Origin of the sequence: Vibrio sp. 10N.261.54.A5 (assembly GCF_041471145.1) — a bacterium.
Lineage (GTDB): Bacteria > Pseudomonadota > Gammaproteobacteria > Enterobacterales > Vibrionaceae > Vibrio > Vibrio crassostreae_C.
The window spans coordinates 1-46,982 of record NZ_JBFRNU010000029.1 but is presented as its reverse complement, the minus strand read 5'-3'; the positions used below and the strand labels follow the sequence as shown (position 1 = coordinate 46,982).

General features: G+C 45.1%; 38 protein-coding genes and 1 pseudogene. 23 read left to right on the top strand and 16 right to left on the bottom strand.

Annotation, left to right across the window (positions count from 1 at the left end):
- Window positions 1-71 precede the first annotated feature (71 nt).
- The 4 genes from AB4329_RS09650 to AB4329_RS09635 all read right to left on the bottom strand — a co-directional run bounded on the left by AB4329_RS09650 (window position 72) and on the right by AB4329_RS09635 (window position 6,546).
- A complete protein-coding gene (locus AB4329_RS09650) occupies window positions 72-1,742 on the bottom strand; it encodes a DUF342 domain-containing protein (RefSeq protein ID WP_137001610.1) in 1,671 nt (556 codons plus the stop codon).
- 419 nt (window positions 1,743-2,161) lie between these two features.
- On the bottom strand, window positions 2,162-4,255 hold the full coding sequence (locus AB4329_RS09645; protein WP_372138157.1) for a GNAT family N-acetyltransferase: 2,094 nt from the start codon (window positions 4,253-4,255) through the stop codon (window positions 2,162-2,164).
- Window positions 4,256-4,348: 93 nt separating this feature from the next.
- The gene (locus AB4329_RS09640) at window positions 4,349-5,323 is read right to left on the bottom strand and encodes a ParB/RepB/Spo0J family partition protein (protein WP_017061212.1); all 975 of its coding nucleotides are present in this window, start codon (window positions 5,321-5,323) and stop codon (window positions 4,349-4,351) included.
- A gap of 5 nt (window positions 5,324-5,328) precedes the next feature.
- On the bottom strand, window positions 5,329-6,546 hold the full coding sequence (locus AB4329_RS09635) for a ParA family protein (protein ID WP_017061213.1): 1,218 nt from the start codon (window positions 6,544-6,546) through the stop codon (window positions 5,329-5,331).
- Between the two features lie 1,260 nt (window positions 6,547-7,806).
- On the opposite strand from AB4329_RS09635, the gene AB4329_RS09630 reads away from it, so the two are divergent.
- On the top strand, window positions 7,807-9,786 hold the full coding sequence (locus tag AB4329_RS09630; RefSeq protein WP_017071247.1) for a replication initiator protein RctB domain-containing protein: 1,980 nt from the start codon (window positions 7,807-7,809) through the stop codon (window positions 9,784-9,786).
- Window positions 9,787-10,166: 380 nt separating this feature from the next.
- On the opposite strand, the gene AB4329_RS09625 is transcribed toward AB4329_RS09630, so the two are convergent.
- Both AB4329_RS09625 and AB4329_RS09620 read right to left on the bottom strand, forming a co-directional pair.
- Complete coding sequence (locus AB4329_RS09625) at window positions 10,167-10,685, bottom strand: transcriptional regulator (RefSeq protein WP_102320933.1); 519 nt, start codon at window positions 10,683-10,685, stop codon at window positions 10,167-10,169.
- Window positions 10,682-11,536: pseudogene (locus AB4329_RS09620) on the bottom strand (ABC transporter ATP-binding protein); the annotation flags it as partial. The gene AB4329_RS09625 and the pseudogene AB4329_RS09620, both read right to left, overlap by 4 nt.
- Before the next feature lie 218 nt (window positions 11,537-11,754).
- Between AB4329_RS09620 and AB4329_RS09615 the strand changes: the two are divergent.
- A complete protein-coding gene (locus AB4329_RS09615; protein WP_017061218.1) occupies window positions 11,755-11,949 on the top strand; it encodes a hypothetical protein in 195 nt (64 codons plus the stop codon).
- A gap of 190 nt (window positions 11,950-12,139) precedes the next feature.
- Window positions 12,140-12,700, top strand: a complete 561-nt coding sequence (locus AB4329_RS09610; RefSeq protein ID WP_261886730.1) for an NADAR family protein — start codon at window positions 12,140-12,142, stop codon at window positions 12,698-12,700.
- 209 nt (window positions 12,701-12,909) lie between these two features.
- Here the strand turns inward: AB4329_RS09610 and AB4329_RS09605 are convergent, their stop codons facing one another.
- A complete protein-coding gene (locus tag AB4329_RS09605; protein ID WP_372138155.1) occupies window positions 12,910-13,668 on the bottom strand; it encodes a substrate-binding periplasmic protein in 759 nt (252 codons plus the stop codon).
- Between the two features lie 88 nt (window positions 13,669-13,756).
- Between AB4329_RS09605 and AB4329_RS09600 the strand changes: the two genes are divergently transcribed.
- Window positions 13,757-16,189, top strand: coding sequence for a response regulator (locus AB4329_RS09600; RefSeq protein ID WP_372138153.1), 2,433 nt, complete (start codon window positions 13,757-13,759; stop codon window positions 16,187-16,189).
- Window positions 16,190-16,340: 151 nt separating this feature from the next.
- On the opposite strand, the gene AB4329_RS09595 is transcribed toward AB4329_RS09600, so the two are convergent.
- A complete protein-coding gene (locus AB4329_RS09595) occupies window positions 16,341-17,093 on the bottom strand; it encodes an SDR family NAD(P)-dependent oxidoreductase (RefSeq protein ID WP_017061222.1) in 753 nt (250 codons plus the stop codon).
- A 12-nt stretch (window positions 17,094-17,105) separates the two neighbouring features.
- The gene (locus AB4329_RS09590) at window positions 17,106-17,801 is read right to left on the bottom strand and encodes a sulfite exporter TauE/SafE family protein (RefSeq protein WP_017066352.1); all 696 of its coding nucleotides are present in this window, start codon (window positions 17,799-17,801) and stop codon (window positions 17,106-17,108) included.
- A 362-nt stretch (window positions 17,802-18,163) separates the two neighbouring features.
- Between AB4329_RS09590 and AB4329_RS09585 the strand changes: the two genes are divergently transcribed.
- Window positions 18,164-19,480: an aspartate aminotransferase family protein gene (locus tag AB4329_RS09585; protein WP_372138160.1), complete on the top strand. Its 1,317-nt coding sequence runs from the start codon at window positions 18,164-18,166 to the stop codon at window positions 19,478-19,480.
- A gap of 166 nt (window positions 19,481-19,646) precedes the next feature.
- Here AB4329_RS09585 and AB4329_RS09580 read toward each other — a convergent pair whose 3' ends face one another.
- Window positions 19,647-21,161, bottom strand: a complete 1,515-nt coding sequence (locus tag AB4329_RS09580; RefSeq protein ID WP_017066354.1) for a PLP-dependent aminotransferase family protein — start codon at window positions 21,159-21,161, stop codon at window positions 19,647-19,649.
- A gap of 239 nt (window positions 21,162-21,400) precedes the next feature.
- Here AB4329_RS09580 and AB4329_RS09575 point away from each other — a divergent pair, with 239 nt between their 5' ends.
- The 4 genes from AB4329_RS09575 to AB4329_RS09560 all read left to right on the top strand — a co-directional run bounded on the left by AB4329_RS09575 (window position 21,401) and on the right by AB4329_RS09560 (window position 24,687).
- Window positions 21,401-22,267, top strand: coding sequence for a transporter substrate-binding domain-containing protein (locus tag AB4329_RS09575; protein ID WP_065584482.1), 867 nt, complete (start codon window positions 21,401-21,403; stop codon window positions 22,265-22,267).
- 131 nt (window positions 22,268-22,398) lie between these two features.
- Complete coding sequence (locus tag AB4329_RS09570; RefSeq protein ID WP_372138151.1) at window positions 22,399-23,037, top strand: amino acid ABC transporter permease; 639 nt, start codon at window positions 22,399-22,401, stop codon at window positions 23,035-23,037.
- 137 nt (window positions 23,038-23,174) lie between these two features.
- Window positions 23,175-23,840: an amino acid ABC transporter permease gene (locus AB4329_RS09565; RefSeq protein ID WP_372135649.1), complete on the top strand. Its 666-nt coding sequence runs from the start codon at window positions 23,175-23,177 to the stop codon at window positions 23,838-23,840.
- Window positions 23,833-24,687 (top strand): amino acid ABC transporter ATP-binding protein, encoded by an 855-nt coding sequence (locus tag AB4329_RS09560; protein ID WP_372057682.1) that lies wholly within the window; start codon window positions 23,833-23,835, stop codon window positions 24,685-24,687. The genes AB4329_RS09565 and AB4329_RS09560 overlap by 8 nt, the downstream gene beginning before the upstream one ends.
- 103 nt (window positions 24,688-24,790) lie before the next feature.
- On the opposite strand, the gene AB4329_RS09555 is transcribed toward AB4329_RS09560, so the two are convergent.
- Entirely contained in the window at window positions 24,791-25,519 is a 729-nt protein-coding gene (locus AB4329_RS09555) for a UTRA domain-containing protein (protein WP_372138149.1), read from the bottom strand.
- Between the two features lie 211 nt (window positions 25,520-25,730).
- Between AB4329_RS09555 and AB4329_RS09550 the strand changes: the two genes are divergently transcribed.
- The 6 genes from AB4329_RS09550 (at window position 25,731) to AB4329_RS09525 (ending at window position 31,171) form a co-directional block, all read left to right on the top strand.
- Complete coding sequence (locus tag AB4329_RS09550; RefSeq protein ID WP_372138147.1) at window positions 25,731-26,855, top strand: ABC transporter substrate-binding protein; 1,125 nt, start codon at window positions 25,731-25,733, stop codon at window positions 26,853-26,855.
- 61 nt (window positions 26,856-26,916) lie between these two features.
- On the top strand, window positions 26,917-27,816 hold the full coding sequence (locus AB4329_RS09545) for an alkaline phosphatase family protein (RefSeq protein WP_136982544.1): 900 nt from the start codon (window positions 26,917-26,919) through the stop codon (window positions 27,814-27,816).
- Window positions 27,813-28,706 carry an ABC transporter permease gene (locus tag AB4329_RS09540; protein ID WP_372138146.1) on the top strand — a complete coding sequence of 298 codons (894 nt, stop codon included), beginning with the start codon at window positions 27,813-27,815 and terminating at the stop codon, window positions 28,704-28,706. Before AB4329_RS09545 ends, AB4329_RS09540 begins: the two co-directional genes overlap by 4 nt.
- Entirely contained in the window at window positions 28,706-29,491 is a 786-nt protein-coding gene (locus AB4329_RS09535) for an ABC transporter permease (protein ID WP_108155998.1), read from the top strand. The genes AB4329_RS09540 and AB4329_RS09535 overlap by 1 nt, the downstream gene beginning before the upstream one ends.
- Window positions 29,491-30,510, top strand: coding sequence for an ABC transporter ATP-binding protein (locus tag AB4329_RS09530; protein WP_102544201.1), 1,020 nt, complete (start codon window positions 29,491-29,493; stop codon window positions 30,508-30,510). The genes AB4329_RS09535 and AB4329_RS09530 overlap by 1 nt, the downstream gene beginning before the upstream one ends.
- 1 nt (window position 30,511) lies before the next feature.
- The gene (locus AB4329_RS09525; RefSeq protein ID WP_017091954.1) at window positions 30,512-31,171 is read left to right on the top strand and encodes an HAD family phosphatase; all 660 of its coding nucleotides are present in this window, start codon (window positions 30,512-30,514) and stop codon (window positions 31,169-31,171) included.
- A gap of 75 nt (window positions 31,172-31,246) precedes the next feature.
- Here the strand turns inward: AB4329_RS09525 and AB4329_RS09520 are convergent, their stop codons facing one another.
- From AB4329_RS09520 to AB4329_RS09510, 3 genes are all read right to left on the bottom strand, one after another.
- Window positions 31,247-31,912 carry a response regulator gene (locus tag AB4329_RS09520; RefSeq protein WP_017094156.1) on the bottom strand — a complete coding sequence of 222 codons (666 nt, stop codon included), beginning with the start codon at window positions 31,910-31,912 and terminating at the stop codon, window positions 31,247-31,249.
- A complete protein-coding gene (locus AB4329_RS09515) occupies window positions 31,909-33,279 on the bottom strand; it encodes an ATP-binding protein (protein WP_372133762.1) in 1,371 nt (456 codons plus the stop codon). The genes AB4329_RS09520 and AB4329_RS09515 overlap by 4 nt, the downstream gene beginning before the upstream one ends.
- Before the next feature lie 286 nt (window positions 33,280-33,565).
- The gene (locus AB4329_RS09510; RefSeq protein WP_010432281.1) at window positions 33,566-33,811 is read right to left on the bottom strand and encodes a hypothetical protein; all 246 of its coding nucleotides are present in this window, start codon (window positions 33,809-33,811) and stop codon (window positions 33,566-33,568) included.
- Between the two features lie 301 nt (window positions 33,812-34,112).
- Between AB4329_RS09510 and AB4329_RS09505 the strand changes: the two genes are divergently transcribed.
- From AB4329_RS09505 to maiA, 5 genes are all read left to right on the top strand, one after another.
- On the top strand, window positions 34,113-36,152 hold the full coding sequence (locus tag AB4329_RS09505) for a DUF3466 family protein (protein WP_372138143.1): 2,040 nt from the start codon (window positions 34,113-34,115) through the stop codon (window positions 36,150-36,152).
- Window positions 36,153-36,490: 338 nt separating this feature from the next.
- Window positions 36,491-37,564, top strand: a complete 1,074-nt coding sequence (hppD, locus tag AB4329_RS09500) for a 4-hydroxyphenylpyruvate dioxygenase (protein WP_108155996.1) — start codon at window positions 36,491-36,493, stop codon at window positions 37,562-37,564.
- A complete protein-coding gene (locus tag AB4329_RS09495; protein ID WP_372138141.1) occupies window positions 37,557-38,732 on the top strand; it encodes a homogentisate 1,2-dioxygenase in 1,176 nt (391 codons plus the stop codon). Before hppD ends, AB4329_RS09495 begins: the two co-directional genes overlap by 8 nt.
- A 9-nt stretch (window positions 38,733-38,741) precedes the next feature.
- Window positions 38,742-39,779, top strand: coding sequence for a fumarylacetoacetate hydrolase family protein (locus AB4329_RS09490; RefSeq protein WP_372138140.1), 1,038 nt, complete (start codon window positions 38,742-38,744; stop codon window positions 39,777-39,779).
- 21 nt (window positions 39,780-39,800) lie between these two features.
- Window positions 39,801-40,505: a maleylacetoacetate isomerase gene (gene maiA / locus AB4329_RS09485; protein ID WP_372138139.1), complete on the top strand. Its 705-nt coding sequence runs from the start codon at window positions 39,801-39,803 to the stop codon at window positions 40,503-40,505.
- Between the two features lie 211 nt (window positions 40,506-40,716).
- Here maiA and AB4329_RS09480 read toward each other — a convergent pair whose 3' ends face one another.
- Together AB4329_RS09480 and AB4329_RS09475 are read right to left on the bottom strand one after the other, a co-directional pair.
- The gene (locus AB4329_RS09480; RefSeq protein WP_372138138.1) at window positions 40,717-41,646 is read right to left on the bottom strand and encodes a carbamate kinase; all 930 of its coding nucleotides are present in this window, start codon (window positions 41,644-41,646) and stop codon (window positions 40,717-40,719) included.
- 515 nt (window positions 41,647-42,161) lie between these two features.
- Complete coding sequence (locus AB4329_RS09475; protein WP_372138137.1) at window positions 42,162-44,216, bottom strand: acetoacetate--CoA ligase; 2,055 nt, start codon at window positions 44,214-44,216, stop codon at window positions 42,162-42,164.
- 199 nt (window positions 44,217-44,415) lie between these two features.
- On the opposite strand from AB4329_RS09475, the gene phhA reads away from it, so the two are divergent.
- The 3 genes from phhA (at window position 44,416) to AB4329_RS09460 (ending at window position 46,780) form a co-directional block, all read left to right on the top strand.
- Window positions 44,416-45,210, top strand: coding sequence for a phenylalanine 4-monooxygenase (phhA, locus tag AB4329_RS09470; RefSeq protein ID WP_372138136.1), 795 nt, complete (start codon window positions 44,416-44,418; stop codon window positions 45,208-45,210).
- Window positions 45,200-45,538 (top strand): 4a-hydroxytetrahydrobiopterin dehydratase, encoded by a 339-nt coding sequence (locus tag AB4329_RS09465; RefSeq protein ID WP_371725521.1) that lies wholly within the window; start codon window positions 45,200-45,202, stop codon window positions 45,536-45,538. The genes phhA and AB4329_RS09465 overlap by 11 nt, the downstream gene beginning before the upstream one ends.
- Before the next feature lie 141 nt (window positions 45,539-45,679).
- The gene (locus AB4329_RS09460) at window positions 45,680-46,780 is read left to right on the top strand and encodes a Fic family protein (RefSeq protein ID WP_372138134.1); all 1,101 of its coding nucleotides are present in this window, start codon (window positions 45,680-45,682) and stop codon (window positions 46,778-46,780) included.
- Window positions 46,781-46,982 lie beyond the last annotated feature (202 nt).

Genomic DNA, 46,982 nt, shown 5'->3' with positions numbered 1-46,982 from the left:
TCCGCGATGAACCTTTTTTATTTGTCAGTATCGGCACCTTAACCATACATCACTTATATTCAACACAAAGCCTACAAAGCAATATCCTCTTGCTCCATCTTAAACGAACATTGGATCTCGTATTGGTTGAATGAGAAAACACTTCCGCCGTGGGTCCGCTTGGTTGTGACTGTCTCATCACCAAATTGAATCGTCACTCGGGTATACACTTTTTCGTGTACCTCTACAGTGCATTCAGCAAGGTTGGTTGCAAACTCCGCTTCGAGTGTATCTAGCTGCGACTTTGTGTTTTCTATTGCGAGGTTATTCTTCTCACGTTGCTGCTCTATTTCTAGGGCTTGCTCTTCGCTTCTCTCTGCTTTCGGGCGCTTCTTAAATTCTAACTCTTGGCGAATCACACCCATGGTTTGCTCTTGAGTGTGTTTATAAGTTCCCTTCAGCTCGGCTATCTTTTGGCGGTAACCATCGTAGCGCGCAAAACCATGTACCTTAGTTGCGGTGTCTCCCTCAACACCTAAGAAGACACATTCTACTTTTCCGCCAACTTTGGCTTCACCACCGCTTAGCGTGCCGTGTTTTTTCAAACTGTCCATCACGATAAGGTTGTTACCACAGCGAATGTCATTACTCATACTGTGTACACCAAGTCGAAGGTCGTTGGCCGTTTGTAGCTCAGCATTCTGTGCGTAGCTTGCTGTGATAGAGCCTTTACTGAATACCTTACAACTTTTTGGCTCACCCTCTTTGGTCGTGTGGCCGATAATGCCTTTGGCGACTTTGATATCCCCCTGAGCTTGCACTTCGGCCGATTCGATAAAGCCACCAACCGTAACACTTCCGGTCGCCTTGACGATCATCCCCGGCTCGATGTTGCCAGAGACAAAGACATTACCTTTAAATTTAACGTGCCCAGTTGAGACATCGACGTTGCTGACACATAAGGCGTCATCCACTTCGATGGTTCGGTCTTTAATGATGGGCAATCCAGGGTGTGAGGCGAGTAGTAAATTGGGATCTTCAGGGGAGATGTAAGTGCCCTTTCCAGGCTTGATTAAACTGTCTTGTCCAGGAAGCGGTGGGATAATTCGGCCTTGAACGGTAAAGCCAGCGATGCCTTTGGTAGCGGGGGTTCGTTTCATTAAGTGATCATTTTGACCAACGGTAATGGTTTGTCCCAAGTCTCGCATATCAATCTTGCCTTCGTCTTTACTGCGAGGCTTCAATACTTGACGAGTAATATCTTCAACCAAAGCGGCAAACTTAGCGTCTTTACCTTTTACTGGTTGTGTCCCTTTAGCGGCTGGCTGAGTAAACTTTTCGCCGGGCTTAAGTTTGCTACTCATCATCAGAACTTTTCTGAGCGCTAACTTATTTATTCCTTTTGTTATTTGAGCTTGAGATAAACAATGAATGATGTCGCTGCCACGCAGTGGGTGTCCATTGTAGGGACCAGTGACCACGAGGCTCGCCAACATCTCATCATCAGACAGTTCGACCGCAACAGTGGCATTTCGAACTTCGGCAATCAAGATTCCTTCATAAGCTTCACCCTTACCTTCTTTAGCAAGAGTAACGAAACGCAACACCTCTTCTTCGAAAAGAAAATAGTTTGATGCATTCAAAGCTTCCAAGGTTGGTGGCAGCGTCTTGTTATCAAAGCTTGCGTCAACCACAGTCCCGGTTGGCAGACATGCCATTACTTGTTGCTTGTCTTCCGACAATGTAACGATGTTATCCCACATTCGAATTGAGTATCCCTAATGACTCAGTTGTTATTCAGTCTATATAATTAATTCTGCGCTGAGTATCACATTATTAGAATAATCAGCGTCACATCACTTACTTTCGATTCTGCAAACATGACTCATAAATAAGACTTACACATTTTATGATCTGCTTCGCCTTTACAAATACATAGGAAAATTTTTTCAGAATATTTCGTGCGATTGAATGTTGATTCGATGTAGGGCTAGATAGTAAAGGCGAATAGCTTTAGAAGATTAAAGGCTGTAGTGGAGAGATGAAACAGAAGTGATGTAACAGATAATCAGGGCAAAAACGGATTTGAATATGGAGCTTCAGTTTACAGTGTAAATCCAAGATTCTAATTTACACTGTAAATCTAATTTGTAGCGGTCAGTCTATTTAAATGATGGCTAGCCTATTTACACTGTAAATTTGCTAGCAAAACATCGACATCTTTACGAAACTGAATCTCTGCTTGTTTTCGACCAACAAGATTAAACTGTTCGACACAAGTCCCCCACTCTTTCTGCTGAACAACCTTTGCGATGAGTAAGTCAGAAATACCTATGTTTCGATCGTTGCTGAGTAGAATCAAGTTCAGTACGCTGAAGCTGATCGCATCATAACTGTTGCCACCGTTCACGTGATTTCTAACTAACTGAGTTTCAAACTCGCTAACAGTGTGAACACTCTTTGGCAGCAGCGCTCGTACCATATCGGTTTCAAGTGAAACCAAAGAACCTGAAACAAGAAAACAGTAGCTACGCTCGAAGTGATTTTGAACTTGGCTTATCCAGCCTTGAGAGTTTGAGTTAAGCGCCTTAACCATCAGAACCGAGTGACAGCCACTGGCCTGATCTCGCTGGTGGCCGATGTGCACAGCTTCAAATTCACTACCACGCCAAAAAGAAATCAATTCGCTGGTCGCGCCAAAACTTGTCGCGAGATAATCTGCTTGGCTGGTTTGCTGTGATAACTGAGCCAACATCCAACGGCCAATACCCAAACCTTGATGACGCGCTGAAACAGCAATGCGCATCACTCGAAGGCAACGACTGCTCGCCGCATGAGTACAGCCAAGTTGGTTTGCCAGTAATACTGGAGCAAGGTGACCTTGAGGCCTGCGTTTTCCAAGTTGAATTTGAGTAATCAACTCGCTGTCCAAACCACCCTCTTCCGTCACCAACATACAACCTAAACATTCACCTTGCTGCCAAGCGGCGTATAAACGGATTGCTGGATTGTTGAGAAACTGCATTAAGTCATTAGGCGAGGTCTGATAGTGCGCATCCACAAGAAGAGAAAAACATTGTTGTAGCTGCTCAGGATTAGCCAAACATTCTGCTTTTGATAACTCGACTAAGTTTAATTTTTTGATTGCGTCAGCAGAAAAGCCATCGAGTTCATCAACCGCCGATTCAGTGACTGATGCGTCATTACCAAGTAGAAAGCAATCAAACAACCAATCCTCTAGCGGATCTTTGTTATTCCAACGAATCGGTTGTTCGAGCTTAAAGCCTTTCCACCCCGGACGATGCTCAGAAAGCCAAGACTCAAACTTAATACCGAACCCTCGCCCACTGCCTTCGTAACCATGTACCGTGGTTGAAAAGACCATACGGTGATAGATGTCGACCATGGATTTAAGCATCGGAATTGGAATTGCAGCTGCTTCGTCAACCAATAACAGATCGCAATCAGGCTTAGATTTAAGTAATTCATCTGTTGCGACGAATCTTAAACTGCCACCTTGATGACGAATGTGAGTAGCGTTTACCACTTCGCAAGATTCCAACCCTTGGCTAGCATGGGAAAATACCGGCTCTACCGCTTTCACTGAAGGTGCGGTAACAACAATATTAAACCCGTGACGCTCAACTAACAGCTGCGCAGCGGCAATACCCAATGTCGAACTTTTACCACGCCCTCTATCCGCAGTGAGAATCAAAGGACGTTTACGGTGTCCAGACACCACTTTTTTGACTAATTCAACAGCCGTGTTTTGCTGTTCAAATTTATCCAATCCGTTTTGGGCGCTTTGCATCTGAGGAAGAACGTGAGTTGCTTGAACTACATCGCAGGCTTCATTGTGTTGTGAAACAGACATCAGTTTATCGAAATGACGTTTTAACCAACGTTGACCAAAGCTTTCACTATCTTCAGAGGCATTAACTTTTGGCGGCAACACCAACAACAGCCCACCACCAACTAACGAACCCAACGCGGCACTAAAACCATTCGCATCGAACTGCTCTCTAAAATCACAAACAAGAACCTGACACTCACGACCAAGCAGTTGTTGGCCTTTTTTTACTGGAGCATGAATCACACCTTCAAATGGCGTACCGCCAATCTGGAAGATGCTCGGACTGTGTGAGTCTTGAAGGAAAGAAAAAACAGCAGAGTTTTGCCAATCAAAATCGCCATCAAAGACCACGCCGTAACGGTGATCGTTATGCTGAGCAATATTAGAAAGTGTATGTAGAAAAGTGTTGGTTGGGTTTGTCATAGTTAGCGTCCAGATTCATCTAAACACAGTTTATCACAGCCAAATAAAAAGCCGCATAAAGCGGCTTTAGAGGAGTAATGAAAAGTCGTCGACTTAGTCGAGCTTCGATTGTACGAAGGCGAGGATTTCTTCCATTGTTGCGTCATCAACTTTCTTAAGGTTCAACGCCAAGTTTGAACCCTTGCGGCTGTATGATACGCGGCCCTTAATAAGCTCAACTTTTGGAGAAGCTTTCTTCGCTGGCGCTGGCGCCAATTCAAGAATCCAACCTTCCAATGTTTCGGTCACGTCTTTGGTTAGACGAGTTACGCCTTGTGCTTCGCTACGCTGCCATACAAAACCTTCAGAAGCATCACACTTAGTCAGCAGTGTTTGCTGCTGTTCACTCGTCAATCCACCAAACTGCTTGTGCAGTTTAACAATGGTTGGACGACCAAGGTCGCTCACATTTGGGTAAGCTTGTAGCAATTCAAGTGGTAAAGCGGCTGCTTTCAATGCACCACTCACCAAAGCTTCACTGCACTGGAACATTTTCGCCAGTGCTTTCTGGTCTTCAGCTTCGCCTTTATCTAGCTTCGCTTGCATCTCTTTGCCCTTCTCATAAAGAGAAAGCGGTTTATGAGCGTTAGCTACGTCTGATAGGAATTTAGCGTGTTCGCCGTTAATGTTTTCAGCAACATAGATTAGGAACTCTTTGTCAGCCAAAATACATGACATACGACGACGGCTACCATCAAGAACTTCAATTTTACCGTCTTTGTTCTTACGACCAACTGCTGGGTATTGCTGACCACGTTCTTTCAATGTTGTAAGAACATCAGAAAGCGCATGCTCGTTTAAGAAAGATTGCTCACGAGCATTCTCTTCAAAAACAACCGTTCGAGTTGCCACTTCAGCCGCAGGAATTCGAACCAATTCAAATGAAACCAAATCTTCGCCAGCAACAGAAAGCTCAATCACTTGAGCCTGTTCTTTTGCCGCTGTTTGCGCTTCTTGTGGTGTTGCTACGCGACGTTTGTTTGCTTTACCAAATAGCTTTGCATTTAAGTCAGATGTTTTAATTGCCATTGTTGTTATCCCTGATTAAGTGAAGGCCAGTTGCTATGTAATACGCGCTCTAATTCTAGAGCACTTTTTTGTACTGCGTCTTGAGCAACAGCTAGAGTTTTCTTACCGCCCTCAAAGTCGCTCACCGTTAGATCGAAAACCGTGCTGTAAGTGTCGGCACAGGTTTCAAAAGCACGGCTTCTTGGAATGGTTGCCATCATTACTTGGTCATTCAACAGGTAGTTCATTTCAGTCAGAACTGACACCTGTTTCTTGTTGTCGTCTTCAAACATGGTTGGCATTAGACGAACAAATTCGAGCCCTTTCCAGTCATCCGGGAACATTTCGTAAACCGTTGGTAAGTGCTGGAAGAAGTTAACCGTTGAAGCCCAATCCAAACGCTTAGCTGCACATGGAATCAGAAGTGCGTTCGACGCGTACATTGCATTCCATACTAGAGGGTCAACGTGCGGGCCGGTATCAATCATAATCACATCGAAGTCATCGGCGATTTTGTCGATAAGCTTCTCTTTTAACAGACGAACAATATCAAGTGACTGATCTTGTGAAAGGCTTTGCCACGCTTCAGCGTTAAACATCGCATCTTCTGGGAAAGCAGAAATTGTCTTCAGGTTTGGATACTGAGTTGGCAATAGTACGTTCTTACGAAGAAACTCTAGATCGACATCTTGGCCTTCAGGCACATTGTCCAACATGATATCGACGGCAGAATAGATGCTGTCGTGCTCTGCCCCACTAATTTGTGGATTTAGGAACAGACGCAAAGAGCCCTGTGGGTCCAAGTCAATCAGACAGATACGGTAGCGCTTATCCAAATTCAGAGACAAACAAGCGGCTAAGTGAACTGCTGTCATTGATTTACCCGTACCACCCTTCTGGTTTTGTACGTTGATAATCCATGGCTTATTGTCAGCGTGCTGCTTACGTTCATGGAACTTCGGCACTTCTGCCGCGTCCATCAACATGTGAGCTTCTGTCAATGAAATCGAGTAATGATTAGCGTTGTTCTTTGTGAACTGATGGCCATCAGCTTCAAGTTTAGTGATCGCTTCATCGAGCTTACGACGCGTTAAACCAGAACGAGTCTCCATCATAGCTTTAGACATTGGAGGGAAATGTTCATCACTTCGCTCTTCCAAAATAATCTCAATTCGGTCAGCCTGAACTTGTTGAGTTTGTTCGGCTAGCTGATAGAGCTTATCAATCGTTTGTTCTCTTTTCATTGCCAGTTTCCGTAATGATTAACTAAGTACAAATTGTACAGCGATTAACAACAAACACAACAAAAACATGAACATACATTTATGAGTAAAATCACATAAAATAGACCGCGTTTTTACAATTTGATGAAACATCGCCTTAGACAAACACAAAAATGACTGTTTCTATCATGTATAACCATGCTATTTCTAGTCTACATTTTAAATGTTACAGCATCACTTATTTACAATGTAAATGGAATTTCAACGAAAAACCTTCGGAACGATTGAAATACAACCGTAGATTACGGTTGGTGTGATTTGCATTCGAATTTATAGATTTTCAATCCAATAAAAATTAAAAAACACTCAATGACCAAAAAATTCAAAACAGAAGAGAAGATGGGGTGTCAAAAAACAACAGAGGATTGGAACCTAACCGGAAGAATGATCATGGAGCACATCCAGTGTAAGATAATTGATAACGCCAAATTATGAAGCATGATCAAGGCGTAAACTGAGCAATATTGATCCGAGCAACTGCACATTGAAAATGATCAACCTCCGGAAAAATGATCAAGTAAACATAGTTCCGGAAGCATGTAATTTATGAACTAAGTTACGGGCAAATGCTTTTGGAATGGGGATTCAACGCCTATAAGGGCTCAATGATTGAAAATTCAATCGACACAGACCAAGAATACACAAACATGACAATTTCATGATCATGCTTCCTAGTTAAGACCCACCCGCTCTAAATACATCAAAGCAATCCATTTCCAGCGGATACAGACTAAATTTTGCACTCAATAGGGTAGGAACGATAAAAAAGTATGCTCTCTTGATCATTGTTCCGATAGATTGGCCACCACAAGTGTCCACTTAGACAAGTCAAAAGCGACTTAGAAACCGATGTTGAATTCCGATCTGTGGATAAGCTGTATAAGTATAATGATCATGCTTTCGAACCAATAATGATCATGCTTACAATGACTTAATGATCATCGTTCTGATGTTCTGTGATCATGCTTTCTTAAGTTTAATGATCATAGTTTCGGAACCTTTATGATCATGCTTTCCAAGGTGATTTATTTTAATGCTTTAAATTCAGCCACTTATAAGCAAAGTTACGTCCAGATCATTAGATCACTTAATCATTTAAGATCATATTAATCAAAAAGATCAGTTATTTAAAAGCCAATAAATTCTCTTTATTTATGATCATTCTTTCTTTATCATTCAGGAACTATAGTGAAATTACGGTTAGTGTGATACGGATCAAAAATGAAACCAGAAGAGAAATTGTTAATTAAGGCACGAAGCCACAAAGATGGTCATTTATTTGAGGTATCTGAAACAGCCGTTGAATGGATAGAACAATATCAACACTTCAAAGGTGTCACCAAAAGCATAGTTGAGCTTCTTAACCTAATTTCACTTCGTGGGTTTAGCAGTAAAGACGGGTACGTTTCCACCACTGAGATTATTGAATCAACCGATGGTCAAGTCACTCGCGCAGCCTTACAGCAAAGGCTGAGAGCTGCAGTTAATATCGGATTGTTCAAACAAATCCCCGTTCGCTTTGAAGAAGGCCTTGCTGGTAAAACCATGTTGCATCGCTTTGTGAACCCAAACCAATTGATATCGGTGCTGGGTGCCACCAGCTTAGTGACAGAAAGCGTGAAGCAAAATGAAAAGCAAAAGCGCTCTAAAGCCCTAGCTCAAACCAAAGTAAACAAGCGCTTACTGAATGAACATGGGTTGAATACCCCACCAACGATGAAAGATGAAGCGGATCAATTCATTGTTTCGCCAACCAATTGGGCGGGGATTATTGATCAAGCGTTAGCGCCACCTAGAACTCGTAAGAGCTACCAGAAATCCATGGTTTCGATCTCTGGCACTCGCGCTGTGATCGAGACACGATCTTCTAAAAATATCATGACCGTTGACGATCTGATGACGCTATTCGCGTTATTCACTCTCACCGTTCAATATCATGATCATCACCAAGATGATTACCATCTAGACGCGAAACACACGCCAAACAAAACACCACTCTACATCACTGATATTTTGTCTTTACGTGGCAAGAAAGACAGCGGCCCTGCACGTGATTCTATCCGCGACAGTATTGATCGTATCGAATTCACGGATTTCCAACTGCACGAGCTTACAGGCCGTTGGCTTAGTGAGAACATGCCAGAAGGCTTTAAGAGTGATCGTTTCCGATTCTTAGCTAGAACCATTACCGCATCGGAAGAAGCGCCTACAGAAGGCTCTGACGGCGAAATTCGCATTAAACCGAACCTATACATCCTGGTTTGGGAGCCTTCGTTCTACGAAGAGCTGCTGACGCGTGACTATTTCTTCCTATTTCCGCCAGAAATCCTGAAGCAACATACCTTGGTCTTCCAAATGTATTCGTACTTTAGAAGCCGCATGGCACGTCGCCATTCAGATAGCATGTTGCTCAGTGAGCTCAACCAGAAATTGGCGCGTAACATCGATTGGCGTCGTTTCTCGATGGATCTGATCCGCGAGCTCAGAAAGCTGGGTGAAGTCGGGGATCAAGAAGATACCTTCCTGGTTAATCTTTGGGGTTATCACTTGACGATCACCGCGTTGATCGAAAAAGGGAAAACGACCGATTATCAGGTAGATATCAAATGTAATGTGGAAGAAGTATTACGTTACTCAAGAGCGCGTACCACTAACGCAGGTAAGCGTAATATGGCACCAACGCTGCCGAACCCACTTCGTAACGAAATGGTGTCTAAGCAGAAACTGGAAGAGCTGTCTGAGATTATCGATGGTGAGTTTGAACCCATTCAGCGTAAAGCACCGTCGCCAAGAGGCAAATTGGGACGTCGAGTTAAGCAGCGTAAACACTCTGTTGAGATCAACGCTGACGAGATCATGATTACTCTCTCTAAATATACCTCTGCAGAGGCTCTAGAACGCAGCATAACGGCTTTATCTGCTATGACAGGGCACTCACATGCCTCAATCAAAGAAGAGTGCTCAGAGCTCATTGAGAAGCTTGATTGGTTGAGAGTAGGGGAGGACGTTATCCCATACGAAACACTGAGTCGCTTGATTGAGCTATATAACGACCGAGATAGCACCAGCAATCGACATCTGTCCATTGAACGTTTGATCTCTGGTTTAGCGGTGCGTCGTAAAGTGTGTAAACAAGTTCATGAAGGTCATTTAGACGAAAACGTGTTCCTTGCGCTCGATGAAATGGCGATTGGCCACTAGTCATTATCCTATCGCGATAAGCCTGTTTTACCGTCGCTGAATGGATAGTTTTGAACACATTAGGTGCTGATTAAAATCGCACCTAACGCTGACAAAGTGATGACAAAGTAGCGCATCTAGTTGATTATTATTTATCCCGAATAGACAACCTTTGTCCTTTCTTGTGATTAATAGATTGGCTCATATTTTGTTACATCATACTGAATAGATTTTTGCGAGTTCCCAAGGGACTCGCTTTTTTTTGCCTAAAATTCAGTCAATCATTAAAATTCAATAGCTTACAGAGTTAAACGCCGAAGCATGATCAAGGCTCGATCATGCTTTCTACGGATCTAGCTCTGGTGAGATTCTGATTTGATGCTTGATCGAGAAGGGCTTGATCAGTGGAGATGGCGTTGAATAATTCCTTGATCATCGTTTCGGGGATGGGTTGCCATAAAGCGTACATGCGACTCGATCAATTTTTCAGACTCTGCTTTCCAACGTGGTTCTTGCTGTTGGTTCGTAAACTCCAAAGCCAATACACACAAGTGTTGTAGCCGCTGTGTACACCACTCTTGCAATCCTGCTTCTGATTTTGGGTCACATGACACCGCTTGCAGCTTACTGTAGGCAAACATTAGGTATTGGTAGGCTTTATCTTGATGGCTTGAGCTGTTGGCCTCCTGCGAAGCCAAGTCCGGATTCGATGAATCCGCGAGGTGGCGATAGAAAGTAAAGATTCTCAGGCAACCGTCTAGCCAACATGCGATGCCTTTGCTCTGCTCATCCGTGATCAATGGCCCCCAGAGCGCATCTGGAGGCGTTAAGATCAAAGGTTCTAACCGGTCCACTTGATCATGCTTTCGGTCTTTGTACCAATCTCCGATCCGCTCTAACCAAGTGTCTAGTTCATTCATGCAACGTTATCCCACTGTTTTACAAAGTGATTATCAGAAACTTGTTTGATTTCATGCTGTATTTCACTGCTCTGCTCTCGAATACGATCAGCGTCTATTGAATAGTTTGGCTCATTTTTGACGAGTTCGCCAAATGGCAGATCGGGATCTGGTACCGCAGAGATCAACAACTTAGTGTACGGGTGTTGTGGATTGGTCAAGATCGACTGGGTTGATCCCCACTCGACGATCTGCCCTTTGTACATCACCGCCGTCTCTTCAGCGATGTAATGTGCCGTGGCAAGGTCGTGGGTTATGTACAAAAAGCCTATGCCTAACTCTTTCTTCATTTTTTGCATCAAGTTCAACACGCCAAGTCGAATCGAAACGTCCAACATCGAGGTGGGTTCGTCAGCAAGAATAACCTCAGCGCCAACGGCCAGTGCTCTGGCTAGGTTAACCCTCTGTCTTTGGCCCCCACTGAGCTCGTGCGGGTATTTGGCTAGCGTTTCGATGGGTAACTCCACCAGCGTTAATAACTCTTTGAGGCGCTCTGTGAGAGCCTGTTTAGTGGCTACCTGTTTATGGATCTTAAGTGGGCGCGTTAAATGGTGATCAATAGTGTGAGTGGGATTGAGTGAACCAAAGGGGTCTTGAAAAACCATTTGCACACGACTGCGATAATCCAAGATATCTTTACGGCTTTTCAGAGTAGAGATGTCTCTGCCTTTGAACAGTATCTCTCCCTCTGTCGCAGGGTAAACCTTGGTCATCAATCGTGCGCAGGTGCTTTTCCCGCAGCCAGATTCTCCGGCTAAGCCGAAAATCTCGCCTTAGCCTATGTGAAAGCTAACGGATTTGATTGCATTGAAAGAGGGGAAAATGAGAGTTGGATCAAACCACATTTCTTATGGGGAATCTTTTAAATGTAATTGCAGAAAATGGCTTTGGCAAAGTTTAAATGAGGCATTTATTAATTAGCTTTGTGAAGCGTCGGAATCATCACACTTCAGTACAGAATTTCTTAACAAGCGAAAAAGCATTTGCTACAGATTACCTGTCCATTACATGGTGCTTTTCGGAGGAAAACATGTCCATTAATTCTATCAACCATGATGAAATGACAAATATTGCAAACAAGTGGGATGCTGAAGAAGAAGTATCTTTCAAACCAGAAAAGAAAATGAAGTCTGCTGAAGCTCGTCGTCGTATCGAGACTCTAAGAGAAATTAGAGAAAGCGGTTTGAGTCTGGAAGAAGCGAGGGAGCTAGGTCTTATTCACTGATAATCCCCATTGCATTTAGAAGGGTGGCACCATGCCACCCTTTGATTTATAAGCACTTCTTCATAATTCTTATCTATGCAAGATCAATAGTTTGATTCTCTTCTCTAGTTTACAGCTTCGCTATACCCTTTTTGAAATCATAGACTTAAGACTAAAAACACGCCCATGGCATACTCTTTAATCAAGTTGTTTGACAGCAATATGCAACGCCACTAATTTTAAAGTTAAAGCAAAAATATGTGATGTCGTTGGTAAGGAGAAGGCTATGTCTAATTCTGTGGCTCAAGCCAAAGAAGTGCTATTTTATGAACCTGAAGATCCAAACGGATACCTGTCAAATTTTGCAGCTTGCCCCATCAAGGTTGATGATCAAATTTGGGCAACCAGCGAACACTATTATCAAGCCATGAAGTTCTCCTGCGAAGTACTTCGCAATACTATTCTGCAAGCGAGCACACCTGCTGAAGCATTCTCTTTGAGCCGTGACTACGAAGACCAAGTTCGTGAGGATTGGTATGAGATTCGTGTTGAAGTGATGCAGTTCATCGTCACCGAGAAGTTCAGACAGAATCCGCAGTTTGCTCTCTTTCTTACCAATACCGGGGATTCTGTGATCAAAGAACATTCCCACAAAGACCATTTTTGGGGCGATGGCGGCGATGGAACCGGCGAGAACCATTTAGGCAAGATTCTGATGGCAGTACGTCAACAGCTTCGTACTCAGCAACTGCATTTGATTGCTGCACACTAATCCATTGACCTACGGTTGTTCTAAATTAAGTCGGTCAATTACGGGTAAACTGTTTTAGCCCTTAAAGACGAATCGAAAAGGCCGCCCTGTTTAGCTTGTGTGCTTAACAGGGCGGCCTTTTTAGTTTAAGAGCGAGTTAGGTATCGAAGAGAGTTAAAGTGCGTTACCGAAGCTACACGGTGATGCTTGGGTTATGAGTGATGTCGTTGTTACAAGTAACTCTGTACTATGTCGTTGAGCTGCCCATCGTCTTTCATCTGGTCTAGACGTTGGTTGATGAAGGTTTGCAGTTTAGGGTCCATCTCAGGGTCGAACGCCAAATGGATAGGGTAGTTATTAATGACTGAACCGAACTCTTGCATCTGGTAGTCATCAATACTCAGCTTCTGCTCGTTTAGGTTGTATTTGATTCGTGATTCCATTTCCACGAACACAGTATCACCAGGTGCTCGGTTCAGGACACGAAACGCAGCGGTGTAATCTTTAACTCGAATCTCGTTGAGCTTGCCTTGTTGGATGTATGGCTCTAGGTTTGGATATTCAAACCCCACCAGCAATACCACTGCTTTTCCGTCTAGATCGTCGATTGTATTGAACTCAAACGGCTTTTTACCGCTGCTGAGTAACACGTGTTTTACATTGTAAATCGGATCTTCAGACAGGTTAACAGATTGGATATTTCCCCAACTTGGACTGCCGTAGGTTACCCAGTTTGGGTTCTCTCTCGCATCGAGCTTGTCGATCATTCGGTTAAAAGGGTAGGTGTGGTAGTTGATCTCATATTGGCTGTCATCAAACACGGCTTCCACAATATCTGAAACGATTCCTCTGTGAGATGACCCGTCAGTTTCGATTTGAAAAGGTTGCGCTTGGCTCGCAATAATGTAGTAGTGAAGAGGTTCGCTTGCAGAAGCATAACTGTTTGAAAACATACTGACTATGGATGCAACGATAAGATGTTTTTTCATAACCTTCCCTAGTTATTTGATGAATGACTACTATTATACTAGTTGAGTAATTGTAGTTTGCTAGGATAACAATAATGGTAATTTGTGTATGGTGACAAAAGGAAAACGCTACGTTGGACTCTCCCGACAGTTGATCGGGATGATAATAGCGATCAGTACCTTATTCACAGTTATAGTGACAGGTCTCGGGTTGTATGTAGAGTACCAAAGTCGAGTTTCTTTTATCAGCTCTCAGATCGAGCAGGTCAAGGCTGGCTACCTTTCTGGTTTAACGGCAAGTTTGTGGGTTGAAGATCGAGAGCAATTGTTTGTGCAAGCCGAAGGCATCTCTCGCCTCCCTTCGGTCAGTTACCTTCTTATCGAAAGTCCCGATGAAAAAATTCTAGAGTTAGGTCAAAAGACCCAAGGCCAATCTTATTCTCAGTCTTGGGAAATGGTGCACCAGATGGGCGGCACAGACTTCCCGTTGGCGACGCTCACGGTGCAATCAGACTTGAGCATGATCCTAGATGACTTTGAAGAACGAGTGTTATTGTTGCTCGCCTTCGAAGCCGTTAAAATCTTCTTGTTGTCTCTCGTATGTTTAACCATCGTCTATCGTCTTGTCGTAAAACGTTTGATGACTATGTCTTCCCAAATCAACCAACAACAGGTCGAAGACAACAAACCGCGCTTTATAACGCCAACTCACTCTACTTACAAAGATGAGATATCGACTCTAGAGAGTAGCTATAACCGATCGGTAGAACGTATTCGTCAACAATATCAAGAGCTGGAAAAAGCCAAAGACGTTGCTGAGGTGGCCAACCGCAATAAAAGTGAATTTCTTGCCAATATGAGTCACGAAATCCGTACACCAATGAATGGGATTATCGGGTTGTCGTCTTTGCTCTCTGAAATGGATATGCCGAAAGAGCAAAAAGAGTACATCAACATGCTCAACACCTCTTCGCTTACGTTGCTCGACTTAATCAACGACATTCTCGATTACTCGAAGATCGAAGCGGGGCGACTAGAGCTTCAGCAAGAGCCGATGAAAATGATGGGCATTGCGGCCGACGTTGAATCAACCTTTCGAGTGAAAGCCGAACAGAAAGGGCTTCGATTCCAATTAGCGATCGACCCTAAGATCCCAACCATGGTGATTGGCGACGGTACTCAACTAAGACAAGTCCTAAATAACTTGGTCGGCAACGCGATTAAATTTACCGAGCATGGCCACGTCACGCTCTCGCTTCGTTTGGAAGAGGTGGTTGAGCCTGAGCAAAAACTCAGAGTGAGGTTCGAGGTTGTCGACAGCGGTATCGGTATTGCAGAAGACAAACAGAAATCGGTGTTCGATAAGTTTCAACAAGCCGACGGCAGTACCACACGTATTTATGGAGGCACAGGGCTTGGTCTAACAATATGCGAGAAGATAGTGACATTGATGGGCAGCAAGCTTGAACTCACCAGTGTTGAAGGTAAAGGCAGTACCTTCTATTTTACGGCTGACTTTGACCCGTGTTTAGAAGCCGATGAAAGCAATATCGATTTCAATAAGGTTTCGGTTCTGCTTGTGGATGATAGCCAGCTGAACATGCGTATAACGTCTACACAGCTTCAATCCTTTGGCGTTAAGTCTGAGTGCTGTGAAACGGCAAACCAAGCGTTAGAGTTGGTTTCAGAGTCTGTGGCTCAGTCATCACCTTATGATCTCGTTCTGATAGACAAAGTAATGCCGTCCGTTGATGGCTTTCAACTGGCGAGAAGCTTAGTTGAACGCTTTGGTAGCGAGTGTCCCAAGTTAGTGATGATCTCTGCTGACCCTAGAAAGCAAGATGAAGCTCGTGCTAAACAAGTCGGTTTTGTTGCCTACATTGCGCGTCCTTACCAAGATAATCAGCTTAAATGGACCATCAGTGAGGTACTCGCGAGAGCGGCTGATACTTCAGTCTTTACCTATCCGAACAGAGGAGAGGTTGCGTTTAAAGACAATGAACCTGTGCCGTTAAGTAAACCTGCAGCGGTTGTTAAAGATGCTCCCATTGTCTCTGTAAACGCCACACCAGCCGATAAACAAGCTCCAATTCAAGCAGAGTCAAAACCTGTCGCAGTTGCCGGAGAATTTAGTGGTACAGTTTTAGTTGTTGAAGACTCGCGAGTAAACCAACAAGTCGCCAAGATGATGCTCAAGAAGCTTGGCTTTGAGGTTGATATTGCCGACAACGGTGAAATTGGTGTCGAGAAATTCAAAGCCAACGAATACGAGATGATTTTTATGGATTGTCAGATGCCGGTTCTCGATGGCTTCGAAGCGACCAAGCAGATCCGAGCGCTCGAAGAAGGGGCTGCAAAGCATATTCCAATCATTGCGCTGACGGCCAACGTCGTGCAGCGAGACAAGCATTTGTGCTTCGATGTAGGCATGGATGAGTTTTTACCTAAACCGGTTAACCAAGGCAAACTGAGAGAGATCGTAGCGAGTTTCTTGTCGAAAGAGACGGAATCAAACAAAGAACATGAGCAGCAAATTGTTTAGTTGAGTATCTCTAATCTTACTTTCATTAAAAGAGTAATGAGGCGAATTAGACATAGTCTTTTATGCCGTTGGTTATATTTGAAGTATCGTGTGAAAGAAATGATAAAGGTGGCCTGAAAAGACCACCTTTTTTGTATGTGTCGGTTTGAACTTAATCTCTATCGATTGCGAACGCAGACCATGCTTGACGTGTCGGCATCACTTCGACTCGGTTAATGTTGATGTGATCTGGCAAGGTTGCGATATAAAACATCTGCTCGGCAATATCCTCTGCTGACAACGGTGTAGTGCCTTGGTAAAGGTTGTCTGAAGCCGTCTGGTTACCTTTAGTTCTTACAAGAGTAAATTCCGTTTCTGCAATACCAGGGGAGAGGTCAGTCACTCGTACCCCTGTGCCTTGTAAGTCACAACGTAGGTTGTAACTGAACTGCTTTACGAACGCTTTGCTGGCACCATACACATGGCTTCCTGGGTAAGGCCACTGTCCGGCGATTGACCCAACATTGATGATTGAGCTTCCTGCGCCTTTTTTAATTAACGTAGGCAACAGCGCATGAGTAACATTAACCAAGCCTGTGACATTGGTATCGATCATAGTGTGCCAGTCTTTCAAGTCCACATCAGGCGCGCCTTCTGGTGCCAAAGCTAACCCAGCATTATTGACCAATGCGGTAATCGATGAAAATTCAGCGGGTAATGAATCAATGGCTTGTTTTACGGCGTCTGCGTCTCGAACGTCGAGTTGAATTACATGCACAGGCACCGTTAATTCTTCCTTTAGGTCGAGTAGCCTTTCGATTCGACGACCAGACAGCACTAACGACCAGTTATCTTCTGCGAAACGTTTTGCTGCCGCTTTGCCGAAACCAGAGGTTGCCCCTGTAATGAACGCTATCTTATCCATAAATACATCCTTCTAATTTGAAATTAACATAAGTAGTGCCATGCCGATCAAAATCGGCGCGGTCGTTGTTTTTGCAGACAAGTTCGGTACTGATAGATACAGTTTTTGCCCCAGTACATTGCCAATCAAAGCTGCCGGTAATAGCCATAAACCTGTGATGAACGATTCTTGGTTAAATGCGCCAATCCATATGAAGCCGATCAGTGAAATCGCTGAACTCAGCAGAAAAAACACAATCGCGGTGGCTCTCTGTTCACTGGTTTTAATGGTCAGGTTCATCAAATACGTCACTAATGGCGGACCTCCTGAAGAAGCGGTGGTCATGCTAAACCCCGAAATGGCTCCCGCCCAAAACGCGTGTCGTTGGTGCAACCAAGTGAGGCGTAAGTCCAAAATAATCAGCGTGCTAGCGACCAAAGACATCATCGCGATAAAGGCCTTCAAGCCTGATTCCGATATCGTGCTAATGAAATACAGCGAGAAAGGCACCGCAACCAACATGCCAATACACAGCGGCGCAATAAGCCGGATATTGATGGTGGTTTTACTTCGCTTGAGCAGAGGAAAGGCACTTAAAAAGTCCAACAAGATAGCGATGGTTACCGCTTGCAATGGTGGAACAATAAAGCTGAGGGAAAGCGCTACGATAATCGCAAACCCAAATCCTGAATAGCCTCGAACTACTCCTGCAAACAGAATCAATGTCATCGCTAATCCTAATTCCACTCTTGCTCACCTCTTTGCTTTTGATATTGCTGCTGCGTTAATTAGCGTTCGATGAGACCTGTCTCGTCTGCCTTTCAATCTATTCACACCTAAGAGTTTTGAATAGAGCCAGATCGACGATTGGATTGGGTCAGGCAGTTTGTTGGATCGGGGATGAGACTTGGGCTGATGTACTGGCCCAATGTTTTGTTGAAACTGACACTATGACCTCCGCCCTGTTTGGGATGAAGATTATTCCATCCGATAGCGCAGCCTTTTCAATGTCGTGTTTTGTGTCTTTCATTCTCGAAGACGAGCCAAGCACGAGCGGCTGTGAATCTAGTGTTGTTAATGGAGACGATGAAATGGAAGTATCAACAGAACAGCTTGTGAACCAAGATATTATCGACCTCGACAAGAGCGTATTTCATTCTTGGTCGATTCAAGAAGCAGCGGAGCCTATCGCCATTGCGGGTGGGCAAGGATGCAAAATGTGGGACTACGAAGGTAAAGAATACCTTGATTTTAGTAGCCAACTGGTTAACACCAACATTGGTCATCAGCATCCACAAGTGATCAAAGCGATTAAAGATCAGGCTGATTCATTAGTGACCGTTGCCCCTGCGACCGCCAACCTCACTCGTGGTTTGGCGGCTAAGCGTATCTTGTCGAAAGCGCCAAGCTCGTTTAAGAAGGTGTTCTTTACCAATGCAGGGGCAGATGCCAACGAAAATGCGATTCGCATGGCGCGACAATTCACAGGGCGCGACAAGGTGCTATCTGCTTACCGTTCTTACCATGGCAATACAGGTACTGCTATTGCTGCGACGGGGGATTTTCGTCGAATTCCAAACGAGTATAGCCGTGGGCACGTTCACTTCTTCAATCCATTTCTCTATCGAAGCGAATTCAACGCGGCGACTGAGGCAGAAGAGAGTGAGCGTGCCCTGCAGCATTTAGAGCGAGTGATTGAATGCGAAGGACCAACGGCGATTGCGGCGATTATCCTAGAGACGATTCCGGGAACGGCTGGTTTTCTCATTCCGCCCAAAGATTACCTTATCGGCGTGCGTGAGCTGGCAACCAAACATGGCATTCAGTTGATATTCGATGAAGTCATGGTCGGCTTTGGCCGCACGGGTAAGTGGTTTGCGTTTGAGCACTTTAATGTAGTGCCGGATCTGATTACTTTCGCGAAAGGGGTGAACTCGGGTTATGTGCCGGCTGGTGGCGTGGTGGTCAGCGAACCGATCGTTGAGTACTTTAAGTCAAACTTCTTTATGGGCGGCTTAACGTACTCTGGTCACCCTTTGGCGATGGCTTCTATCGTTGCAACGCTCGATGTGATGGAGCAAGAGGGCATTGTCACACACGCTGATAACGTCGGTAACAGCGTTTTAGGGCCGCTCCTACTGAGCCTTCAAGAGTTGCACCCTATGATTGGTGATGTGCGTGGTAAAGGGATGTTTTGGGCGGTTGAGCTGGTGGAAGATCGTGAAAGCAAGTCTCCATTGAGCAATGATAAAATGGGTCAATTGAAAGCGGAACTAACCAAGAGAGGTTTGTTAACCTTCATTGTGAATAACCGTATTCACGTTGCGCCACCTTTGGTTATTCAGCCAAGCGATATAAAGAAAGGCGTTAAGATCATTGATGAAGTGTTGTTTGAACTCGCTTCTTAATTCTTCAAAAGATAGCTAACACAGCAACCAAGGCACTTTGGTAAAGAATTCCCCGTTCTTTTCAACGTGCCAAACCTAACCTTCAGAAACGACAAAAGAGCATCGATTGATGCTCTTTTTACGTTCTTTCACTAAATCAGTCTGGTCAAACTGCTCTTAAGTGATGCTAGATCTTCATCACCTCTGACAGCTCTTTGATACCGGGTGCGATCAGATCTTTGTCGATGGCGTGAAAGCCCAATCGAAAATAGGAATTGGGGTCATATTCTGACAATGCTTCACAGCCCGATTCCGTTTCGGTATTCGTCATAAAGTGTGAATAGCCTGTCTCAATCAATATGCCCTTTTGGGCGGCTCGTGAAGCTAAACGCTGGCTATTGATGTGGCTGGGCGTTTGTAGCCACAGAGAGTTGGCCTGCTCGCTTTGAGCCAGTCGCTTGCAGTCAGGTAAGTACTTCAAGACAGCATCGTTGATCAGCTTCCAGCGCTGGCGAGTGTTTTCTCTAAAGCGCCTCACAAAGCTGTCGTAGTAGCCTTGTTCAATAAAGTGCGCTACTTCCATCTGAACACGGCTTGGCGCATGTCGGTACATCAAGCGACGCAGTATTCTAAGGTCGTAGATTAACTCTTCAGGTGCCACGATGTAGCCTAACCTCAAGCCGGGTGCCAGTAGCTTAGAGAAGCTGCTGACGTAGATGACTCTCCCTTCCTTGTCATTGGCTTTTAGCGCGGGTTTAGGATTCCACTCCACGTTGCACTCGGCGTCATAGTCATCTTCGATAATTACCGCGTCATTGGCTTTGGCCATTTCAAGTAACTGAGTTCGACGCTCATCACTCATGGTGACGCCGGTTGGAGCTTGATGGCTAGGCGTGACATAGAAGTGATCACACAGTGAAGAGTGCTCATTGAATCTCAATCCTTGTTCATCCACTTGATGCGGGTGTAACTGCGCGCCAGAGAGATTGAAGATGTGATTCGCTTCTTTGTAGCCGGGGTTCTCGACTCCGACTCGACTCTGATGGTTCATGAGCAAAGTCGAAATCAAATACAGCGCATTCTGCGAACCTAAGGTTATGAGGATCTCATCACTTTGGGCATGAATACCGCGCTGTGGGAGCACCCTTGTGCGTATCTGTTCGACCAGCATGTCGACGTCTTTATCGACCTTGTCGCAAAGCCAGCGGTGATCATGTGGGTCTGAGGTGACCTTTCTTGTCGCTTCTCGCCATTGAGCTAATGGGAAGTCATTGATAGAGGGTTGGCCAAAAATAAATGGGTATTGGTAACAACTCCAATGCGAGGGTTTGACGATGCGTGGGTATTGGCCCAATTGCAGCTTAACGCGTTTGCTCCAATCCGGTGCATTGTCGCTGTCGGCTGATTCAAAATGATCCAAACTCGCGTCGATAGTATCACTCGGGTTTTCATACTTTTCTGAAAGGTAATAACCACTGCGAGGCTTACTGATGAGGTAGCCATCGTCGAGCAAACTGTCGTACACCAAGGAGACAGTATTGCGTGAAACACCCAATTGGCTAGACAGCTTACGACAAGACGGAAGCGCTTGTTCAGCCGGAAAAATACCATTCAATATCGCCGTCACCAAATAGCTACGTACTTGTTCTTGCAGGCTTCTTTTGGAATCAAACTCGATGAAACAATTGTGATTTATCGCCATGAGATACAGTCCTTATTCTCAGTGAACCTCAGTCCAATTTGTATAAAAGAGCAAGAAATGCGCCAGAGTTCATATTGATGTTTTAAGAGTGTGTTTTGCTCTCTCTCAACCCCGAAAATTACGTTGTCCCAAACTAGAAAATCGTTCTGTCCCAACCTGAAAATTAAATTGGCTCTACGTCTCCGATGCATTCCGTTCATAAAGTAAAGGCAGGCAAATAATCTCGATAAGGAAAGCGTATGAAACAGGGAATGACGATGAAGGCATGGGTTTCAACAGCGGCAGCGACAGTTGTACTGGGTTGTTTTGGAGTCGCACAAGCATCGGAGCTTGCAGCCATCGAAAAGCAAGGCTTCATGAAAGTGGCGACAGAAGACAACTACTCTCCATTCAACTATATCGACCGCGGTAAGCCTGCGGGGATTAACAAAGATTTGCTTGATGAGTTACGTGAATATTCGAAGTTCGATATCGAACAAGAGATCTTACCTTGGACAGGACTACTCGCTTCGGTATCTGCGGGTCAATATGATGTGGCGTTAACTGGCGCGATCATTACCGATGCTCGCTTGAAGGCCTTTGATTTCACTCCACCTATCGCTTCAGCGCAGCATTACTTCTTAACCAGAGCTGACGCGGAAGATATTAATACGGTAGCCGATTTAGATGGAAAAACAGTGGGCTTACAAGCGGGCAGTGCTTTGCTAGAAAGGCTTCCAGAGCTCGAAGTGATGCTCGAAGCACAAGGCAAATCTTTGGGTAAAGTGGTGCAGTATCAATCCTACCCAGAAGCGTATTCCGACTTGGCAATCGGCCGAATAGACTATGTGATCAACAGTGTGGTTTCAGTTAACGAGGTAGTGAAGTCGAAGTCAAAGGTATTCAAAAAAGGCGAAGCAGTCTCTGGCCCAGGTTTCGTTAGCTGGCCAGTTCCTAAAGATAATCCTGAGCTTTTGGCTTACCTAACGGAATTCTTCCTACACCTTGAGCAAACAGGAAAAATGGCAGAGTTGCAGAAGAAGTGGTTCGGTGAATCGTTCGACCAACTCCCTTCAGAAGCCATCACTTCGGTTGAGCAGTATCACAAGCTAACAGCCGTTCAATAGATGAATAAGCATGCGCCGACACAAACAGTTAGCGGCTGTTTGTGTCCATGCCAATGGGTTCAAAGCGGTTTAACCCATGAGTCTTTGGCGCACAATCTATCGAAAGAAGTCGCTGATCAAAGAGGTCGTTTATGGATTATTACGCTTGGGAACAGTTACTACAGGGCACGTGGGCAACGGCATGGATATCGGCAGTATCGATTGTATTAGGTGTCGTCATCGGCTTAATGATTGCCTTGGTTAGAATGATGAAAATCCCGTTTGTGGATCAAATGTTGGGCATTTATGTTAGTTGGGCACGAGCAACGCCTTTGGTTACGTTGGCTCTGTTTATTTTCCTTTCTTTTCCGTCATTTGGCATCAATTTAGATAAACACGTTTCTGCCATTTTAGCTCTCACACTCAATACATCGGCATTCAATGCAGAGATTTGGCGCAACGCCTTTCTTAACTTTTCAAAAGGGCAAATGGAAGCGGCTGAAGCCATTGGTATGAGACGCATCACTTACTTTCGCCGCATCATGTTCCCGCAAATGGTGATCATGAGCCTACCAGCGCTAGTCAATGAGATGTCGTTCTTAATCAAAGGCAGCCCAGCGATTGCGGTGATCGGCATCGTCGACCTAACTCGTGTCACCAATCGAATCTCTGCGGTTACCTATGAACCACTTGGGCCGATTCTATGTGCCGGTGCCATTTACATGTTGATTATTGGCGTGTTGGTGAAGTTGCAAGCGGTGGCTGAAAACCGAGCTACTTATCTGCAGTAGTAAGTGTGGCTATCAGTAATCTACCTCAGTCACAGCTATCAACAACAACCACAGTTTAGCCGTCATGGCTACTTGGTCAGAAACACCATTTACCTGCTTGTGATGCGTTATTGAGCGGGTAAGTTTAAGGAGTAAATATGGAAGAATGGAATATTATCTGGCAACAAAAAGAGCTGTTTGCTTCAGGGTTTGTGACCACATTTTATCTTTTTGTTTCGTCTTCAATCTTGAGTTTCGTCATCGGTATTGGTTTATTGTATTGCCTCGAAAACTCAAAACTTGGTGTGAAGTACACCATCAATAGTTTGATAGGCATGATGCGCACCTTGCCGTTTCTTATCTTAGCGTACCTGCTCTATTACGGGTTGCCGCAGGTTGGTATTCGACTCGATGCGATTACAGCGGGAATCATCGCGCTAAGTCTCTATCACGGTACCTATTTTTGTGAGATTTTCCGAGGTGTTCGTAAAGGATTAGAGCCAGGTTACATCGAAGCGGCGCACGCTTATGGCTTCTCTAAATTCAAAACATTTACCCGAGTTATTACCCCAAATGTGTTGTTTAAGTCGGTTCCACTGATCACGAACCAACTCATCATCTGCTTAAAAGACACTGCGTTTCTTAGCATCATCACCGTCGCAGAAATTACCGCGGCCGCCAACAGCATTCAATCAACGTACTTCATCCCATTGAATGCGTTCATCATTGCTATCGCGCTCTACTGGGCCGTGAGTATTGCACTTGAAACCATCACCAAACGAATCCAAACCAAAGTTGAACTTAGAGGGCTTAGCCATGCTTAAACAATCAGAGATTATTGAAACGGAAGCACCGATTAACCCTTCTTTGGGCGTGAATTTGGAAGTGATTGAGTGCGAACCACTATTGGAAGAACGAGAGACGATCATTAAGGTTGAAAACCTGTCGAAACAGTTTGATGGCATCGAAGTACTGCGAGACATCAATCTCAACATCAACAAAGGCGATGTGGTGAGTATTCTCGGTTCGTCTGGGTCGGGGAAATCGACGCTATTACGTTGCATGAATTGGCTAGAACAGCCAGAGCGCGGCACGATTTTTATGGGTGATGAGCGTATTGGTATCAACTCTGAAACGGGTAAACCACTCAAATATAAAGAGCTGGCGAAACTCAGAGAGCGCCTTGGTATGGTTTTCCAAAGCTTCAACTTGTGGCCGCATTTGACCGTGTTGCAAAACGTTATGGAAGCGCTCGTTCACGTTAAGAAGATAGCGAAATCAGACGCCGAAGAGATGGCACGTAAGCAACTCGATAAGGTTGGTATGTCGCACAAACTAGAGAACTACCCAAGCATGTTATCGGGTGGGCAAAAGCAACGTGTCGCTATTGCCAGAGCTCTCGCGATGGAGCCGGATGTGTTGCTGTTTGATGAACCAACGTCAGCACTCGATCCTGAATTGGTCGAAGAGGTGTTACTGGTAATGAAGAAGCTATCGCAAGAGGGTTACACCATGGTGGTGGTGACTCATGAGATGGAATTCGCGCGTCAGGTGTCGGATCAGGTGGTATTCCTTGAGAAGGGCATCTTGATTGAGAAATCCAACCCTGAGAAGTTCTTCACTAACCCAGATTCAACAAGGGTAAGGAAGTTCCTCAAGCTTGATTCATGAGCTAGATGATTCGCGCACCTTAATGTTTGATTGTTAAAAAACTCCGACTGAATCAGTCGGAGTTTTTGTATTTGTGTTGCTACCGCATTAAGAGGATGTGGTACTAGCCAATGCTATCAATGTGGATCACTACTGAGTCTGGTCGCCAGTATTCCAGTTCGCAGTCCATCAACTCGCCATCTTGCTTGTAGTTCACACGGCAGATCTTCAGCACCGGTTGACCCTCAGCCAAATTTAGCGCCTTAGCGACATAGGCTGGGGCTGAAGTGGGAATTACATCAAAACGCGAGCGTTGGGTCTCGTAGCCGTATTTTTCTCGGTAGATGCCTGTTAGTGACATGGTGAGGTTTTCCGACAAGACACCATCAAATAAGGGCGCTTTTAAGACGTTTTCAACAAACAGCACCGCTCTGCCATCAATAAAGCGTAATCGCTCAATCACGTGTATCGGGGTTATCTGTTCTATTTCTAATGCTTTGGCGTAATCGCCTGCGGCCATTTCTGTGCGGGTGCTCAGCAACTTGGTTTCTGCAATACGATGTTGTTCGCGAATCATTTGATGAAAGTGAGAGCGAGACAGCGGGTTGTAGCGAACACGTTCGGGTGATACATACCAGCCTCGGCGCTCTTCTCTGTATATCAAACCTTCGGTTTCCAGAGACACCAACGCATCTTTGAGCGTGATTCGTGTGGTGGAAAACAGTTCGCTAAGGTTTCTTTCTGATGGCAGTTTTTGCCCTTCAATGAAGATACCTGATTGAAGCTGCTCTCGAATACTCGCCTTAATTCTTCCTAACTGTGTCCCTGATTGTCCGGTGCCCAATGTTCTCATTACTGATCTAGTCCATAAGTTCGTGTGCTTAATAAGGTAAACCATGGAGTTAACAGGAATGTGACAGTAAACAATGGCTTATTGTCATATGAGTGAAATATAACTGCCACGTAAATGCACTCGAACTGTCAAATAACTTGCGGCAAACCGTCACATTCCGGCTATAGCATACAAAACGAACTTACTGACCTAGTCCAGAAGGATAGAGACAATGAAAACTTTGCTTAGCCGTTCAACTGTATCGCCAGCCAAACTTATGGGTTCATCTACAAAGCTAATAGGCACAACCGCTAAATTGATTGGTGTAACAGGACTTACGGCAACACTTTCAATGCCAGCGATGGCGAAGGATGCTGATCTTGAGTCACTGATTGAAGCCGCTCAAAAAGAGGGTGCAGTTTACAGTGTGGGTATGCCAGACAGTTGGGCAAACTGGAAAGGCACATGGACTGACCTGAAAGCAAACTACGGTTTGAAGCATCAGGATACCGATATGAGCTCGGCGCAAGAGATCTCGAAATTTGAAGCAGAGAAGAAAAACGCAACCGCTGATATTGGTGATGTGGGTTTCGCATTCGCACGTGTGGCTGTAAAGAAAAACGTCACTCAGCCATACAAACCAACTACTTGGAATGACATTCCAGACTGGGCAAAAGACAAAGATGGTCATTGGGCTCTGGCTTACACAGGTACTATCTCGTTCATTTCAAACAACAACCTTGTTGAAGATGCCCCAAAATCTTGGAGTGACCTACTAGAAGGCGACTACAAAGTCACAGTCGGTGATGTAGGTGTAGCAGCACAAGCAAACAACGCAATTCTAGCGGCAGCATTTGCTAATGGCGGTGACGAGTCAAACCTAAAACCGGCGATTAAATTCTTTGGTGAGCTAGCGAAGCAAGGCCGTCTGTCTTACACCGACCCAAGCATCGCGAATCTTGAAAAAGGCGAAGTGGAAGTGGCAATCATGTGGGACTTCAACGCACTGAACTACCGCGATAAGATCGACCGTGAGCGCTTTACCGTCAGCATTCCACAAGATGGCTCAGTGATTTCTGGTTACACCACCATCATTAACAAATACGCACAAAACCCGAACGCGGCGAAGTTGGCTCGTGAATACATCTTCAGCGACCAAGGCCAAATCAACCTAGCAGAAGGTTACGCGCGCCCAATCCGTAGCAGCGTTACGCTACCTCAATCAGTACAAGACAAGCTGATCTCAAACGATGAATACAGCAACGTTCACCCAGTGACTGACTTCTCAGCATGGGAAAAATCAGCACGTCGCCTGCCACGTCAATGGCAAGAAAGCGTATTGATTCACCAGCAATAACCCCGCTTAACACACCACCTTCAATAGGTGGCTTATAGAAACAAGCAATAGAGAATAGACCATGAGCAATAAGGTTATCCTTGTTGTTCTAGATGGACTGAACTATCAGGTAGCCCGTGATTGCATGGGCTACCTGAACGGTCTTCTAGAGCAAAGTGATATGTATGAGAAACAGGGCGATTTGCAGACAAAACAGGGCGATTCGTACAGTAAACAGGGCACTTCGCAAAGCACGCAAAAAAATAAGCTGCGCGCCACGCTTTACCCTGTGCAGTGTGAGCTGCCATCTATGTCCCGTCCACTGTATGAGTGCATTCTGACCGGTGTTCGCCCTGTCGAGAGTGGCATCGTCAACAACCAAATCGTGCGTTTATCGAATCACGAGTCGGTATTTAGCTTGGCGAAGTCGCAGAACAAAGTGACGGCAGCTGCGGCTTACCATTGGGTGAGCGAGTTATATAACCGAGCGCCATTTGATGCAGTACGCGACCGTTTCACCAACGATGAGACCATGAACATCCAACATGGTTGTTTCTACCACTGGGATCACTACCCAGATGAAGCCTTGTTCTTGGATGCAGAGCACTTGCGCGTCACTCATCAGCCTGATTTCTTGCTGATTCACCCAATGAACATTGACGACATGGGACACAAGCATGGGCTGGATTCTCGCCAGTACCGTAATAGTGCTCGTGGCGCGGATATCTACCTATCGAACTACCTTGAGAAATGGGTAAATGATGGTTATCAAGTGATCATCACCAGTGACCATGGCATGAACAATGACTTGTCTCATGGTGGCATTCTGCCTGAAGAGCGTGAAGTGCCTTTCTTTGTGATTGGCGATAAGTTTACACACCAAGAATGTTCAGTGAAACAGACCGACATCTGCGGCAGCGTGTGTCAGCTACTCAACCTTGAACACGATAAATCTTACACCCAGGAATTGTTGGCCCTATGAGCAGTTCTGTAATCACGCAGAGCGGTGGCTCTGCGCTTCAACCTAAAACCAAATCTTTGTTTCAACGCCTCAAGCCTGCTTTGTGGCTTGCGCCTTTCGCATTGTTTTTCTATCTGTTCCAACTGGCACCTATGGTTTGGGTGCTGATCAACAGCTTCTTCTATGACGACGAACTCTCTCTCGAAAACTACGCTGAAGTGTTCGATTCTGCCTTTATGATGCAGGCTTTTGGCAACAGTTTATGGTTGTCGATTTGGTCGAGCATTGTTGGCTTAGCGATTGCGACTTTGCTCGTTTCTTCACTGCGCCGCGTTGATTCTAAAATCCGCGATGCGGTGATTGCTTTCACCAACATGAGCAGCAACTTCTCTGGTGTGCCTCTGTCGTTCGCATTCATCATCATCTTGGGCACCAATGGTGCGATTACCTTATTGCTCAAGCAGTATGGATTGCTGGGTGATTTCGACCTTTACGGCAAGTGGGGCTTGCTGGCGATTTACATCTACTTCCAGATCCCATTGGCGGTGTTGTTGCTCTATTCAGCGTTTGATGCTCTGAGTGACGACTGGCAAGCAGCTTCGGCACTGCTTGGCGCGAAAACTTGGCAATACTGGACCAAAATCGCGCTGCCTGTGTTATCTCCGGCTTTGTTCGGCACCTTCATCATCTTGATTGCTAATGCGATTGGCGCCTATGCGAGTGTGTATGCCTTGACCTCGGGCAACTACAACGTGATTACGATTCGAATCGCGAGCTTAGTATCAGGCGACTTGTTCCTAGAACCAAACCTGGCTGCTGCAATTTCCGTGATTCTGATGGCGATGCTGGCCTTCATCACAGTGATTAACCAATGGCTGATCAGTAAAAGCTACGCAGGGAAGAGAAAGTAATGAACACCGTAAATACTCGCTTTCATAAAACCGTGGTCTATTCGATTGTCGGCATCATGATGATCCCGATCTTAGCGACCTTTATCTACTCGATCTCTTCTCGATGGGGCGCAACGATCCTGCCGGATGGCTTCACGTTAGATTGGTACATCAACTTGTTGACCGATCCTCGCTTCTTACAAGCCTTTGGTCGTTCACTGTTTATCTGTGTGGCGGCACTGTCATTGAGTGTGGTGTTGGTCTTGCCTGCGATTTTCGTGGTGTTTTACTATTTCCCGAAACTCGACAAGGTGATGAATATCCTGATTTTATTGCCGTTCGCAGTACCGCCAGTAGTTTCGTCAGTCGGCTTGCTTCAGTTGTATGCCGATAGCGAAATATCACTGATTGGCACACCGTGGATCTTGATTGGTACTTATTTCACCATCGCGCTGCCATTCATGTACCGCGCGATTGCCAACAGCTTTGAAGCGATCAACCTGCAAGACTTGATGGATGCAGCACATCTGCTCGGTGCAAGTACCACCAAGGCGTTCTTGTTGATTATTCTGCCAAACCTTAAGAAAGGCTTAATGGCGTCATTGTTCTTGTCGTTCTCGTTCCTATTGGGCGAGTTCGTGTTCGCCAACATCTTGGTGGGTACACGTTACGAGACACTGCAAATCTACCTATACAACATGCGTCAAACCAGCGGCCACTTCACGTCAGCCCTTGTGATGACGTACTTCCTGTTTATTTTCTTACTGACTTGGTTGGCAAGTCGTTTCAGCCAGGGAACAAAATAATGAGCTATGTAAATGCGAAAAACCTCACCAAGCGCTTTGGTGACAACACGGTGTTTGAAGATATTGAATTTTCCATCGAGAAGGGCGAATTCATTACTCTGCTTGGCCCAAGTGGCTGTGGTAAGTCGACTCTCCTGCGTAGCTTGGCAGGCCTGAATCCTGTTGATGGCGGCGAAATCTGGGTTAATGGTGAGGAGATTACTCATCAAGTACCGCAACAGCGTGGCATCGGCATGGTGTTTCAATCTTATGCTCTGTTCCCGAACATGACGGTTGAAGGCAACATTGCGTTTGGCCTTAAGATGAAAAAGCTTGTTGCTGACGAGATTAAACGTGAAGTCGCGAAAGTGATTGGGCTGGTGGACTTAACGGGCAAAGAAAAGTTCTACCCGCATCAGCTTTCGGGCGGACAGCGTCAGCGTGTCGCCTTGGCAAGAGCCTTGGTGGTCAAGCCGCGTATTCTGCTACTTGATGAACCGCTTTCAGCACTCGATGCGAAGATCCGAAAGCACCTGCGCCAACAGATCCGAGATATTCAAAAAGAGATGAACCTGACCACGATCTTCGTGACCCACGATCAAGAAGAGGCGATGATCATGTCTGACCGCATCTTCTTGATGAATAAAGGTGAGATCGTACAAGCAGGCACACCTGAAGAGATATACACTCAACCTGCCAATGAGTTTGTTGCTGGCTTCATGGGGCACTACAATTTGGTGCAGGCGAACAAAGCTAAGCAGCTGTTCAACATTGAAACTGAGTGGAAGGTGGCGATTCGTCCTGAATCTATCTACGTTAAAGAGCAAGGCCGACAATATGGCGAGCATATCTCCGCGCCGAAAACGGGCACCATTCGCAACCACCAATTGCTAGGCAACGTGATTCGCTACCAAGTGGATGTCGATGAATGTGAATTAACTGTCGATTTACTTAACCGTTCCTCTGAGCGACTGTTGGCAAACGGCAGCCAACTTGAACTCCTGTTTAACCTTAACGAAATTCAACCTGTGAGAGCCTAAGATGTTCAAACCTTTGTATGTATTTGATATGGATGAAACGCTGATCAATGCCGATGCAGCGATGCTCTGGAATGAGTTCTTGGTTGAAAAGGGCATTGCCACAGCGCCCAACTTTATTGAAGAAGATAAGCGCTTAATGGGCTTGTATTCGGAAGGCAAACTGAACATGGAAGATTACCTCACGTTTTCCATGCAGCCTTTGGCCGATATGCCAACAGAGCAAGTCACCGCCTTGGTGGAAGAGTGTGTTGAACAGCATATTTTGCCTAAGCAGTTCAAACAGTCGAAACCTTTGATTGAGCAGCTTGAGAATGATGATATCGACATGTTGATCATCTCAGCCAGCGTCACTTTCCTAGTAGAAGCGGTCGGCCGCAAGATTGGTATCGAGAACGCCCTCGGTATTGATTTGATTGAAAACCAAGGTCGTTTCACGTCTCAAATATCAGGCGTTCCAAGTTACCGAGAAGGTAAAGTGACGCGTTTGAAAGAGTGGTTAGACAATCAAGAAACTAACTACTCAGACATTCACTTTTATACGGATTCAATCAACGACTTACCTTTGTGTGAACACGCTGATTTTGCTTACCTAGTAAACCCATGCCCGCGTTTGAAAGCACTGGCTGATCAACCGAATTGGTCGATTCTCAACTGGGATTAACGCGAACCTTATATTCGATTTAGGTTCGTTCTAGAACTCATCAAGCCGCTGACTACAGCGGCTTTTTGATTCGTATTATTCTATTTCTAGTTTGTAACCTATCCCGTAAATGGATTTAATGTAGTCACATTTTTCATTTATCGAGACCATTTTTTTGCGTAAGTTTTTAATATGGCTATCGATAGTGCGATCACTGACCACTCTTCTATCGTCGTAGATTTTATCAATCAATTGATCGCGACTATAAATGCGGCCAACATTTTGATAGAGAAGGTGCAAAAGCCGAAACTCAGCTGGCGTTAAACTTAGCTTAATACCACATAGGACGGCGGTCATACTCAATTCATCAATATCAATGGCGTTCGTTGTTGACGTGGCTTGGGGCTTGTTGGAACGGCGCAAAATATTTTTCACCCTCACAACCACTTCTCTCGGGCTGTACGGCTTACATATATAATCATCTGCACCCAGTTCAAGCCCAACGAGTCGATCAATCTCTTCGACCTTGGCTGTCGCCATAACCACTGGGATGTCACTGAACGTTCTCAGCTCTCGATAAATATCCAACCCGTCTCGATTGGGTAGCATGAGGTCGAGAATAATGAGTTTAGGCGATGCTTGCTTTACCCAGTCAATGACAAGGTTACCATCGATAATATGATGACTTTCAAGGCCAGAGTGCTCTAAGTACTCACACAGTACACTTGCTAATGCAGGCTCATCTTCGACGACTAAAATCACGATTTTATTTCCTTTGGTAACGCTATGATGATTCGTAGTCCACCCAATTCTGAGTGGTCGGCAGTAATGTGTCCTTGGTGCGCTTCAACGATATTTTTACAGATAGATAAGCCAAGCCCAGAACCGCCACTTGAGCGACTGCGCGATTTATCAACGCGGTAAAGCCTCTCAAACAAACGCGGAAGTGATGCATCAGGTACACCTGGATCACTGTCTTCAACGTTGATAATAATACTATCACTAATGTCGGTAACATCTATCGATACATGCCCATTATCGCTAGTGTATCGTGCGCTATTTTCCAACAGATTCACAAACAGTTGTGTCAGTAATCTCTCATCACACGAGGTAAACAGTGGGGCTGAATGGTCATAGTGCTTTGTTAATGTGATGTTTTTTTGTTCTAAACGGATCGAGTTTTGAACGATCACAGAATCAATCAGTTTATGTATATCAACGTTGTTTTTAACATTGAGGTTAAATCCGATGTCATACAGGGAGAGTTGGTGAAGATCCTCAACGAGTTGACCCAACGTGATGATTTGTTGATGTAACGAGTCGATGTATTTTGGCTCAGGAGATCGGATACCGTCTTGTAGCGCTTCTAGTTCACTTCTTAGCACGGTGATAGGCGTTCTAAGTTCATGTGAAATATCCGATAACCACTGTTCTCTAAGTGTTTTCTGTTTTCTTAGTGTTTCGACTACACCGTTGAATATTCCGATGAGATCGGACAATTCATCATTGCCGCTTTTTTCAATGTAGAAATCGAGATCGCCATTTTCGATAGATTTGGCACCTTTCGACAAAGCACGCAATGGTTTCAAAAATCGCCTAACAAGAAATAAAGCGATAAGGAATGAAAGCAACACGGTAATCGAAGCGATAGTGCTTACATGCGTCGTTTGTTGTTTGAAAAAGCTTTCTGCCAAAGGCCCTGATATTTCATCCATCTGGACGATGGAGATATACCCAATCACTTGATCATCCCGTGTTATTTCGACTAGTGCTTGATGCTGACCATCTTCAAGGTGATGTAGGTTTTCAGGCGGTCCAATTATAGCTCGCCCGTTTTGATCTAAAATGTTGAGTCGTTGCCAAATAGGTTGAAGATCTGGCGCTTCCGGCTCTCTTAATGGTGGTGGCGATGGGTGTCTGTCACGAGCATGTGGTCGTGAGGGGCCACCAATGCTGCTGGCGATTAAATGTGGTTCACGTTCTAGCCGCCTCCACTTTTCGGAAGGTGAGTAATATTGCTTTAAGTTATTGGCGAGTTCTTGAGCTAGGGCAATCTCATTATTATTTGTGAAATCTTGGAGCCCTCTTTGAAAACTGGAGTTAATAAAATAGGTCAGTACAAAGAGCATGGTCACGCATACCATTAGTATTGAAACAAACAGTTTAGTGAAAATTGATATGCGCACGTTCTCTCCAGAAGTTAAAGTGAATTAGGACAGTAAAATGAATTAAGACAAAAGTGAGTTAAACCAATATTAGTCACCAATCGTGTGGGAAATGTGGACATTGATTTCTTTATTCATCTTAGGCCATGTATAAGCATCTTTTTGTTAGAAACGAATAGCGAGCTGACAGGGTGCTATATCCCATCAGCTCGCATTGAATTATCACTATTTTAGGATAACCCTCTAACCATTATTGACGTCTTGGTGGTGGCGGCGGAACTTCCTCTTCCGATAGACCACCGCTTCCATCTGCGTCTAGTTTATCAAAGTCATCGGCGAGTGGACCTCTGAGCTCTTCTAATTGTAATTCGCCATCACCGTTTGCATCCATTTCTTCAAAGCTTGGCATTTCTCTTGGGCCTTCACGGCTTTCAGCACACGCTTGAAGCGCGAATGTCGATGTCAGTAAAAGTAATGCTGTCGTGATTTTTTTCATAATTTAATTCCTATTCGTAACCAAATATAAGTGTATTTCTTTGACGCAAATAGGTTAGCGATCAAATTAGCAGAGAAAATGGATAAATCTAGGAGATGAAAGTTAGCGTTTAACTTTAATAGGGCATCAGTTCATCAGCCCATCAAGTCAGGTTGTTTAAACCTCCATTGTTTCTACATAGTTTCCACATTTTCTATTTTTATCCTAGTCCACTATTGAACTCATGAATTTAATGCCTTTAGCAATAAAGGCAGAAAGCTATCGTTGGTATTGAAATGGATTATTTTTTAGGAGCCGTAGAATGAAGGCAATGGTAAAAAAATCAGTCGTTGTCTCTTCTACGTTGTTGGTTGCTTCTTATAGTAACGCTGCGCTTTATAGGGTGGTTTTGGAGGAATCACCAGTAGAAACTGAATCGGTGTATGGGGTCGCAGTTGAACCAGAGCTTGGTACAACGGATTGCTTTAGTACCAGTTGTGGTGACACCGATTACGCATTCGCAGGGGAAGCTCAAAATGCAGAACCAGGTTTTTCCTTTAAAGAGGAGGTCCCTTTTGGTATCGATAACACGTTCTACTATTTGGATTATGACGATATCTATAGCTACTGCACAAGTGAACTTGGCTACGCGACTTGTGAAGCTTGGAGTTCTTTGTTGTGGTATGGCGATGAGGATGCAGGCATTGGAGGCTTGAGAAATGAGCGTGATGCATATTACGAGCTGAGCTATCAGACAAATTCCACGGCTTTCTATGACTCTTCTTCGTTAAGTGATATCCCTGATGTTGGCAGTAATCCACCTGATGTGAGCAGTTATAGTTATTCCTTTGTTGATGGAACAGAGGAGAAGGTGATCACTAAAGTTGACGAGAATGGTTTTGTTCTTGGTAACACCAGCAGTGGTTATTACAGCTATAACAACCAATATATTCAGTTATATAGGCAGCGTGGTTACTACGATACAGGCACTGAATTTACAGTTCTCCAACCTGAAGCCGATACCAGCATTACGATCAGCGATGCTGACGGCGAAGCGAATATAATCTCCCAAATGGGAAGAACGATGGCTTTTGATTCTTTCAGTTATGGAGGGGAAAGCTATGTGGTCGGAAGCGCGTCCGTTGCGACTTTTTATTACAGTGATGAGTATAAAGATTATGACTCTCCGTACACATCCGACAGTGATGCAGAGGATCTAGATAATTGTATCGATGAAGATATTGAGCCTGCTTTATATCCAGAGTGTCAGAACTTTGCTTTTGCTAATCGAGCTTTTGTCTGGAATATAACCGATGCGAATGGCCCCAATGATGATGGAAACCGTTTCTCAGTATCTGATTGGGAAACCAGTTCGACCTATTACTCTTACAACGATGATGAAGCTTCAGCACAGGCGAGTGTGAGGGCTGCAACGATTTCATCTAGAGGGACATATAGCTCTTATCCTGTTTTAGTCGGTTACAATACAGAGCTAGATGATTCTGATAACTTTCTTATGCAGGCTGCTGTGTTTAGGCCAAGCAGTACGTCAAATTTCAGCGTTTCGGAAAATGCTTGGACGACGACATTTATCGCTAATGCGACGGTAGAAGTGAGTGATTCATACATTCACAGTAATTCTGTCGCAACAGATATTAATGAAAACATGATGGTTATTGGTTATGCAAAACGAGATGGTGATTATCCGTCGGATCGTGTGTCTGACAATCGTATGTTTGTCGCTGATGCGAATGACACAACGCCAACAGCTACATTCTTCGCAAGTTTAGGTGAAGACATTTTCTTTGATAGTGCAGAAGGAAAAGCAAGTGAGATCAATAATTACAATGAAATTGTTGGCTATGTTGACGCAGAAACTCACTCTGAAGTAGACGGCCATGAAAGGAGGCATCGCGGCTTCATTTTCCCTTACAACGACATTGGTACCGATGCTGATAGACGTGCAAGATATAATGATCAAGCTTGGTGGTTAGACGACCTAACTAACGGTGGTGACTACAGTGATGCCAACAACCACTTTAGAATATTGGACGCAACCGACATTAATGATGCGGGTGTTATCTCAGGGACGGCAATACAATGTTTTGCGAGTGAAAGTAGCTCCTCTTCTATGGCTTATGATTCAACCGCGCACTTTGCATATTGTAATGATGGAGTAGGTGACGAGAGGGTGGTGGCTGTGAAACTTATCCCGATATCTGGAGCAACAAGTGAAGACATTGCTGAAAGAAGTGATGATAGCGCTGAAGATGTTGAACGTAGTGGTGCCGGTACCGGGTTATTGGTGCTTATCAGTTTGATGTCCGTGCTTTCTATGCGTTCAAGAGTATCTCGTCTGTAACTTTTTAAATTGATGAAGTTCAAAAGTCGCCTTCTTTTTCCGATAACATCGAAGGCGGCACTAAGTCGATGTTATCCCTTTCGCTTAAAAGTCCACATGTAACAATTCAATAACATCTCTTGCTTTGCTGTAAATCAAACCACCACTCTTCAATCCCTTGATAGCACTCACTTTCCTGTTGTGAGGGTTTGTATGTAACAATTATTTTACAATTTGACGGGTTTTTAGCGTTATTGCCCATTTCCTTCGATGCATTCCAATCTTTCCGCTTGTGGGCCAAATTTAATTAAGGACAAAAAACACGTAATACAAAACCAATAGGTACAAGGAGAAAGTTCATGGTGGATACATACAACCCGCTTGGCACGGATGGATTCGAGTTTGTTGAATACACGGCCGTTGACCACAAGGGAATTGAGCAACTTAAAGCACTGTTTGTGTCACTTGGTTTTGCTGAGGTCGCCAAGCATCGCTCAAAAGAGGCTTGGCTGTATCGACAAGGTGACATCAACTTCATCGTTAATGAACAACCGCACAGCCAAGCGGAAGCGTTCGCTAAAGTGCATGGGCCATCGGTCTGTGGCATGGCTTTTCGTGTCAACGAAGCGACAGCAGCAATGGAACAAGCGTTTAAGGGCGGCGGTGAAGAGTACAAAACAGAAATAGGGCCGATGGAGCTGAGTATTCCTGCCATTTACGGCATCGGTGAAAGCCTGCTCTATTTTGTGGATCGTTATGGCAAGCAGAGCATCTATGACGTCGATTTCCGATTCTATGACGATGCGGAACAGCGCATGGCCGAAGCCAATGTTGGCTTGTATGAAATCGACCATCTCACGCACAACGTGAAACAAGGCAATATGGATGTTTGGTCTGGGTTTTATGAGCGCATCGGTAACTTCCGCGAGATTCGCTACTTCGACATTGAAGGCAAGCTGACAGGCCTTGTGAGCAGAGCCATGACCTCGCCATGTGGCAAAATCCGCATCCCTATCAATGAGTCTTCAGACGACAAATCACAAATCGAAGAGTTCATCCGCGAATACAACGGCGAAGGCATCCAACACATCGCGCTCGCAACGGATGACATCTACAAAACCGTGAAAACCCTGCGTGATCGCGGCATGGACTTTATGCCAACCCCAGATACCTATTACGAGAAAGTCGACGAGCGTGTGAAGGGCCACGGTGAAGACACCGATCTGCTGCGCGATTTACGGGTTCTGATTGATGGCGCGCCGACCAAAGACGGCATCTTGCTGCAAATTTTCACACAGACGGTAATTGGGCCTGTGTTCTTTGAAATCATTCAGCGTAAAGGCAACGAAGGCTTTGGTGAAGGTAACTTCAAGGCGCTGTTTGAATCGATTGAAGAGGACCAGATTCGTCGAGGAGTATTAGACGATGCATAAATGGATCTCGTTTCCTCATCGGGAGGGGGTGTGCTCTAAACAAGCGCACGCCGACTTCCCCGAAGAGGCAATTTATGAGCGAGAAGCGGGCCGAAGTGGATTCTTTGGCCCTGCCGCTCACTTTCATCACCAGCATGCCCCAACAGGTTGGTCGGAGTGGGAGGGTGATTTACGTCCTCGCGCTTTTGATTTTACGCTGGTGGAGAAAGCTAGCCAGATAACCCCTTGGGCGGTGCCTCATCTTTTGCACAATGCGGACTGCAAAATCCGTGTGTGGCGCATGGATGAGAAGATGGATTTCTTGGTGCGTAATTCTGACGGTGATGAGCTGCTGTTCATTCACCAAGGTAGTGCAGATCTCTATTGCGACTATGGTCATTTAGAGGTGAGTGAAGGGGATTACGTGATGATCCCGCGCTCAACCAATTGGCGCTTGGAGCCAAGTGAGCCGATGTTCATCTTGATGATTGAGAACACCGACGCGGCTTATTCCTTGCCTGAGAAGGGCATGGTCGGCAATCACGCGGTGTTTGATCCAGCGGTTCTTGAAATCCCGTCGATCAACGATCAATTCCGCGCTCAGTACTCCGAAGATCAAACCCAAGTTCAGGTGAAACGCCACGACAAAGTCAGTGTGATCACTTATCCATTCAATCCTTTAGACGCGATTGGCTGGCATGGCGACTTGGCTGTGGTGAAAGTGAATTGGCGCGACATCAGGCCGCTGATGTCACATCGCTATCACTTGCCACCTTCTGCCCACACCACCTTTGTGGGGGCTGGTTTTGTGGTGTGCACCTTTGTACCACGTCCGATTGAGAGCGATCCAGGCGCGTTGAAAGTACCGTTTTATCACAACAATGATGATTTTGATGAAGTGCTTTTCTATCACGCAGGGGACTTCTTCAGTCGCGACAATATTGAAGCGGGCATGGTGACCTTCCATCCGGCGGGCTTCACGCATGGACCTCACCCAAAGGCTTTTAAAACGGGTCAGGCGCATAAGAAGAAATTCACCGACGAAGTGGCGGTGATGATCGATACTCGCCATGCGCTGCAGTTCTCTGATGAACTCGATAGCGTTGAGAACAAAGAATATGTCTACAGTTGGCAAGACACGGGTTTGCAAGAGACAGGTTCTCAAACCATGGCTGACGATAAGAAGTAAGGGACAAGGATGAAATTAGCAACCAAGAAAAATGGCACTCGCGACGGTCTATTGATGGTCGTAAGTAAAGATCTTAAACAATGTGTAGCTGCCACCGAAATTTTCCATGCGATGCATCTAGCGCCAACCATGCAGGTAGCATTGGATAACTGGGACAGCGTTGCACCTCAGTTAGAAGATTTATACACCTCGTTAAACAACGGACATGTCACAGGCAGTGAAGTGTTTGCACCTCAGTATTGTGAATCGCCTCTTCCACGCGCTTATCAATGGGCAGACGGCAGCGCTTATGTAAACCACGTTGAACTGGTGCGTAAGGCTCGTGGTGCTGAAATGCCAGAAAGCTTCTGGGTTGATCCACTCATGTACCAAGGCGGCTCAGATGCGTTTATCGGGCCGCGTGACAATATTGAGTTTGCCAGCGACGAATGGGGTATTGATTTCGAGGGTGAAGTTGCGGTTGTTACCGGAGATGTGCCAATGGGAGCCAGCGCCAAGCAAGCGCATGATTCGATTCGTTTACTGATGTTGGTGAACGATGTGTCACTGCGTGGCTTGATTCCAGCAGAGCTCGCGAAAGGCTTTGGCTTTTTCCAGTCTAAGCCTTCTTCGGCGTTCTCCCCGGTCGCAGTCACACCTGACGAGCTTGGCGAACAGTGGAAAGGCAGCAAGGTACATTTACCGCTGATATCGACCTACAACGACCAGCCTTTTGGTTGTCCGAATGCCGGTATAGATATGACTTTCAATTTTGCAGAGTTGGTTGTGCATGCAGCTAAAACTCGACCATTATCGGCGGGCGCGATCATAGGTTCAGGCACGGTTTCTAATAAACAAGGCACTGACCATGGCACCTCGATTTCTGAAGGTGGTGTGGGATATTCATGTATTGCTGAAGTACGCATGATAGAGACGATTCGTGATGGTAAACCGTCGACTCAATTCATGTCGTTTGGTGACTCGATCAAGCTTGAGATGCTTGATGCGGCGGGTGATTCCATTTTTGGCGCGATAGACCAAAAAGTGAGCCAGTATCGAGCGCTATAATCCACGTAATAGGGTTTCAGTATGAGCGAGAGCATCGTGAACAAGAACATTATACTTTACGGTTACTGGCGCTCTTCGGCTGCCTATCGGGTGCGTATTGGATTAAACCTAAAGCAACTCAACTATGAGTCTAAATCGGTGCACTTGGTGCGTAATGGCGGCGAGCAGCATGACCCACAATATCGTGAGCTCAACGCCAGTGAATTAGTGCCCGTGCTGGTGGATGGTGAAGTTCAACTCAATCAGTCACTGGCTATTCTTCAATATCTCGATGAACACTATTTGTGTGAGAGCAGCCCTGACTCCTCGTTCATTCCAGAGCAAACACCGCTGCGTTATCAAGCGTTGGCTATGGCTCAGGATATTGCGATAGAAATTCACCCTCTGAACAACCTGCGCGTGTTGCAGTATTTGGAGCGAGAATTGTCTTGCGAGCAAGAGGCAAAAATAGACTGGCTTCATTATTGGATGAGCCAAGGTTTCTGTGCTTTAGAAGAGAAGCTTTCTAAGCATCGTCAAACACACGGTGATTCGGTGTATAGCATCACCGATTCACCATGCATTGTCGATATCTGCTTGGTGCCACAGGTGTATAACGCGCTGCGCTTTGGCGTTGATATGTCGCCGTATCCGTTGATTAACTCGATTGTTGAAGCGTGTAATCAGTTACCCGCTTTTATTGGGGCGATGCCAGAGAACCAAGCGGATGCGAATGAGTCCATGTAGATTCACTGATGTAAATGCAAATACTCTTCCCTTGCGCTGCCAAAACCGCTTCTTGAAAGAAGCGGTTTCCAACATTAAATATATTAAATACAGTTAGTGTGTGAATATTTATCTCGTTTAGAACTAATATGGATTTAATAAAAAGCCTTGTTATTAATTAAAAGGCTTTACCCCAAGGTTTTATATTAGTGGTTTTTATCACTCGATAATATTAGTAATAAACAACACCTTCACCTTTAGTAATCAGAGTACCAGCTTCATTGGTAATTATTTTATCTAAATCAAATAATGAACCAATCGCCGCATTACCCAAGCCAGCTTCAACGAATTTACAAACGGCATCAATTTTTGGCCCCATAGAACCAGCAGGGAATGAAAACTCTGCTAAACCAGCAGGCGTTGCTTGCTTCATTTCTGCTTGGTCTTCTTTACCATAGTTACGGAAAATCGAACCATCGGTTAAGATAATAAACAAGTCGGCATGGATTTTTTCAGCCAGTAATTCAGCCGTAAGATCTTTGTCAATTACGCACTCTACGCCAGTACTCTTACCCTGTTCAATACTCACGGGAACGCCGCCGCCGCCACAAGCAATAACAAGGTTTTCTGTATCTAGAAGAGTTTCAATTTGCTGAATTTCAACAATGCTTTTTGGCATAGGAGAAGGCACAACGCGACGGTAATACTCGCCATCAGCTTTAAACTGCATTGTGCTTTGAGCCATTAACTCTTTAGCTCGTTGCTCTGTATATACAGGGCCAACAAATTTAGTTGGGTTAGCAAACGCAGGGTCTTGTTTGCATACTTCCGTTTGCGTGACTAGCGTCGCTACGTCTAATTCAGGGTCAATGTTTCTTAGCTCTTGTTGTAACATGTAGCCCACCATGCCACAGGTTTGAGAGCCGAGCACATCCATTGGGTACGGGGTCGTCTCTGGTGAATATTCGCTGTAAGCTGCGTTTTGTTCCATCAACAGACCAACTTGTGGGCCATTACCATGAACGATAACAATCTCATGCTCGCGTGCAATTGCAGCAATACTCGCTGCGGATTTGATTATATTTTCACGTTGGTTCTCAGCCGTTAATGCTTGGCCTCTTGCTAAAAGAGCGTTACCGCCTAAAGCTAATACTATGCGCATGATAATGTCTCCGATCATTTTATAATGATTTTATTTTAACCGCTTGTTATTTCTAGTTGGATTCAAGCTTATTAATAACAATGACTAGGTTTTTAATTACTCTTAAGTAATTAACATACCGAGATAGTATGGGAAAATAATCGTCCTAAATGTGATAGTTATCAAATTATTATTTCACTAGAAATGGAGCTGTGGAAATAGGAGTTATTGCAATTCGATTAAATATCCATAAGCTTGGATACAATCTAGCGGTGGAGGCTTTTTTGGTATGAATGATTCGTCTTTAGTGAATATTATCTCTGGCTATAAAATGATTAATTTTCTATTTTTGTTTTAAATATGATGAGCAGATCGCATTAAGAGCTTTAGAAAAGGCACGAAGCCAAACTGATGAGAGGGTTCATGAGCTTTAATAGTGGCTTCGATTCGGTTTTCAATCGGCTGCCTTTACTCTAGGTGTTATCTGACAGCCAAATGAAAATCGGAGATAGTTAGCCACTTTCTAAGGCTCAACACTAAAGCGAAACAACACTCTTTATCTCTTCCAAAACCTCGGCGTTAGCGATAGCCCCGAGGTTTTCTACATTTTTGCCATTGATCACCTGTTTCACAGCCAACTCCACCAGTTTGCCAGATCGTGTTTTTGGCACATCGCTGATCGCAAATATCTGGCTTGGCACGTGTCTTGGCGAACAAGAGGATTTGAGTTTGCTTTTGATGGCTGTCAGTAACTTTTCATCTAAACTCACACCTTGCTGCAGCTGAACAAACAGCCATACCTGTTCATTGCGGTCGATGTTTTTACCGACTGCTATCGAATCGATGATGCCGTCAATGGTGTTCACTTGCTGATAGATTTCGGCCGTACCAATTCGCACGCCACCGGGGTTGAGTGTGGTGTCGCCTCGCCCGTAGAACAGGTAGCCGCCATGTTCGCTCTGTGCGACTTCATCACCGTGATGCCACACATTGTCGAACCTATCCCAATAGGTGCTGTGATAGCGCTCTCCGGTGTCATTCCAAAAGCCAGCGGGGAAGTTGGGTAGGGAGTTGGTGCATACTAATTCGCCACGTTCGTGATCGACCTTTTGACCAGACGAATTGAACACCTTGATGTCGACGCCGAGCCCGGCCTGTTGGCACTCACCGCGATACACAGGCGAGATTGGGTTACCCAAAACAAAGCAGCCACAAATATCCGTGCCGCCAGAAATCGACGCTAAATGCAGGTCTTGCTTGATGTGCTTGTAAACGTAATCGAACTGCTCTGGGTAAAGCACAGAACCCGTCGAGCACAGTGTTCTTAATTGAGGCAGAGAGTGGCTGTCGATTGGTGAGAGTTCGGCTTTCTCAATCGCTTCTATGTACTTGGCTGAGGTGCCAAATGTCGATACGTCAGCACGCTGCGCTAAATCCCATAGAACGTTAGGTTGCGGGTAAACCGGGCTACCATCAAAGATAACCAAACAAGCACCGCTGGCGAGCGCAGATACGTGCCAGTTCCACATCATCCAACCACAAGTGGTGTAGTAGAACACGCGATCTCTTGGTTTAATATCGCAATGAAGCTGATGCTCTTTTAGGTGGTTGATGGTAGTGCCACCGACAGAATGCACTATACATTTGGGTTTGCCTGTGGTGCCGGAAGAGTAGAGTACAAACAACGGTTCATTGAAGCCGACACGAGTAAATCGAAGAGGTTTTGTCTGATAGTGATTAATGATGCTGTGCCAGCTTAGAATCGACACATCATGTTTAACTTTGTTTTTCTTTAATTCGTTCTTCTCTAAATCGCTCTTCTCTAAGTCATTACTCGGTTTCAAATAACCGATCTCACACACCTGTTTTAATTCGTTTAAGTGTTCGATGATTTCACGGTTCTTGCCCGCCATATCGAACGTTTTGCCATTGAAGGTGTAACCGTCACAGGTGAACAGCACCTTAGGTTTCACCTGTCCGAATCGCTCAATCACACTCTCTACTCCAAAATCAGGCGAGGTCGATGTCCAAATCGCGCCTAAGCTGGTGGCGGCTAGCATGGCTATCACGGTTTGTGGCAGATAGGGAGTATACGCAGCAACTATATCACCTTGTTTCACTCCGCTATCGACAAGCCATTGCTGAACACTAGAGACAGCTTCACACAGGGTTTCCCATGTATAACTCTGTTGTTCGCCACGTTCATTCTCAAACCAAATCGCAAGCTCATCAGGCATGGTGTGTGCCAAACGCAGCAAGTTCTCGGCGTAGTTTACTTGTGCATTGGGAAACCAAACCGCATCACGGTTCGATTTAGGCTGCTGCCAGCGGCTCCCACCTTGAGCTTTGATGGTCTCGCTTTCTGCCTTGTTAATAGAGTCTTGTGAGCCGACTACTCCACAAAACTGCCATACGTTTTGCCAAAATGATTCCGGATGTTCCACAGACCATTGATGGAGTTCGGTGTAGCTTTTTACGTCCCTATCTAGGTTTAACCCAGACTGTTCAAGGCTATCGATAAATCGGGTTAAGTTGGCATCGGCGATACGCTGCTCGCTTGGCTGCCAAATGGGCTTATTGCTTTCGTGCATTCCTTTACCTTTAACAAAAAGTTAACGTTTTCAGTCTGGTATTTAGGTTTTACAAAGTCAAAAGTTCAGCAAAATAAGTGTCTGGCGGAATTGTGTAAATAAAATGTTACACGATCGCTTGTTTCGAAAAATCGCGCAAATTGGCGCTTATAAGGAGTGGAGATAGGCTTAAAGTGAGACATTCGAAAGGAGGTGTGTAATGACTCAATATCATTCTAAGCCCGTGAGCCAAGAGGGATGGGTTGAGTGGAGCCTCGAAGAAGATGCCATTTGGCACGACTTGGTGAAAAGGCAACTGGACGTCATTAGTGACCGCGCATGCGATGCTTATTTGCACGGTTTGACCTTGCTGGATCTACCATTAGACAGAGTTCCTCAGTTGCCAGAGATAAATAAAGTGCTAATGGAAACAACCGGTTGGCAAGTTCAGCCTGTGCCTGCATTGATCGATTTCGACCGATTCTTTGATTTGCTCGCCAACAAGAAATTCCCAGTTGCGACATTTCTGAGAACGCGAGACGAGTTCGATTACTTACAAGAACCTGATTTCTTTCATGAAATTTTTGGTCACTGTGCCATGCTCACCAATGCCGACTTCGCGGCTTTCACTGAGCATTATGGAAAACTAGGCCAAGCCGCCACATCCAAACAGCGCTCTTATCTTGCCCGTTTGTATTGGTTTACGGTCGAGTTCGGTTTAGTAAAAGAGGGGCAAAAACTGAAAATTTATGGCGGTGGCATTCTTTCGTCTCCAGCGGAAACTATGTATGCGTTGGGAGGGGATTTGGCCGTTCGCGAGCGGTTCGATCTGCAAACGGTTTTAAGAACGCCTTATCGTATCGACATCATGCAGCCGAAATATTACGTGATCGACGAGCTATCTGAGCTCTTTAAAATCAGTCAGGAAAACCTATTACAGCAAGCTGATCTCGCCATCGATGCGGGGTTACTACCACCACTTTTTGAACCCAAGGAACCAACACATGTTGAATGAACAAAAATGCGAAGCCTGCAGTATCGACGCGATTGCCCTAAGTAAAGATGAACAACAATCTTTACTGTTGGAGTTGTCCGACTGGCAGATCATCGAAAGAGACGGCATCCCGCAGCTTGAGAAGGTGTTCAAGTTTAAGAACTACAAGCAAGCATGGGCATTCAGCAACATAGTGTCAGAACTGGCAGAAGAAGAGTTCCACCATCCTTCGATCTTATTGGAGTGGGGCAAAGTCACCGTCACTTGGTGGAGCCACTCAATCAAAGGCCTGCACAAAAATGACTTCATCTGCGCCTCACGCTGCGATGTGTTCGCGGTGAGTGAATAGTTTTGTAGGTTAGGAGTTACTCTTGCAACCTCTGTGATGCGATTAACTCATTATTCGGCTCATAATGTGAGTTGAATAATTGCCTTAAACAGCTCATAGTATGAATTGAATAAGTGATACTTTCGCATCATGGGGCGTAATATGTGGATTTGGCAGCAAGATAATTGGCCAAACTTTGTTTGGGATAATCAGAAAATAGGCGTGAGGTTAAGAGAAGTTCGGCTTAATCAGGGCATTTTATTGGGTAAGATTACCTCCCAGTCGGCAGACCAATCCCAAACCATGCTCGACACCTTATTAGCGAACATAGTCCATTCCAGTGCGATTGAGGGAGAAAAGCTGAATGCCTTCTCTGTTCGTTCTTCTTTAGCCAACAAACTTGGCGTGAGTGAAGAGCGACCTTTTCCTACGACAGAACAAACCGATGGTTTAGCTGAAATTATGTTGGATGCGGTGCAGAACCTAACAGAGCCACTAGCGCTTGATAGGATCTTACATTGGCACGATAGACTGTTTCCTCAAGGCTACACCATGTTTAATCCTGTAGTCGGAGGTCAGCTACGAGGTGAAGCTCCGATGCAAGTGGTATCAGGAAGAATTGATCGTCCAACCGTGCACTTTGAAGCACCTAGCCGATACATTCTTGATGCTGAGCTAGATACATTTATCACATGGTTTAATGATTCACTTACCGACGCTACACTCGATCCGTTACTTAGAGCTGCGATAACTCACCTTTGGTTTATCACCTTACACCCGTTAGATGATGGTAATGGTCGTATTACTCGATTGTTGACCGACTTGGCATTAGCACAGGCCGAGCAGCAGTCGGTACGTTTCTATGCGATGTCGGTGGGAATTCTCGCTAACCGCAAGCATTACTACGAGATATTGGAGCGAACCCAGAAAGGGGGACTCGATATTAGCGAATGGTTGATGTGGTTCTTAGATACGTTAGACGAGACGTTTACAGGGGTTTTCGCTGAGGTCGACCAAACTGTATATAAGACCAACTATTGGCGTAGCATCGACCAAACCAAGCTTACGGCAGAGCAAGTAAAAGTGTTGAATAGGATGCTCGATGGTGATTTTTCAGAAGGTATAAATGCTAGTCAATATAAAAAGGTAGCAAAGGTAAGTAGTGCCACTGCAACACGTCATTTGAATGCTTTGATTGAGCATGGCTGCTTAGTTAAATCTGGTTCTGGTGGCAGAAGCACGCGCTATCTGTTGCCGGAGTAGGGCTTAGGCTTTCACTCCCGTTTCTATGTTAAAAGCTGCCAATGTTCAGGGTGAATGTTGGTGTTTTTTTGTGTCTGGAGCAAATTACACGGGCTGGCGCTAAGTCAGAGTAATCTTCATTTCAATAGAAAAGATATTTGTTTTAACATAGTAAATTATGTATTACTAATTGATATTATTAAATAATGTTATGCTACTCATC

What these genes read in the sequence shown, in the direction of transcription:
- AB4329_RS09650 (WP_137001610.1), bottom strand. Translation starts at nt 1,742, where the DNA reads ATGTGGGATAACATCGTTACATTGTCGGAAGACAAGCAACAAGTAATG.
- AB4329_RS09645 (WP_372138157.1), bottom strand. Translation starts at nt 4,255, where the DNA reads ATGACAAACCCAACCAACACTTTTCTACATACACTTTCTAATATTGCT.
- AB4329_RS09640 (WP_017061212.1), bottom strand. Translation starts at nt 5,323, where the DNA reads ATGGCAATTAAAACATCTGACTTAAATGCAAAGCTATTTGGTAAAGCA.
- AB4329_RS09635 (WP_017061213.1), bottom strand. Translation starts at nt 6,546, where the DNA reads ATGAAAAGAGAACAAACGATTGATAAGCTCTATCAGCTAGCCGAACAA.
- AB4329_RS09630 (WP_017071247.1), top strand. Translation starts at nt 7,807, where the DNA reads ATGAAACCAGAAGAGAAATTGTTAATTAAGGCACGAAGCCACAAAGAT.
- AB4329_RS09625 (WP_102320933.1), bottom strand. Translation starts at nt 10,685, where the DNA reads ATGAATGAACTAGACACTTGGTTAGAGCGGATCGGAGATTGGTACAAA.
- AB4329_RS09615 (WP_017061218.1), top strand. Translation starts at nt 11,755, where the DNA reads ATGTCCATTAATTCTATCAACCATGATGAAATGACAAATATTGCAAAC.
- AB4329_RS09605 (WP_372138155.1), bottom strand. Translation starts at nt 13,668, where the DNA reads ATGAAAAAACATCTTATCGTTGCATCCATAGTCAGTATGTTTTCAAAC.
- AB4329_RS09600 (WP_372138153.1), top strand. Translation starts at nt 13,757, where the DNA reads ATGGTGACAAAAGGAAAACGCTACGTTGGACTCTCCCGACAGTTGATC.
- AB4329_RS09595 (WP_017061222.1), bottom strand. Translation starts at nt 17,093, where the DNA reads ATGGATAAGATAGCGTTCATTACAGGGGCAACCTCTGGTTTCGGCAAA.
- AB4329_RS09590 (WP_017066352.1), bottom strand. Translation starts at nt 17,801, where the DNA reads ATGACATTGATTCTGTTTGCAGGAGTAGTTCGAGGCTATTCAGGATTT.
- AB4329_RS09585 (WP_372138160.1), top strand. Translation starts at nt 18,164, where the DNA reads ATGGAAGTATCAACAGAACAGCTTGTGAACCAAGATATTATCGACCTC.
- AB4329_RS09580 (WP_017066354.1), bottom strand. Translation starts at nt 21,161, where the DNA reads ATGGCGATAAATCACAATTGTTTCATCGAGTTTGATTCCAAAAGAAGC.
- AB4329_RS09575 (WP_065584482.1), top strand. Translation starts at nt 21,401, where the DNA reads ATGAAACAGGGAATGACGATGAAGGCATGGGTTTCAACAGCGGCAGCG.
- AB4329_RS09570 (WP_372138151.1), top strand. Translation starts at nt 22,399, where the DNA reads ATGGATTATTACGCTTGGGAACAGTTACTACAGGGCACGTGGGCAACG.
- AB4329_RS09565 (WP_372135649.1), top strand. Translation starts at nt 23,175, where the DNA reads ATGGAAGAATGGAATATTATCTGGCAACAAAAAGAGCTGTTTGCTTCA.
- AB4329_RS09560 (WP_372057682.1), top strand. Translation starts at nt 23,833, where the DNA reads ATGCTTAAACAATCAGAGATTATTGAAACGGAAGCACCGATTAACCCT.
- AB4329_RS09555 (WP_372138149.1), bottom strand. Translation starts at nt 25,519, where the DNA reads ATGAGAACATTGGGCACCGGACAATCAGGGACACAGTTAGGAAGAATT.
- AB4329_RS09550 (WP_372138147.1), top strand. Translation starts at nt 25,731, where the DNA reads ATGAAAACTTTGCTTAGCCGTTCAACTGTATCGCCAGCCAAACTTATG.
- AB4329_RS09545 (WP_136982544.1), top strand. Translation starts at nt 26,917, where the DNA reads ATGAGCAATAAGGTTATCCTTGTTGTTCTAGATGGACTGAACTATCAG.
- AB4329_RS09540 (WP_372138146.1), top strand. Translation starts at nt 27,813, where the DNA reads ATGAGCAGTTCTGTAATCACGCAGAGCGGTGGCTCTGCGCTTCAACCT.
- AB4329_RS09535 (WP_108155998.1), top strand. Translation starts at nt 28,706, where the DNA reads ATGAACACCGTAAATACTCGCTTTCATAAAACCGTGGTCTATTCGATT.
- AB4329_RS09530 (WP_102544201.1), top strand. Translation starts at nt 29,491, where the DNA reads ATGAGCTATGTAAATGCGAAAAACCTCACCAAGCGCTTTGGTGACAAC.
- AB4329_RS09525 (WP_017091954.1), top strand. Translation starts at nt 30,512, where the DNA reads ATGTTCAAACCTTTGTATGTATTTGATATGGATGAAACGCTGATCAAT.
- AB4329_RS09515 (WP_372133762.1), bottom strand. Translation starts at nt 33,279, where the DNA reads ATGCTCTTTGTACTGACCTATTTTATTAACTCCAGTTTTCAAAGAGGG.
- AB4329_RS09510 (WP_010432281.1), bottom strand. Translation starts at nt 33,811, where the DNA reads ATGAAAAAAATCACGACAGCATTACTTTTACTGACATCGACATTCGCG.
- AB4329_RS09505 (WP_372138143.1), top strand. Translation starts at nt 34,113, where the DNA reads ATGAAGGCAATGGTAAAAAAATCAGTCGTTGTCTCTTCTACGTTGTTG.
- hppD (WP_108155996.1), top strand. Translation starts at nt 36,491, where the DNA reads ATGGTGGATACATACAACCCGCTTGGCACGGATGGATTCGAGTTTGTT.
- AB4329_RS09495 (WP_372138141.1), top strand. Translation starts at nt 37,557, where the DNA reads ATGCATAAATGGATCTCGTTTCCTCATCGGGAGGGGGTGTGCTCTAAA.
- AB4329_RS09490 (WP_372138140.1), top strand. Translation starts at nt 38,742, where the DNA reads ATGAAATTAGCAACCAAGAAAAATGGCACTCGCGACGGTCTATTGATG.
- maiA (WP_372138139.1), top strand. Translation starts at nt 39,801, where the DNA reads ATGAGCGAGAGCATCGTGAACAAGAACATTATACTTTACGGTTACTGG.
- AB4329_RS09480 (WP_372138138.1), bottom strand. Translation starts at nt 41,646, where the DNA reads ATGCGCATAGTATTAGCTTTAGGCGGTAACGCTCTTTTAGCAAGAGGC.
- AB4329_RS09475 (WP_372138137.1), bottom strand. Translation starts at nt 44,216, where the DNA reads ATGCACGAAAGCAATAAGCCCATTTGGCAGCCAAGCGAGCAGCGTATC.
- phhA (WP_372138136.1), top strand. Translation starts at nt 44,416, where the DNA reads ATGACTCAATATCATTCTAAGCCCGTGAGCCAAGAGGGATGGGTTGAG.
- AB4329_RS09465 (WP_371725521.1), top strand. Translation starts at nt 45,200, where the DNA reads ATGTTGAATGAACAAAAATGCGAAGCCTGCAGTATCGACGCGATTGCC.
- AB4329_RS09460 (WP_372138134.1), top strand. Translation starts at nt 45,680, where the DNA reads ATGTGGATTTGGCAGCAAGATAATTGGCCAAACTTTGTTTGGGATAAT.